This window comes from Myxococcus xanthus (assembly GCF_006402735.1).
GTDB lineage: Bacteria > Myxococcota > Myxococcia > Myxococcales > Myxococcaceae > Myxococcus > Myxococcus xanthus_A.
On the sequence record NZ_CP017174.1, the window covers coordinates 2,880,988 to 2,937,726 of the forward strand.

Genomic DNA, 56,739 nt, shown 5'->3' on the forward strand with positions numbered 1-56,739 from the left:
TGAGGTCCTGCCGGCCGCGGGCCTCCCGGTCCTCCGACGCCTCCACGAAGTACTCGACGATGGCCTGGTCGGACTCCTTCACGTCCGTGTAGAGGCGCTGGTGCGAGAAGGTGGTGAACAGCAGCTTGCCACGCTCCCCCACGAAGTTGCTGGGCCGGTCGTTCTGGTCCCGGAAGCGGGTGGAGTCGTAGCGGTCGCTGACGTAGGCCGAGCCAATCTCACGCGCCATGCGGTTCATGGCCACGCGGACCTGCCGGTAGCGGTCCGCGTCCACCTCCACCGTCTCCTTCGCCGTCAGGCCCGTCTGGAAGGCCATGGCCACCACCGTGCCCATGAGGGCGGTGATGGCGACGGCCACCATGACCTCCATCAGCGTGAAGCCTCGCGTGCGACGCCGCATCATCGACCCCCTCGGAAGCCGCCCGGCAGAATCGGGTTGCCCAGCGGGTTGCCGCCCATGTTCCCCCGGCGGCTGCCCAGGTCCTGCTGCGCGTCGGACAGGCGGCGCAGGGGCTGGCGCGTCGTCGGGTCCAGCATGACGCCGTTGGGGCCGGGGATGGGGTTGGCCACGGGCCGCCCGTCCTGCGTCACCCACTGGTTGTCGGAGCCTCCGCCCTGGGCCGCGGCGGCGCCGCCGTTGCGGTCCGAGCCCGGCCCGAGCGACACGATGTGCGTCACCAGGTCGATGCTCTCCACCTGCGTGCCTTCCTGCCAGTAGACGGTGAGGTGCACCTCGCGGACCGTCTGGGTGATCTGCTCCACCATCTGCGTGAACATGGGCTGGGCCATGCCCATGGCCGCGCCACCCATGCCACCCAGGCCCGCGGCCTGCGGCCCGCCGGAGGACGCGCCGTCCTTGCCGCCAGCACCGCCTCCGAAGAGGCCCGCCAGTCCGGACATCGGGTCATCACCGCTGGCGTTGTCGCCAATGGGCAGGTTGAAGATGGCGCCAATGAGCTGGTCCGGCGTCACGCCGTCCGTCTTGGGCGCGATGATGCGCGCGCGCCACTTGAACTGGTTCCAGCCTTCATCGGAGAAGTCCCCGGACTCCTCCTTGTCGTCGAGGCTGAAGCCGTCGTCGTAGAGGTCCTGCTCCAGGTCCGTCATCTTCGACCGGGCCAGCAGCGACGCCACGGTGAGGCGCTTGGTATAGACGTGGTTGGACACCGCGCCCGCGTTGAGGTCGAAGATGGCCATCAGCGCCATCCCGAGGATGGCGAGCGCCACCACCACTTCCAGCAGCGTGAAACCCTGGGCGCGCCTCATCGCGGCACCTCCAGCGCCTCGGCGACAATCTGCACCTTGCCAGTGAGCGGTGACACGTCCAGCGTCCAGACGTTGTCTCCCTGCTGCACGTAGACGTAGGCCTTCTCCGTGTAGCCCTGCGGGAAGAAGTAGAGGTACGCCACGCCATTCTCCACCGGCTGACGCTGGTGGCGCGTCCACACGGAGACCTTGACGTCCGCTGGCAGCTCGCGCGCGGGGACCTCTTCGGAGGTGTAGGAGGAGAAGCGGGCCGCGTTCTCCACGCGCAGCTTCTCACCCTCCAGCAGCTCCTGCGCGCTGGGGGCATTCGTCCCGCTGCCGCCGCCCAGGTAGCTGCGCCGCTCGTCACGGCCGCCGCCGCTGCCCCGGTTGCGCGCGGCGCGCTCGCGTTCGGTGTTCTCTGCGCGCAGCGTCTCGTCGCGGTCTCTCGCGGTGGTGACGGCGCCCTCCGCGCATTCGGCGTGATAGCGCGTGGCCTGCTCGCTCTTGGGGTCGGGAATCTCGAAGACCAGCCGGCACGTCTGCCCGCGCAGCGCCGCCGAGTCGTAGAGCGAGCGGATGAGGCCCGCCAGCTCGCCCGCGCTGCCCTTGGCTTTGGCTCCGGTGATGGAGCCGATGCCCATCACCGCCGCGGAGAACAGCATCGCGACGATGATGATGGCGATGGAGATTTCGATGAGCGTCAGGCCGCGCTGGGCGCGGTGGCTCCGCTTCGTCATGGCTCCCCCCAACCGGCGGCCAGCACACCGCCACTGCTCAGGTCCGCGGCAGGCCCCGTTCCGCCCGGCTTGCCGTCGGCGCCATAGGAGACGACGGCGCCCGTGGAGCCGTCCATCCAGTACACGTACGGATGGCCCCAGGGGTCCTCCGGCACGCGGTCCAGGAGCCGGGCCTGGATGAGCGGCGTGAAGCCTTCGGCCTGGGAGGGGAAGCGGCCCATCAGCCGGTGGTGGGACTTGAACATGCCCTCCAGCTGGCGGATGTCCGTGCGAGCCCGGCGCTGGTTGGCGTCCAGCGTTCGGTCCTCCGTCACGTAGACCAGCGTGAAGGCAAGCCCCGTGGCGGCCACGAAGACGAACGCGAGGAGGAACCGCCCCAGTCTCCGGCGGCGGTCCGGCCCCTCGTGCGAGGGCGTCGGGGATGGAATGGCGTCGTGCTCTTTCATGCCCAAGCCCTGTCAACGTGTGTCGCGCGCGACTTGTTCGTCACTTCTTGGCGGAGGCCGCCGAGTCCGCGGAGGAGATGTCCGCGTCGTTGCCCTCGCCGCCGGAGGCGCCGTCCGCGCCGTAGGAGATGATGACCGGCTTGCCGCCCTCGTTGATGTAGACGTAGTCGTTGTTCCAGGGGTCCTTGGGCATCTGCTCGAGCGCCTGCGCCTCCACCAGCGCCTGCAGGCCGGAGGCCGTGTCCGGGTACTTCCCCTTCTTCGTGTAGTAGAGCTTCATCGCGCCCTGGATGTTCTTGATGTCCAGCGCGGCGCGGTCCCGGCGCGCGGCCTCCAGCTGCGGGATGACGGCCACACCCACCGCCGCGGCGATGAGACCGAGGATGGTGATGACCACCATGATTTCGATGAGCGTCATGCCGCGGTTGCGGCGCTGCTTCCTCTGCTGCTTCTGGCTCTGGCGCATGTGTGCTCTCCATCCCGGGTGACTTTCTGGCAGGCCACCCTTGTGTCGTCGTGTCTTCTTGTCAGGGCGTCCGGACGCTGTCCGCCGCCCCGGCGGGCGGGCGAGGCTGCTGGGGACCGTACAACCGGGCCCCCACGGTCAGCAGCGCCGCCGCCATGGCGACCATTGCCGCCAGGGTGACGCGTTGAATCCAACGGTCCGCCATGTCGTTCATCATTCCGCCACACCTCACCGGATGGCCGAGTTCACCTGCAGAATCGGCATCAGGATGGAGAGCGCGACGAATGCAATCACCGCGCCCATCACCACGATGAGGAGGGGCTCCAGCAGCGAGGTGAGGGCGCTGATGCGCACGTTCACCTGCGTCTCGTAGTTGTCCGCCACGCTGGTGAGCATCTCCTCCAACTGGCCGGAGCGCTCTCCGATGGCGACCATGTGGTACACCAGCGGGGGGAATTCCCCGGAGCGCTTCAGCGGGTTGGCGATGCTTTCGCCCTCGCGGATGGAGTCGCGGGCCTTCTCGACGACCTCCGCCAGGACGGTGTTGGTCATGATGGCCTTGACGATGTCCATGGCCGCCAGCAGCGGGACGCCGCTCTTGAGCAGCGTGGACAGCGTGCGGGCGAAGCGGGAGATGGACAGCAGGCGCACCATGTTGCCCACCAGCGGCGCCTTGAGCATGAAGCGGTCCCACTTGGGCTTGCCCGAGGGGCTCTTCGTCCAGCGCATGAAGAGGACCACGGCCAGCGCCATGGCCGGCAGCAGGATGAACCACCAGTTCTGGAAGAAGTTGCTGGAGGCGATGAGGAAGCGCGTGCTCAGGGGCAGCGTGGCCTTCATCGTCTCGAAGATCTTCGTCACCTTCGGCACCACGAAGACCATGAGGGCCACGAGGATGCCGCCGCCCACCACCATCATGATGGCGGGGTAGAGCATGGTGCTGAGAATCTTCTGCTGCAGCCGGGCCTGGTTCTCCGTGAAGTCCGCCAGGCGCGTGAGCACCGCGTCCAGCGCGCCGGAGGCCTCGCCCGCGCGCACCATGTTCACGTAGATGCTGGGGAAGATTTTCGGGTGCTGCCCCATGGCTTCCGCCAGGGACGAGCCTTCATTGACGCGCTGCTTGATGTCGGAGAGGGCGCGCTTGAAGCGCTCCTTCTCCACCTGGTCCACCAGCGCGCTGAGCGACTCCACCAGCGTGACGCCCGCACCCAGCAGCGTGGACAGCTGCCGGGTGAAGATGGCCACGTCGTCGGTGTTGACGCGGCCCCGGCCCAGCTTGCGCAGGTCGATGTCGCGCGCCACCAGCGCCGCGTTGGTGCCCTTGGCCACGGCGGCCCGGCTGCCTTCGGCCTGGGCCAGCACGTCCGTGAGGAAGATGCCGTCGGCGCGCAGCTTGGACCGCAGCGTCTTGGGTGAGTCCGCCTCGAGCAGGCCCTTGATCTGCTTGCCCGCGGAATTGAGACCTCTGTACTCGAAGACCGGCATGGTTCAGGAACCCCGGCCCCTCCCAGGGAGGAGCTGTCGGCTACATGTCCTCCTGGGTGATGCTGAGCACCTCGGCGATGGTCGTCTCGCCCAGGGCAATCTTCCGCGCGCCGTCATCGAGCAGCGTCGTCATGCCCTTGGACGTGGCGGACCGCTTGATGGTGGAGGCGTCCACGTTCTTCAGCACGAGCTGGCGCACGTCGTCATCCACGGGGAGGAACTCGTAGATGCCGGTTCGCCCGCGGTAGCCGTTGCGGTTGCAGGAGGGGCAACCGGCGGCCTTGTAGATGCGGTCCACGCCGTAGCGCTGCTTGAAGGAGGCCACCGAGTGGCCCAGTTCCTTCAGCTCCGCGTCCGTGGGCTCGTGGGGCACGCGGCAGTCCGGGCACACGCGGCGCACCAGCCGCTGGGCCAGGATGCCGGTGAGCGAGGACGCCACGAGGAAGGGCTCCACGCCCATGTCCACCAGACGCGTCACGGCGCCGGCGGCGTCGTTGGTGTGGACGGTGGACAGCACCAGGTGGCCCGTCAGCGAGGCCTGGATGGCGATTTCCGCCGTCTCCTTGTCGCGAATCTCGCCGACCATGATGACGTCCGGGTCCTGGCGGAGGAAGGAGCGCAGCCCCTGCGCGAACGTCAGGCCAATCTTCGGGCTGATGGCCATCTGGCCAATGCCCTTGAGCTGGTATTCGACGGGGTCCTCGACGGTGAGGATGTTGAGGTCGGGCGTGTTGATCTTCGACAGCGCGCCGTAGAGCGTCGTCGTCTTGCCGGAGCCCGTGGGGCCCGTCACCAGGATGATGCCGTGTGAGCGCTTGATGACGGCTTCCATCGACTCGAGCGTCTTCTGGCTCATGCCGATTTCCGCCAGGTCCAGCAGCGTCGCCGTCTTGTCCAGCAGACGCATGACGATGCGCTCGCCGAAGGACGTGGGGATGGTGGACAGACGGATGTCGATGTCGCGGCCGGCCAGCTTGATGCGGATGCGGCCGTCCTGCGGCAGGCGCTTCTCCGCGATGTTGAGCTGCCCCATGACCTTCACGCGGCTGACGATGGCGTTCTGGTAGCGCTTGGGCGGCTTGATGACCTCCTGTAGCACACCGTCCACGCGGAAGCGCACCAGCAGCTCGCGCTCCATCGGCTCGATGTGGATATCGCTGGCGCGCTCCTTGGCGGCGCGGAACAGCACGGAGTTCACCAGCCGGATGACGGGCGCCTCGTCGTCCTCGTCCAGCAGGTCCTTGGGCTCGTCCAGCTCGTGGGCGATGGCGTCCAGGTCCTGCGTTTCCATCTCGTCCACGAGCTGTTCCGTCTCGTTGACGGAGCGGTCGTAGACGCTGTTGATGGCGTCGGTGATGGTGGAGCCCAGCGCGATGCGCTGGCTGACGCTCTGACCCAGCAGCACGCGCACGTGGTCCAGCGCCGCGGTGTCCAGCGGGTCGGCCACCGCCACCGCCACCGTGTCACCCTCCAGGGACAGCGGGAGGATGCGCGACTGCTTGGCGAAGTTGATGGGGATGCGCTTGACCAGCTCCGCGTCCACCTCTTCGGCGAAGATGCGCGCCAGGTAGGGCAGGTCCAGTTGGTGCCCCAGGGCCTTGGCCACGTCCTCTTCGGAGACCGCCTTCATCCCCACCAGGGCCTCGCCAATGCGCTGCCCCTTCTCGTCCTGGATGGCGAGCGCCTCCTGGAGCTTCTCCTCGGTGAGCGAGGGGACGATGGCGCGCAGGATCTCCCCCAGCGGGCGGCCACAGAGGTAGGCCTGTCCGTGAGCCACCAGCTGCGTGGCGTCGTTGCGCGAGGAAGCCGTGCTGCCGGTGGCGGCATTGGTGAGGACGGGGTCGGCGGTCAGGTTCATGGCGTCTGTTCCCCCGCCTCCGGCTGGATGCGCAGGCGTTCGGCGTCTCCTGCCTCGGGGACCGGGATGGCCTCGGACGGGGGCTGCTCGAAGTTCTGCGGGGCGGGCGCGGGCACTGGTTCTTCCGAACCATCCGGGGGCGGCATGCCTTCCCGCACCGCTGGTCCACCTTCCTCCGCCGGGGCGACGGGCGCCTGCCGCTGCGTGGAGGGCACGGCTCCCGGGCCGCTGGCCGGGGGAGGGGCCGGGGTGATGACGCGCTCGCCGGCCACGCCCGGACCGCCGTTCTCCGCGCGCTGCTCCTCCTGCGTCACCTTCTGGCCCATGCGCGACAGCGGACCGGGCTTGCGGGTGAAGTCCACCGCCACGTCGTAGCCGGGCACCTGGCCGTAGAACTGCTCCACGAACTGCTGCCGCTCCTTCATCTTGCGCTCGAAGATGACGCGGAAGTCCTCCGGCCCCCGGATGATGTAGGGCGTCAGGAAGAGGAGCAGGTTCGTCTTCGTCTTGCGGCGCGTGGTGTCGCGGAACAAGTGGCCCAGCAGCGGGATGTCACCCAGTAGCGGCACCTTGGACACGCTCTCCAGCGTGCGGTCCTGCATGATGCCGCCAATCACCAGCGTCTCCTGGTCCCGCGCGATGACGGTCGTCTTCGCGCTGCGGCGGGACGTGGTGGGACCGAGCACCGGGTCGGTGGAGGCGATCTCCTCCGTCTGCTGGTTGATGACCAGGCGGATATAGTCGCTCTCGTTGATCTGCGGCTTCACCGTCAGCTTCAGCTCCACGTTCTGACGGGTGATGGGGGCGTAGAGCGAGCCCAGGCCACCCAGGCCGCCCAGCAGGCCGCCGCCCAGACCTCCCGCGACGCCGCCGGCGCCCACGCCGCCCCCGAGCGAGCCCAGCGAGGACGGGTTGAAGCCGGACTGGAAGGGCACGTTCTGGCCCACCGTGATTTCCGCCTCCTCGTTGTCGCTGGTGAGGATGTGCGGCGTGGAGAGCACGTTCACATCCGAGCTCTGCTGCATGGCGTGCAGCACCACACCGAAGGCCGGGATGCCCAGCTTCTCCAGCGCGGGGATGACGGGGCCCTGAATACCGGCGAGGAAGCCGCCGTAGGACGCCAGGCTGGTGAGCGACAGGGACGGCGGCAGGCCGTTGCCGGAGGTGTTGGTGCCGATGAGGCCAGGAACCGCGCCATTCTCCGTGCTCAGGCTGAAGCCGCTGTGCAGGTTCATGCCCAACCGCGCGTTGCGGTCCAGGTTGACCTCCATGATGACGGCCTCCACGAACACCTGACGGCGCGGCTTGTCGAGCTGCTGGATGACCTGGACGATGTTCTTGTAGTCCGCCGAGCTGGCGACGATGACCAGCGAGTTGCTGCCCTTGTCGGCCGAAATCTTCACCTCGCCGCTGAACAGCTCCGCCGCCTGCGTCGTGGTGGGGCCGCCGGGAGCGCCCGGCGGGCGGGCCTGCACCGGGGTGCGGCCGCGGGGCGTGTTGCCGGTGCCCTGGGCCAGCGACTGGAGCGTGCTGGCCAGCTCCTCCGCGTTGGCGTTCTCCAGGTAGTAGACGTTGATGCGTCCGCCGCCGCTGGTGGGGATGTCAATCTGCCCGACGATGTCCTGGATGCGCTCGAAGGCCGCGGGGCTGGCGACGATGATGAGCTTGTTGGTGCGCTCGTCCGGGATGATCTGCGACAGCGTCACCGGACCGCCGGTGGAGCCTTCCTGGCCCTGTCCGGCCTGGGGCGCGGCCTGCGCCGAGGCGGGGGGCACAGTGCGCCCGGCGGCGGCGGGCTGGCCGGGGCGGGCGCCCTTGGCCTCGAAGAGGCGCTGCACCGTGTTGGCCACGTCCTGCGCGGAGGCGTACTGCACCTGGATGATGCGCATCTCGTCACTGGCGGCGCGCGTGTCCAACTGGTGGATGATGCGCTCCAGGCGGTGGATGTTGGAGCCCACGTCGTTGATGATGATGGTGTCGGGCGGATACGGAATCGTGTCGCCGTCCTTGGACACCAACTGCTGGAGCACGCCGCGCAGCGGCTCCACTTCCACGTTCTGCACGCGGAACAGCTTGGTGACCATCTGCTCATTGGTGGTGTACGGCTCACCGTCCTCGACGATGGTCGGGATGGGGTTCTGCTTCGCCGAGCGCTTGTCGACGATCTTCATGAACCGGCCGTACTGGTAGACGGCGAGCCCGTTGGCGTCGAGCGAGGCGAGGAAGGCGGAGTAGAAGGCGTCCGCGTTGACCTCCACCCGGCCATTCTCAGGGCCGATGATGGAGATCTTCCCGCGCACGTTCTCCGGCAGGATGAAGGTGCGGCAGGTGGCGTCCGCGACCGTCTGGACCAGCTTCTCGATCTCCACCTTGTCGAAGTAGATGCCGTAACGGGCATTGCGGCGGGCCTCCTCGCACGTCGGCGTGCGGCGGGGGCCCGCGGTGGCGTCACCAGCGCTGGTAGCGCCAGAGCCTTGCGGGGAAATCGTCCGCTCTCCAGCGGAGCCAGAGGGCGGTGAGCGGCGCTGGGCCTGCGCGGGAATGGCGAGCGCGAGGCACAGGCAGAGCATCCAGGACGGGAGCGTCTTCATGGAGGAGCGGGCGCTGCGGAGGTGATTAACGGACGTTGTACGACTTGCGGATCGGCGCACCGTTGCGCTCGATCTCGATCTCGATGCGGGCTGCGTCTTTCATCTTCGAATAGACCTCCAGCGCTTTTTCCGGGCTGTTGAGGTCGAATCCGTTGATGCGACGGATGACGTCGCCATTCTGGACGCCAATCTTGGAGTAGATGGAGTCCGGACGGATGGAGAAGAGCTTGAAGCCCACCGCCTGACCGTCCTTGAACGCGGGCACGATGCGCGCCTGCATGGCGACGTTGTTGAGGTTGTTGAGCGTCTTGTCGATTTCCGCGCGAGGGACTTCGTACTCATTCTCGCTGGTGGCGCGGATGCCACTGCCGTCACTGGGCGGCGCGGTGTTGGCCTGGGCCACCGGGGGCGAGGGCGGCACGAAGGAGCCGTCACCCGGGTTGCCGTCGATGAACTCGCGGCGGCCGCCGTTGATGATGATGACGCGCTCGCGCTCGATGTTCTCCACGGTGGCTCCCTGCAGGGAGTTGCCCACCATGTAGGTCTGCGAACGCTGCGTCGTCATGTCCTGGATGGAGGCGAAGGACCAGTCGGGGTTGCTCGCCACCAGCGTGCCGAGCAGCTTGACCCGCAGGCCGCTCTTCACGGGCGCGGCGTTGGGGTCCACCTCCGCCGAAGCGCCGCCGGGCTCCTGAACCTCGGGCTCGGGTTCGGGCAGCTTGATGCCCGTCAGCCGTGACAGACGGTCCAGGTCGAGCATCGCCATCGCCGTCTCGTTGCGGCGCGGCTGTGAAGGCGCGCGGGCGGACGACCCCCCGGTGGGAACCGGGGAGATGGCGGACTCGACGAACAGGTTCACCGTGCTCGCCGCCAGCAATCCGACGAGCAGGATGAACACCAGGTTCACCGTCCAAAAGTATTTTCGAAAGAAGAGTTCCATCACGCTTCCGGGAGAAAGCCGGGCCCTCATTGAGCAAGCCAGGTGCCATCGCGGGCCAGGCGGGCAAGACAGGACCTACGGCCAACCACTTGGAATTATTCCGGAATAGCAGGCGCCCCTGACGCGTGACGGGCCTTCCGAAACCCCGCCAGACAAATTGTCAAAAGCAGGCGGGGGGCCGTGTGACGCCCTGTCAGTCGTCGGTGTCGGGGCCGGGGGGAGCGGCGGTGGGGCCATCCCCGGTGGACTGCTCGCGCTCCAGCTTGCGGTAGATGGTCCGCGCGGCGATGCCCAGCAGCCGTGCGGCCAGCGTCTTGTCGCCGCGGGTGTGACGGAGCGTCTCGTGGATCACCCGGCGCTCGATCTCCTCCATGGGCGTCCCAATGGGAATGACGAGCTGTCCGGCCGAGCCCAGCGGGCCCTTGCGCACGGATTCAGGCAGGTCACTGGCCTCCAGCACCTCGCCGCGCGCCAGCACCACCGCGCGCTCCACGGCGTGCTCCAACTCGCGCACGTTGCCGGGCCAGGCGTAGTTCTCCAGCACGCCCATCGCCTCCTGCGAGAAGCCGCGCAGCACCTTGCCATTCTTGGCGGCGAAGCGGCGCAGGAAGGCGTCCGCCAGCAGGGGAATGTCCTCGCGGCGCGAGGCGAGCGCGGGCACGCGAATCTCCACCACGTTGAGCCGGTAGTAGAGGTCCTCGCGGAAGCGGCCTTCGGCCACTTCCTTCTGCAGGTCCTTGTTGGTGGCGGCGACGAGGCGCACGTCCACCTTCACCGTCTGCGTGCCACCCAGCCGCTCGATTTCGCCCTCGGCCAGCGCGCGGAGCAGCTTCACCTGGGCGGGCAGCGGCATCTCACCGACTTCGTCCAGGAAGAGGGTGCCACCGTGGGCACGCTCGAAGCGGCCCTCTCGCCGGGCCACCGCGCCGGTGAAGGCGCCGCGCTCCACGCCGAAGAGCTCCGCCTCCAGGATGTTCTCCGGCAGCGCGCCGCAGTTGACGGCGACGAAGGGCCCACGGACCCGCTGGGAGAACTCGTGCACGGAGCGCGCGGCCAGCTCCTTTCCCGTGCCGGACTCACCCAGCAGCAGCACCGTGGCGGTGGAGGGAGCCGCCTGGCGGATGGTGTCCAGCATGGCGCGGAAGGCGGGGGACTGGCCCACCATGGAGCGCCCACCCGCCGCGTTCATCTCCGCCAACTTCGCCTTGAGCGACTGGTTCTCCGCCACCAGCGCTCGCTTCTCCAGCGCCTTCTGGATGGCCTTCACCAGCGCGTGACGCTTGAGGGGCTTGGTGATGAAGTCGTAGGCGCCGTCCTTCATGGCCGCCACGGCCGTCTCCACCGTGCCGTAGGCCGTCATCAGCACCACTTCCACGTCCGGGCGGATGGCGCGCGCGGCGCGCAGCAGCTCCTGGCCGTCCATGTTGGGCATCATCAGGTCGGTCACCATGGCGGCGACCTCCGGCCGGCGCAGCAGCTCCAGCGCCTCCGTGCCGTTGGCGGCGGCCAGCGTGGCCATGCCCTCACGCTGGAAGATGCGGATGACCGAGTCGAGGTTCGCGCGGTCGTCGTCGACGACCAGGACCGTGGGGGATGTCATGTTGGGCGCAACCTCCTGCAATTCGTGTTCCCTTAAGCGGATTCCTCGTCCGGCTCCAGCGGTCCGCCGCCCATCCGGCCAATGTCCTCGCGCCGCACCTTGTCGACGTTGAACTTCCGGGCGCTGGCCAGCATCCGGTCCAGGGTGGCGTCGAAGTCCGGCTTCCCGCCGTCCTTGCGGAAGCGCAGGAAGTTGAGGCGGGCGACGACGAAGTTCTTGAGGTACGGGCTCTGGAGGCCCCTTTCCTTGAGGACATCCACGACGGCCACCACGGCGTCATCCAGCTCCAGCAGCCGCCGGGCCCGGGCCTCGCGCAGGGGCAGGGCGTCCTCCAGGGGCGTGTCGAGGAAGTCCTCCACCACCTTCACGAAGGGGTGGTAGGCGCCCGCGGAGAAGCGGGGGCGCTGCTCGTAGGCGGCGCCCAGGGTGACGAAGGAGGGCTCCTCGAAGAGGTGGGCGAAGGCCGTCTCCGGCCCTTTGCGCTCCGCGCCCACCAGTCCGCGGTACATGCGGATGACCTCCAGCGAGCGCTCCTTGAGGTTGTGGGCCTTCTCCGTGTTGAGGGCCAGAATCTGGTAGGCCACGTCCTCTTCGGGCAGCACCAGGGCGACAATGGCCTTGGCGCCCAGGAGCCGGCTGGCGTGGAGGCGGTGGTTGCCGTTGGGCGTCCAGTACCGGCCGTCCTTGCGCACGGCGATGACGGGGTCCAGGAAGCGGTCCAGCCGCTCCATGGCGCTGGCCAGACGCTTCACGTGAGGCTCGGATACGTCGCGCTGGTAGGGCGTGGGCTCCACCTTGTCGATGGGCAGCACGGAGAACACCACCGGGTGGCCACCCAGCGGGTCGCGGTACACGCCGAGCACCTCGCCGCCGTCCTCGCGCACCGCCTCCAGCAGCTCCGTGGGGTACTCCACCGAGTCGCTGGCCACCTCCGCGGGGGACAGGCCCCGGGACTTCGGCGCCGCCTTCTTGCGGCGGGGCTTGCGCGGCGTGGCCGCCTTCTTCGCGGCGGGGGACTTGCGTGCGGACTTCGCTGCCATGGGCTGCACCCTCCTCGTGCTGCTTCGGCGTTCTACGAGGAGGCCCTGACACGTCCCCCCGCCGGCGCACGGTAGGGGGACGTGGAAGGGTGGGCTACTCGCCTGAAACGGTGAGCTGCCGGAAGCGGACAGTGGGCGCGCCCACCGCGCCGCTGCGGAACTGGAGGTCGCTGCCGACGCCGTCCAGGTCCTTGAGCATCTGCAGCAGGTTGCCCGCCACCGTCACCTCCTGCACGGGGTGCGTCAGCTCGCCCTTCTCAATCCACAGGCCGTTGGCGCCCGCGGACAGCTCGCCCGTCACCGGGTCGGTGCCGTGGCCGAGCAGGGCGGTGACATAGAAGCCGCTGTCCACCTCGCGCAGCAGCTCCTCCGGCGACTTCGTGCCCGCCTCCAGGTACAGGTTGCTGGTTCCGATGGAGGGCAGCCCGTTGTAGCTGCGTGACGCGTTGCCGGTGGTGCGCGCCTTCGCCTTGCGAGCGGTGAACGCGTCGTAGAGGAAGGACTTGAGCACGCCCTGCTCGATGATGGGGGTGCGCCGCGTGGGCACGCCCTCGCCGTCGAAGGGCGCGGTGGCCAGTCCGCGCGGCATGAGGCCGTCATCCACCAGCGTGACGTGCGCGCCCGCCAGGCGCTTGCCCAGCAGCGGGGCCAGGAGGCTGGCCTTCTGGTACACGACGTTGCCGTCCGCCGCGCGCGCCACGTCCGACACGAAGGACGCGGCCACCTGCGGGTCGAACAGCACGGGCACCTGCTGCGTCTTCACCCGCTTCGCGCCCAGCATCCGCACCGCGCGGCGCGTGGCCTCCCGGCCGATGGATTCCGGCCCGTCCAGGTCATCCAGGAAGCGGCGGTAGTCCATCCAGTAACCCGTCTGGAGCCCGTTGCCGTCGGAGGCCACCGGCGCGGCGTACAGGTACACGTAGGTGCCGGAGTACGCGCCCGTCGCGCCCTCGGTGGAGGCCATGTACACCTCGGACACGTAGTCCCCGGCGCCCACGCCGTTGAAGGCGATGATGCGTGAGTCCTCCGCCCGGGCCGCCTTCTCCACCTCCAGTGCCGTCTTGATCTTCCAGTCTCCGGGGAGCTCGGCCACCTTCGTGTCGAACAGCAGGCCGGTGTCCCCGAAGCGGCCCAGGTCCTTGCCGGAGGGCAGGCCGTTGAGCTTGCTGGGGGCGGAGAACTCGGCCAGCTTCAGTGCCTGGTCCACGATGTGGTCCACGGCGGAGGGCTCGAAGTCGGACGTATAGGCGAAGCCCAGGCGGTCCTTAAGTACCACGCGCACGCCCACGCCCTTGCTGGTGGACTGGGTGAGGTCTTCAATCTGCCCCTGGTGCACGCGCACGCTGCTCTGGCGGCCCACCTCCAGGAAGGCCTCCGCCTGGCGGGCACCCTTGCGCCTGGCGCGCTGGACGATTCTCTTCGCGAGCTGTTGGTAGTCCATGGTTGGTGCTCTCTCTCAGGCGACCTTGGTTCCGCCGACGGTGATGTTGTCGATTCGCACGGTGGGCAGACCCACGCCCACGGGCATGGACTGGCCATTCTTCCCGCATACGCCCATGCCCGGGTCCGGCATGGGGTCGCAGCCCACGCGTGACACGTTCTTCAGTGCCTCTGGCCCCACGCCGATGAGCGTCGCGTTCTTCACGGGACGGCCCAGCTTGCCGTCTTCGATTTGATAGGCCTCGATGACCTCGAAGACGAAGTTGCCGTTGGTGATGTCCACCTGCCCACCGCCGAAGGTGGCGCAGTAGAGGCCGCGCTTCACCTCCTTGAGGATGTCCTCGGGGACGTGGTCACCCGGGGCCAGGAAGGTGTTCGTCATGCGGGGCATGGGCAGGTGCTTGAAGGACTCGCGCCGCCCGCTGCCAGTGCTGCGCTGGCCCATGAGCTGCGCGTTCAGGCTGTCATAGAGGTAGCCCTTGAGTACGCCGTTCTCGATGAGGACCTTGCGCTCGCCAGGGTTGCCCTCATCGTCGATGTTGATGGAGCCGCGCCCGCTGGACACGGTGCCGTCGTCGATGATGGTGACCAGGTCGGACGCCACCTTCTCCCCCAGCTTCCCGGCGAACAGCGACGTGCCCTTGCGGATGAAGTCCGCCTCCAGGCCGTGGCCCACCGCCTCGTGCAGGAGGATGCCGCTCCAGCCCGGCGCCAGCACCACCGTCTGCGGGCCGGCCACGCAGTCCACCGCGCCCAGCGTGGCCACCGCCTGACGCGCCGCCTCCCGGGCCACGTCCTCCGGGGAGAAGGTGTCCCAGTGGCTGAAGGGCACGCGTCCGCCGCCGCCGTACATGCCGGTGCGCCGCTCGCCGCCCTTGCCCTGGGCCACCACCAGCACCGAAATCCGGCACAGGTCCTGGGTGTCCTCGGTGTAGCGCCCGTGGGTGTTGGCCACGGCGATGCGCCGGGTCTGGTCCACGTAGCCGCCGTTGACCTGCTTCACCCGCGCGTCGAAGGCGCGGGCGGCCTTGTCGGCGCGCATGAGCAGGCCCGTCTTCAGCGACACCTCCACGTCCATCAGCGGGGGGCTGACGTGGTAGTGGCTGGGGACCGCGGCGCGGCGCACGGGGAAGCTGCGCTCGGCGCCGCCGCCCTGGGCAATCATGGCCGCCGTGGAGGCCGCGCGCAGCAGCGCGGATTCATCCCAGTCGTCAGAGAAGGCGTAGCCCACCTTGCCGCCGGAGATGACGCGCACGCCCACGCCCTGGACCAGGCCCGTCTGCGCGCTCTTGATGCGGGATTCTTCCAACTGCACCGCGGTGGTGAGCGTGCGCTCGACGTACACCTCCGCGAAGTCGCCCCCACGCTCCATAGCCACGGCGAGCAGGCGCTCGACCAGCGGTTGGGGCAGCAGGGCGACGGGCGTGGGCCGCCGGGCCACCGGCGGGGCCAGCTTCAAGGAGGGGGCGCGCTTCGAGGGCGCAGACGCTCGGGGCATATTTCGGGACTCCCGCAGTGAAGACGATGGGGTATGTGACAGCCTACATAGGAGGGGGCGCCGCCGGGAGCAACGCTCAAGGGCCCCCGTTCTTTCCCTGATCCGCGGCCTGTCCGCATTCCCACCATGGAGACGGCGCTCTAAGATGCCCGGCGCTTCGAGACTGGAACCCACCCCATGCCTCCTCGTCCTCCTCCCTCTTCCCGTGCTGGCGCCGGCCGTTCCGGTGGTTCCGCGGGTGAGGACCCAGACTCCATGAAGTCCCCCGCCCGGCGCCGTCCCGCGTCCGAGGACGAGGACTTCGCCGCTCCCGCATCCGGCGAGGACGGCTATCCAGACGACGGGCCGCCCAACCCGGACCTTTACGGCGAGGAGGAACCGGGCCGCTCCCGCACGGGTGAGACGCGCGTGGCCTCCGTCGAGTCCGTGGAGGCAGAGCGCCGCTCCCGCGACGAGGACGAAGACGACAACGCGGACGCCACGCGCGCGGGTCCGCCGGTACAGATGGTGGTGCTGGAGGGTCCGGACAAGGGCCGCAAGAAGCGCTTCCAGAGCGTGCGGATGGTGGTGGGCCGCAACAAGGACTGCGACTTCGTGCTGGAGGACCAGTCCGTGTCCCGCCGGCATCTGGAGCTGGTGTACGGGCAGGCCGGCGTGGTGATGCGGGACCTGGGCAGCGTCAGTGGCACCCAGGTCAACGACCAGCGCGTGGACGAGTGCCTGCTGAAGCACGGCGACGAAATCTCCGTGGGCAAGACGCGCCTGCGCTTCGTGGACGAGGCGGAGCAGATCAAGGAGCTGCGCGCCCAGGCGGAGGCCCGCGAGGCGGAGGAGAAGCGCGGGCGCGAGGTGGCCGCCCGCGAGGCGGAGGAGAAGCGGAAGAGCCAGGCCGCCGCGCGTGGCAGCGAGGTGGATCCGAACGACCCGCGCTTCAACGAGGCCACCAACGCCAACTACAAGCTGCCCGACTCGCTCAAGGAGAGCTCCGGCGGCAAGGGCGCGGTGGCCGTACCCCGGCCCCGTCCGCCCATCCGCAGCACGCCGACGCGTTCGAACAGCGGGGGACTGACGGGCAAGCAGAAGGCGCTCATCGGCGGCGGTGGCGCGCTGGTGGTGGTGCTGGTCATCGGGCTGATGCTGATTCCGTCCGGGCCGCCGCCCCCGCCTCCGCCGGACCCGAAGGTGGAGAAGGCGAAGGTGCTGATGCAGCAGGCGCGCGAGTCCGTGCGTGCGGATGACTTCGCCAACGCCGTCCGCCTCGTCGGGGAGGCGGAGAAGCTGGTTCCGGGCATCGACGCGGACAACCTGGCCCGGGGCGCGCGCACGCAGTTGGAGGTGATGACCTCGCTGGAAGCGGTGCGGGGCCTCATCGAGGAGAAGCAGTTCGACGAGGCGCGCGCGAAGCTGGAGGCGACGCCGCAGGGCACGGCGAAGACGGATGACCTTCGCCGCAAGCTGGCGACGGAGCTGGAGGAGAAGGACATCGCCTGGCGGCTCCAGCAGGTGGAGGAGTCCTTCGCCTCGCGCGACCCGGAGACGATTCGCCCGCTCATCGCGCAGCTGCCGCCGCTGAACCGGCCGGCCTACGAGGTGAAGCTGACGGACCTGGAGTCCGAGCTGGCGAAGGAGGCCCAGGATGCGTCGCGCCGCACCCGCAACGCCAACGCCCGCGCGGCGGAGGTGGCCAAGGAGAAGCGCAAGGAGTTCATCGCCGAGGCCTTCACCGACGTGGAGCGCCGCTTCAACGGGGGGGACTACCAGCGCGCCATCCTGGAGTGCGACCGGGTGACGGACAAGTACCGGGCGGACAAGGACGTGAAGGACCGGGCCCTGGCCCTCAAGCGTCTGATTCCCCAGTTCCGGCGCGCGCTGGAGGACGGGCAGAAGAAGCTGGACGCCAACTCGCTGGAGGCGGCGGCGAAGCCCCTGCGGCGCGCGGCGGAGCTATACCGCCAGATTGGCTTCCGGGGCTCGCTGGGGAACACCATCGACGAACAGCTCGCGTCTTCATCGCTGGCGGCGGGGCAGAGCGCGCTGAAGAAGGGGGACCTGGGCGCGGCCGGCTCGCACTTCCGTGAGGCGCTGCGGCTCAACCCGGGTGACGGGCGGGCGCGTGAAGGACTGGAGAACCTGCAGAAGAAGGCGGAGGAGCTCTTCCTCCGGGCCTACATCCAGCGGGACAGGGATCCGCAGGCGGCGGCGGAGATGTTCAAGGTCGTCATCGAGACGGCCTCGGAAGGCTCCGACGTCAAGCGCAAGGCGGAGATGTATCTGAGCGAGCTCCAGCCGTGAGTGGCGGCGGGCCGACCATGATTTGCCGGGGAGAAAAGGGATGAACGAGTCGTCGCTGCGTGAGCTCGGGATGGACCTCATCGAGGAGCGCCAGTTCGAGCGAGCCCTGGCCGTGTTCGCCGAGGCGGTCCGCCGCGCCCCCGCGGACCACCGCTCGCGGATGCTGGCCGCGCGCTGCCTGGCGGAGCTGGGCGAGCGTGAGCGTGCCGTCACCGCCTACCACGCCTGCGCGGAGGGCCTGCTGCGCCGGGACTACCTGTTGTCCGCCATGGCCGCGTGCAAGCTGGCGCTGGACCTGGCGCCCAACGAGCGGCGCCTGAAGGAGACACTGTTTCGCGTGCACTCGCGCGCGGTTCGCAACGCGCCGGGCCGCGCCGTGGTCCCTCCGCCGCTGCCGCCCGAAACCCTCTACGACGGCAAGGTAGAGACGGACCTGATGGGACTGCAGGGCGAGGAGCTGTCCAGCCGCGCCATCGAAGTGCTGGCCGCGACGGACCCGGGCGGCGCCGCGGACCCCAACAGCCGTCCGCCACTGCCGCTGTTCGCGGAGCTGGACCGGGATGCCTTCGTGGACCTGGTGCGGCTGATGGCGTGGCGCCGCGTGAAGCCGGAGGAGGCGGTGAGCCGCGAGGGCGAGCCCGCCGACTCCCTCTACGTCCTGGTCGCCGGCAAGGCGGAGGTGACGCGGCAGATGGAGGGCGAGGCGCGCACGCTGGGCTTCCTCGGCGGCGGCTCCATCTTCGGTGAAATCGCGCTGTTGACGGGCGCTCCGCCCACGGCGACGGTGTCCGCGGTGTCGGATACGGAAGTCTTCGAGATTCGCCGCGAGCACCTCAACGCGGTGGCCAAGAGCCACCCCGCGGTGCCGCAGGTGCTGGCGGACTTCGCGCAGCAGCGCATGGCGCGCAACCTGATGGCCACCTCGCCCATGTTCCAGACGATGCCGGAGTCGGAGCGGGGCGCGCTGCTGCGGCGCTTCGCCTTCCGGGCGCTCCAGGCTCGGGAGAAGGTGCTGGTGGAGGGTGAGCACTCGCCGGGGCTGTTCCTGGTGCTGGCCGGTGAGCTGGTGGTGCAGAAGGAGGACCCGGCGGGCGGTGTGGTGACGCTGGGCATGCTGCGCGAGGGCGAGGTCGCGGGCGAAATCTCGCTGCTGACGGGCCTGCGCGCGACGGCCACGGTAGCGGCGGCGCGCAAGACGGCGGCGGCCTTCCTGGAGCGCGCGGCTTTCCACGAACTGGTGACGGCCGTTCCGGACATCCGCACGTACCTGGAGCAGCTGTCGGACCGCCGGCTGAAGCAGATTGGCGAGGCGCTGCGGCCCGCGGAAATCATCGACGCGGACGAACTGGTGCTCGAGCCCGAGGCGGCGTGAGAGGGGCCATGGTGAACGTGACGCGCTCTCAAGTGGTGGGTGGTGTGCTGGCGCTGCTGGCGGCCGGCGCGGTGCTGTACTTCTGGCCGCGGCAGCAGCTCACCGTGGAGGAGGCCATCCGCCGTCAGGTGGTGGTGATGACGCGCGCCGCGGAGGGGAAGGACGTGGGCGGGGTGATGGAGCACGTCTCCGAGCGCTTCCGCTCCAACGGGCAGGGCGGCTGGTCGAAGAAGGACGTGCGCGGCATCCTCACCGCGCAGGTGCTGCGTGGCCAGTGGGTTCGCGTCTTCGTGACGAACCTGGAGGTGCGCGAGGTGTCGCCCTCGGAAGGGGAGTTCCAGGCGCGCTTCATCTTCGGCCGCTCCCAGGCGGAGAAGGTGGAGGACCTGGCCGCCGACAGCGTGCTGAACGCCTACCTCATCGAAGGCGCCTTCGAGAAGGAAGAGGACGGCGAGTGGCGCGTGGTGCGCGCCCGCCCGGAGTCCATCAGCCCGGCGGACCTCCTCTAGCGCCGGTTCGTGGCGGGGGCGGTTGGACGCCTCCACCGCGGACGCCGTGCCCTTGTGTCTGCGACGATGCCAATCTTGCTCAAGACCTAAATAGCTGGCTTTTCGAGACAGCCGTGGTGTTAGAGTGAATCCCTGGTGAAATTTTTCGCTGAGGGTTCACGCCTGATGGTCATCAAAAAGCACTTTTCACCATGGGGCCTTGTCGCAGCCTCTCTGTCCTTGGCGATGGCATGTGGTCCGGAGGACCTGTCAGCGATTGACGGGCCGGTTCACGAGGTCACTTCGGAAGTCTCCGTGGAGGCGGGGTACATTCCGATGACTGTCGCCGCGACGTTCTGGGGAACGGGGGGGCTCCGGACCTACCCCACCTCGCATGGCAATGAATGCCAGGCGGCCTGTTTCAACGACCCGTCCTGTACTGGGGGCACGTTCAACCCGGCCAAGCGCCTCTGCTGGTTGCGCACCGGGAGCGGGGCGATTGGTGGCGGAATCCCCACGGACCAGGCGTTCAAGGTGGGGGACGCGGAGCGTGAGGCGTTCTTCCGTAGCCGGATGACCGTGGGCGCGACCTTCTGGGGGACGGGCGAACGCCGGTTCATCAGCACCACCAGCGCGACGCAGTGCTACACCGCTTGTTCCAACGACTCGAGCTGCACGGGCGGGACGTTCAACGAAGGCAAGCGCTCGTGCTGGCTCCGCGTGGGTAACGGCTCGATCGGCGGTGGGCTCACCTCGGACTACGGCTTCAAGACGCAACTGGGGGAGCGCAGGGCGGGCTTCAACGGCAACATCGTCTATGGCCACTGGCGAGCCTCCGGAGGGAAGAATCCCTCCAGTGCTGGCAACCCGACCTTCCATCTGGACTTCGCGGGGCCCACGGACATCATCACAGTCAAGCTGTCTTCCTCCGTGGACACCTACCTCTATCTGCTCGATGCGAATGGCAACGTGCTGGCCGAGGATGACCACAGTGGTGGCGGGAAGAACGCGCAGCTCAGCGTCGCGCTGAATCCTGGGAGCTACCAGCTGGTCGCCGCGACCGCCGCGACGGGGCAGGCTGGTGACTTCACCCTGTCCTCGGACAAGGCGCCCCTGCGGTTTTCGCAGCAGCTCGAGCTTCGGCCGGTGACCCGGTTCACCTGGATTTATGACGACCGGGGCTCGGGGGCATCGTCGAACATCGCCATCTGGCGCCCCGACCTCTCCCAACACCCGGGCTTCTTCTCGTTGGGAGACGTGGGCATGACGCGTTATGGCGTGGCGCCGTCGGCGTCGTTCGTGGTCCGTGGTGAGGGGGACCTCCTGGCGAGGCCCACCGACTATGCGCTGACCTGGAACGACAAGGGCTCGGGTGGCGACTCGGATGGTTCGCTCTGGGAGCCTGTCGCGCCGGTGGGTTACACCTGCCTTGGCCACGTCGCGGTGCGGGGATACTCCAAGCCTTCGACCGAGCTGATTCGTTGCGTGAAGAGCGCGTATGTGTTGGCCGCCGACCCGCAGACGCTCTGGACGGACAGTGGCTCAGGGGCGGACCGGGACGCCGGTCTCTGGCAGGCCGTCCCCAAGGACCACCGCGGGTTGCTCGCGTCGACGTTCATCTCCCGGCCGAGTCACAGCGACACGGGAGGGAGCAGCCGCTACTGGGTCCTCAACAAGAGCGCCACGGTCAACGAGGAGCTGCGGGGGGGCGCGGTGGATACGCGGACCGTCGTCTCCTTCGCGCCGCGTATCTGGTTGCATGCGGACGAGTCCTACTTCCCGTCCAGCACGGAGTTCCATCTCGCCAATGTCCACGAGGTGAACGGGCACCTGGTGACGAATCAGCCGTTGGGCTGTGATTCATGCACGGACCCTGCCTTCCTCGATGGGCAGCGGCCGGACCAGACGTCCGTGCCCGTCTATGCGCAGATCATCTCGCGGCCCCAGTCGGGCCAGATGGCTGGTGTGACGGACGTCCTCTACTGGTCCTTCTACCCCTACAACAACGGGAAGCGGGTGTGCATCGGCGTCTATATCGGCGGGATTGGCTGCGTCGGTGGGTACTCCACCTTTGGCAACCACGTGGGGGACTGGGAGCACTTCACCGTCCGCTTCGTCGATGGTCGCCCGTCGCAAGTCTATTTGAGCCAGCACGCGAATGGGCAGACCTTCACGTTCGGCGACAAGCTGCTCGCCTTCACGGGCTGGCATTCGGTCACCTACTCCGCGAAGGGCTCACACGGCCTCTACCCGGACGCGGCCCGGCATATCTATGAGACCATCGGCAACGGCGACTTCCTGGCGGATGACACCAGCGCGGGGCTCGCGTGGGAGACCTGGAATCATGTGGTGCCCATGGCCTGGCAGGCGCGGGGGAACTACATCGGCGGCCTGGAGTGGATGAACATGTCGGTCTACTGGGGCAACCCCGAGGCCGGTTGTGGCAATCCGACGGGCTACTGTGTCAACAGTGGGGGCCCTGGCTCGCTGATGACGCGGCGAGTGGCTGACCCGGCATACATGACCCTCGAATAACGGGCTGGGGTTCACGGCTCCAGGAGCGAGCCCGACTCCGCCTTCCAGGCCTTGGCCATGCTGGCCTGGCCGGCGGACTCCAGCCGCTTGCGGATGTCCTCCACGCGCTCCGCCAGCGCCTCGCGGGGCGTGCCCTGCGCCCGGGCTCGCGCGAGGCCGAAGAAGTAGTGCTGGCAGCTGGCGGCGTGCTCGCCCTGCGCGAAGAGCAGGTCCCCCATGGCGGTATACGCCTCCGCCATCGTGCCCGCGCCGCTGTCGGGTGCCACGGCGGCCAGCAGCGGGCGGGCTCCCTCGTAGTCCTTGCGCGCCAGCAGCAGCGCGCCCTTGGCGTACTGCGCCCGGGCCAGGTCCACGCCGCGTGCCGCCAGGGCCTTGTCGTAGGCGACCAGGGCATCGTCCTGACGGGAGGCGGCTTCCAGCACGCCGCCGCGCGCCAGCCAGTAGCGGCCGTCCTTCTCCAAGAGGCCTGCCTTCTTTCCGTCCGGGGTGGTGATCTGCACCGGGCCGAAGGTGGCCTCGTACGCGTCCAGCAGGGCCACCGCGCCGCCGTTGTCGCCCGCGGCCTGCAGCGCCCGCGCGCCGTCCAGGTAGAGCAGGGGGGCATTGCGGCGCCGGGCCACGGCCGCCTCGAAGGCCGCGCGCGCCTGGGCGTCACGCTTCACCGCCAGGGCCCGGGCCCGGGCGAAGAGGGCGTAGTGCTCATCGGGCACGGCGTTCAGCGCTTCGTCCGCGGCGGAGAGGGCTTCGTCAGGCGCGCCGCGGGCCAGCGCCAGCTCCGCCTTCAGCGCGCCCGCGCGGGCCTTCAGTCCGGGCGTCAGCTCCGCGCCCCGGGCCTCCATGCCGGAGAGCACCTGCTGCGCTTCCTCCGTCTTGCGCCCCTGGTAGGTGTGGGCCAGCGCGGTGGACACGCGGGCCAGCAGGTGGTCCGGGTTGACACTGGTGGCCTTGGCGAAGGCCTCCACCGCCTGCGGGTACTGGCCTTCGTCCATCAGGGCCTCGCCGTACGCGGTGGTGAAGCGCGGATCGCGCCAGGACGCTTCCGCCGCGCGAGCGAAGGCCTGCCTCGCGCCGGGAAGGTCGCCGCGCGCCTGGAGTGCCAGGGCCCGGGCCAGCGTCAGCCGGGCGTTGTTGGCGCCGCGGGCCTCGAGCCCGGCCAGGTACTGCTCCGCCTCGGCGGACTTGCCCGCGGCCAGCAGATGCAGGGCGTGGGCGCCGTAGCGCTCGCCGGACTGCGACTCCAACTGCACCGCGCGGGACAGGTGCTCGCGGGCCTTGGCGTCCGCGCCGGGCTGACGGTGCTCCAGCCACAGCACCGTCTGGATGTCGGCGGCCAGGGCCTGGGCGTCACGGGCCTCCGCGTCGAGCTGGAACAGGGCCTCCAGCTCCGTCATCGCGCGGGCGAAGTCAGCGGGGTTGCCACGCATGGCGGCCATGCGGGCCGCGCGCAGGTGTTCCTCCGTCTGCTTGCGGACGGTGCCTCGGTGGACGAAGAAAACCACCGCGCCCGCGAGCAGCACCGCCACCACGCCCACCTGAACCAGCGCGCTGGTGAGGCTTTCGCGCCGCTGCCAGTCCTTGCGCCCTTCGGTGCCCATGGACCTGTCCCCCGCGCTGGAGTTGGATGTGCGCCGGCCGTAGTGCCGGGTATAGAAGCCGCGCTCAGATAGGAACGGTCCCCTGGACTGTCAACGGGGGGCGGCGGCGTGAACACGGACGATGGAGGTCAGAGGTATGGCGGTACACACGGCGCTACCCCTTGAGGCATTCGAGCGGGTCGCGGAGGCATTCGGGCTCGGAGCTGTGCGTGAGGTGACGCCCATTCCCCAAGGCTCCATCAACACCAACCACCGCGTGGAGACGCAGAGCGGGCGCTACTTCGTGCGCCACTCCACGGTGCGCTCCGCGGACGATTTGCGCTTCGAATCCGCGCTGCTCGCGCACCTGGCCGCGTACCACTTCCCCGGGCCCGTGCAGCTGACGACGCGTGACGGCGCGACCTTCCTGGAGCTGGAGGGCGGCCGCGTCAGCGTCTTCCGCTGGCTGCCGGGCGAGGAGTTGCGCCACCCGGCCCTCACCGCTGACCACCTGGAGCAGCTGGGCGCGGAGCTGGGCAAGCTGCACCGCGACACGCAGTCCTTCTCCGGTTCGCGGGAGAATCCCTACGGACCGGAGACGGTGAGCGGCTGGCTGGAGGCGCTGGCGGCGCACCCGGACGCGGAGCTGGCGGCCGTGGCGCGTGAGCTGCAACGCGACTTGGAGACGTCGCGCACGGTGCGGCAGGGGCTGGAGCCTCGCGGCGTCATCCACGCGGACCTCTTCATGGACAACGTGAAGTGGCTGGGGGACCGCGTGGGCGCCTTCTTCGACTTCGAGATGGCGTGCCGGGAGGACTACGGCCTGGACGTGGCCATCACCCTCAATGCCTGGTGCTTCGACGGCGGGCAGTACCTGCCGGAGCTGTGCCGGGCCTTCATTCGCGGCTACGTGGACGTCCGGCCGCTGTCCGCCGTGGAGCGCACGAACCTCTTCGGCCATGCGCTCTACGGGGCGGTGCGCTTCACGGCGAGCCGCATCCGCGACTACCACCTGTCCCCGCTGCCTGCGGACAAGCTGGTGCGCAAGGACTACCGCACCTACCTCAACCGGGCCCGGGCATTGAATGCCATGGGGCCCGAGGGCTTCGCCGCGCTGTTGGGCCTGTGAGGGCCCGACGGCGTCAGATGCCGGTGATGATCTTCCAGGTGCCGTCTTCCTTGCGGAACACCATCTGCTCCAGCTCGGACTCCTTCATGGGGCGCGAGTGGAGCGTCGGCATCCGCCAGGAGGCGTTCCAGTAGTAAATGGCGGCGGCCACGCCTTCGCCCACCTGGATGCGGCGGACACTCAGCTCGATGCGAGGGCCCTGGATGCGGGGGAACACCCGCTCCAGGTAGGGCACCAGGGTCTGCGCCGTCAGGTCGTCGCTGGGGTCGCTCGGCGTGCCGCCGTCATCCGTGAACGAAGGCGAGATGAGCGCCTGGATGGCCTGGGCGTCCCGGGCCTCCAGCGCGGTGCGGTACTGCTCCATGACCGCGAGGATGGCGCGCGTGTCGGAGTTGTCGACGATGTCCGTGCCGGGGATGCGCTTCGGGGCGCACGCGGCCAGCAGGGACAGGACGCTGAAGGCGAGGAAGCGTTTGAGCATGGCGGGGCCTTATTGGGACAACCCAACGGAAGTCAACCCATTCCCAGGCCCCGCCGGGGGCGGGTGGACGACTAACCGGGGCGGATGACCTCGGCGATGAACCGGTTGAGCACCGGCACCTCGTTGTCGAGAATCTTCAGGCCCTCCGCCTGGATGACCTTCTCCGCGATGAGCCCCAGCGGCTTGAGGAGGAAGGGCAGCTTGAGGGAGATTTCACCGTCCATCACCCGCTCCGTCTGGCCACCGCCCACGTCGCGGAAGCGCATGGTGCCGGTGTTCACCAGCATCTTGGAGATCTTGTTCGAGGTGGGGATGTTCTCGAACGTCAGCTCCTTGCGGCGCTTGTCATAGGTGGACGTCTCGATGAACGCGAACCACTCCGGGGGCACCGTCTTGGGGCCAATCTTCTCGATGACGGGCTTGGGGCGGTAGCGCACGCGGCGGCGCACCACGTCTCCGTCCGGCTTCACCTCCAGGGGCTGCAGCTCCAGCAGCACGCCGTGGTGCTTGAGGAGGAACTCGAAGTACCGCTCGTCGAGGAGCGCGCGCTCCACCTCATCCACCGTCCCCTGAATCCGATGCCGCGACTCGAAACGCATCCACGTCCTCCTTGCCAGGCTGGCACGTCACCGCTGTCTGGCTGCCTGCCTAGCCGAAAAGCGTGGCTAGCGGAAAGCCTGTCGTGGCACCAGCAGTCCGCGGAAGGTCTTCTCCTCGAAGTCGCAGCGCTCCCGCCACTCGTCCGCGGAGGCCCGGAAGGCGGCGCCAAAGTCCGGTAGTGCACCGACCTCGTGCCGCACCGCGCCGCAGTCTCCTGACAGGTAGGCGGACTCCACCCGCATGCGGAGGGCCTCGCGGCGGAGCGCTTCCGGCAGGCCTTCCGCCGCCAGGGCCTGTTGCAGGTAGCCCGTGGCCAGCACGGGCGAGCCCACCTGCTGCAACCGGCGCCCCATGAGGTAGTTGAGGAACGGGTCCGTGGGCACTGCGGCCAGGGCGCGCGCGAGGAGCAACAGGCGGACCTCGTCCTGGCCGGCCCGGAAGTACGCGTCGATGGGGGCCTGGCGCGCGGCGTCCTCCATGGCGGCGAGCTTCACCTGGGCGGTGCGCGTCAGCTCCGGCCCGGCGTCCTTCGACAGCACGGTGTCGAGGAAGCGGCGGGCCTCGCCGGGCTGCTCGCGGCGCAGCGCGACGTCCGCCCGCGCCATGGCGACCTCCGCTTCCAGCACGGCCTGGCCCTTCATGCGCTCGCCCACCGCGGCGAGCACGGCGTCCGCGTCCGCGTATCGCTCCAGTTGGGACAGGGCGACGGCCTCACCGATGCGGAAGCTGGGCTCTTCGGGCTGGAGCTCGGCGGCGCGGCGGTAGCGCTCCAGCGCGTCCTCGGGGTCGCTCGCCAGCGCCTGCCGGGCGGAGTCCGACAGCCGCGCCACCTCGCGGGCGCAGGCGCGGGTGAAGAGGCTGCCGGTGCGGAAGCGCGCGAAGGCCCGCGCCACAGAGGCTTCGTCCAGGGGGAGCGCGTCCACGTACTGCTCCCACTCGGTGACGAGCTCTCCCAGGGGACGTCCGTACGCGGCGTCGAAGTCCGCATGGGCATACACGGCCCGCAGCCGGTCCGCGCCATAGGTGTCCGCCAGGTAGCGCAGGAACGAGCCCGCCACCGTGTACGCGCGCGCGGGTGCCGACTGGTAGAAGCCCTTCGGCCCCATCAGCTTGCGCATGTCCGGGGCCAGCTTCTGCCGCCGCATGCCCGCCGCCCACTGGTGCAGCGTGAGGTCGCCCTGTACCGGGCCGTCCGCGGCGACGGCGAAGCCCTCGATGACGCCCATCAACGGCCAGACGCCCAGCCGGGTGGTGACGCGGAAGGGGCCACTGCCCGCGGGGGCTGCCATGACGTGCGCCAGCTCATGGTGGAGCACGGAGTGAGGGAAGGGCCGGTCCTGGATGTGCAGTTCGTGGCGCCAGGGCTTGGCGAACTGGGTGCGGCCGGCGCCCACCAGGCGCTGCTTCTCATGCTCGTCGCGGTAGAGCCAGACGTGGATGGGCTCGGTGGGGGCCACGCCCAGGAAGTGCCGCGTCTGGGCCCAGCGGAACTCCAAATCCCGCGCGAAGCGGTCCACGTCCTCGCGCGGCTTGCCTCGCCAGTAGTGGAAGACGAAGTGCTCCGTCTCCCGCAGGCCGCCGAGCTCCCGGGTGAGCCACGCGTCCGTCATCCGCAGGCCCAGGGCGGGGCCGCGCGCCTCCATGAAGGCGATGGCGGCCAGGGGCAGCACCAGGGCGGCCAGGGTTGCGCGGCGGAGGCCGGTCCGGCGAAGGCGCCCGGTGCCCAGGTCCAGCAGGGCGCAGGTGAGCCCCGCGAGCACGGTGACCCACAGCAGCGTCTCCAGGCGGAACCAGCCGAGCGCGGCGGAGACACCCAGGGCCTCGTCGTAGAGGGGCCCGGGCATGTGTCCCAGGAAGTGGTTGAACGCGAACACCTGGGGCCCGGCGACGATGGGCCACGCGGTGGGCACCGCGGATACGAGGACGAGGAGCGCGTACAGCCCCACGGCCCGGCGGGGGCGCTCGGCTGAGAAGCCGCACAGCACGCCCGCGGAGGCGGCCAGCGCCGCCGAAGGGAGGGTGAGCATCGGATAGAAGCCCACCAGTGCGAACGGGTCACACGCGGTGCGCAACCAGGCGAACAGGGTGGCCACCAGGAAGGGGGGCACCAGGACGCCGACGTTGAGGAGCAGGGCGGCGCCCAGGGCCCGGGCCACCGCGCCGCCGGGCGTCTGTGGCCGGAGGGCGCCCGGTGGGGTCGGTGCGGTGCCCAGCAGGATGCGACGCTCCTGGGCGGCCGCGGCGATGCCCATCCCCCCTCCGAGCAGGCCGACGGCGATGGAGAGGGCCAGGCTCAGCTCGAAGCCCGGGACGCCGAAGAGGGGGAGCAGGACGAGCGCCGAGCCCCCGCCCGCGAGCAGGAGGACGGTGGCCAGGACGGCGGGGCGACGCAACAGGCCAGAGGCGCGGGTGAGGACTTGCCGCATGGCCTCTCCTATACTCCCGGCCAGCATGTCCGAACAGAAGACAGGTCCAGAGCACCGCCAGAACGGGCGCGCGCCCATCGAGCTGAAGGTCGACTACAAGAAGCTCAACTCGTTCTTCGCGGACTACACGAAGAACATCAGCAAGGGTGGCACGTTCATCAAGACGAAGAAGCCGCTGCCCATCGGCACGCGCTTCCTCTTCAAGCTGACGGTGCCACACCGGGAGGCCCCCTTCGAGCTGCTGGGCGAGGTCGTCTGGTCCAAAGCGGACGCGGACGAGCCCGGCATGGGCATCCGCTTCATCTACAGCAGCGAAGCGCAGCGGGTGGAGTTCGAGACGGTGGTGGAAGGGTTGATGTCCGACAGCCTCGGCGGCGAGCTGACGGAGAAGCTGCTCAACAAGCCGCTGCACTCGCACTCATGAAGCACGGCCTTCGGTGGATGGTGGTGGCGGTGCCGTTGCTGGCATCGGCCTGCCAGCAGGAGGCGCAGGGCAGCGCGCCCCGTGCCACGCCGAAGGCCGCCGAGCCCCGTCCGCGCGTCACCGACGTCACCGCCGAGGACTACGTCATGCAGCCGCTTCCGCGAGGACATGTGCGGCTGGAGGATGCCTTCGGCGGGGCGCACCGGGTGGAGGTGGAGATCGCCGCGACGGCGGGCACACGTGCCCGGGGCATGATGTGGCGCAAGGAGCTGGCGGAGGGCAAGGGCATGCTCTTCCTCTTCCCGCACGAAGAGGTCCAGGGGTTCTGGATGCGCAACACGCTCATCTCGCTGGACATGATCTTCATCACTTCGGACCTGCGCATCGCGGGCATCGTGTCGCGCGCGGTGCCTCGCTCACTGGAGTCCCGCTCCGTGGGCGTGCCCAGCCAGTACGTGCTGGAGGTGCCCGGTGGCTGGACGGAGAAGGTCGGCATCCGCAAGGGCAGCGCCGTCCGCTTCGAGGGCGTGGCGGGCTTGGACATCGCGCCCTGAGGAACGTTCATGACCTCCACGCCTACGGAAGTGCCGGCGTGGCATGACGGACCTGAGTGCGACGCGCTGGACGCGACGCTGCGGAAGGCCTCGGAAGGCCGTCCCGAGCACATGCCCGCCGCATGTCCACTCTGCGAGCACGCGCCGGTCCAGGCCTGTTTCCATGCGCGGCCCGGTGGTCGTCTGGGAGGTTCCTGGGGGGCAGCGCGTGTCGGGCTTTCTCTCACGGGACAAGCTGAGCCCCGGCGTGGTGGGCGAATCTCGATGAGATTGAGGCGACGCTGCTGACCGCGGGACCCTGCGTGTTGGAGTCGCTGGCGTCGCGCATCGGTGCCCATTGGAACGCGCTACAGAAGGCCAGGCTTCGGGGCTGAGTGAGCCCTGCCTCATTTCGGCGGGGTGCGTTTCATGGCCTCCTGCCAGGCGCGTTCGAATTCCTCAGATGGGATTTCGGACTCCTCGCCCAGGTCGAGAACCTCGAACGGTTGATCCGCAAGGTGTTCGAGGTGTTTCTCGTCGCCCCAGAGCCACGTTTCTCCGTAGATTTCAATCTGCCGGCTCGGCCAGTCCCCCGTGATCTCCATGTAGCAGATGCCTTCTCCGTACTCGGATTCTGCATCTCGCTTGAAGTACCGCTTCGTGCTCAAGGGTGCTCCTGTCCGCAGGCAGAGGGGGCGCGCCTGGGTTTGGCAAGCGCTGTTCAGTATCACTAAGTAACGTTGTCGGCAGCACGGGGAGAGGCCGGTCCGCCATTCATGGGCGTCTGGAATGTGCTCAAGGCAGTGGGGGGCTTCCGCAAGGGGCAGGATTGAATTCCAAGCCATGTGGAGAAGGGCGGAGCATCGGCGCTCCTTGACACCATTGCAGTCAGAGCATTCAGCGCCATGTCGGAACTGCGCTGACGGCCGTTCAACCCAGGAGGCTTGTCTGCGGATGATTCGACGTATCGGTCGGATGGCGCTGGTGGCGGGACTTCTGACGGGCTGTGGCGGCGTGGAGCAGGAGGACGCCGAGCTGTCCCTCGACACTCAGGAGGAAGCGCTCGCCGGGTGTGCCCTGCAGTTCTGGTACGAGTTCTACCAGGACAGCGGCCATACGCAGCTCGTCGGGCAGTCGGGCTGCACCTGCGGCGGTCCGCGCGTGAACTGGGGCAACAAGTCGGACTATCGCGTCGTGCGCATCGCGCCGCAGCCGTGCCCGTAATCAGGCCGGCGTGTGCCGCTCCAGCAGCTCCGTGACGCGGCGAATGAGCTGCTGCATGGTGACGGTGCCCAGGAACCGCTTCTGGGCATCCGTGACAGCCACCGGGTCATAGAGCGCCTCGGGCGCGCGTTCCATGGCCAGCCGCGCCAGGGTGGTGAGCGCCATCCGGTCCTCGACGATGAGCGGCGCCACCTGCGCCGCGCCCTTCGTGGCCGTCACGCGCCGCAACACCAGCGCCTCCAGCCGCTCGCCATGCAGCACGGCGACGTGGTCCACGTCGGCCTTCTGCTGGAAGAACCGCTCCAGTTCCTCTGTCGGCACGGGCCGCTCCACGCAGACGCGGCGGATGACGATGCTGCCCACCGTGTCGTCGTCCTCGTCCTCGCGGAAGTCGAGCGCGCGCATGGCTTCATGCCGCCGCGCCTCGAACTCAACGCTGGGGAGCACGGGCACGGGCGCGGGGCGGGCCACCAGGTAGCCCTGCGCGTGCCGGATGCCCAGCCGCAGCAGTACGGCCAGCTCGTCCCAGGTCTCCACACCTTCGGCAATCAGCGTCGCGTTGACGCTGGCCGCGAAGGCCACCAGCGACTTCACCAGGTGCTGCTGATAGCTGTGCCGGTGGATGTCCCGCACCAGCGCCTGGTCCAGCTTGATGAACTGCGGCGCGCTGTTCACCAGCGTCACCAACCCGGAGTGCCCCGCGCCGAAGTCATCCAACGCGATGCCGAAGCCCAGCGCCGAACACTGTCGCGTCAGCCGCTGCAGCAACGCGTTGTCCTCGAAGGCCGCCTTCTCCGTGATTTCGAGCACCAGGTTCTTCGGATTCAGTCCGTAGCGCGCGAGCAGCTCCTCCGTGGAGCCATCCCCGAAGCGCGGGTCGCTCAGCACATCCGGGCTGACGTTGAAGAAGAAGGGCGCGCTGCGTTGCGCCTCCGGCAGCGTGGAGATGCAGCGCAGCGCGGACGTCCAGCACGCGCGCTCCAGCTCCCACGTGTAGCCTTCCAATCGCGCTTGCGTGAAGAGCACGTGCGGCTCGCGGAACTCGCCCGGTCCCCGCGAGAGCACTTCGTGCCCGATGACCTCACCACGCAGCAAGTCCACGATGGGCTGAAACACCGAGGTGACGCTCGGCTCGTCACCTTTCCACAGCCAGGCGGGGGCTGGTGCGGAGGAGAGGGGCAGGCTCATGTGTGGAAATTGTAGCCGAACCCACCGCAGGCTCCATGCCCTCCCGGAAAGAAGGTGCAGGGCCGTATGTCACGGCGTGGCAATTCGCCAGGACCGGAACCCGTCGCTCAGGACTCGCGGACCCTCGGCTGCTCGCCTGCTGGGCCAGCCGCGAGGCTTTCCTCCCCCTCCGCCTGTCTGGCTTCCAACGAAGGCGAGTGCATGGAAGCCCCTTGAATCATTGAAGATACGTCCTCCATGGCTTGGGCCTCCTCCCACTGAAGGGAGGAGAGGGTGCGGAAGCGGCGCGCCAGGGCGGACAGCTCCGCGGCCTTGAGCTGGGCCTGTCCGCTGCGGAGGGACAACAGGGCCACGCGGGCCCGTTCCAGTTGGGCCACCTCCACCCTCAGGCGGGCGAGGATGCGCTCGCGCCGGTGTTTCAGGGCGCCCAGCCGCTCCACCTCCTCGCCCAGGGAGGCCGCGGCCAGTTCGAGCTGGCGCCGGGCGACGGCATCCGTGCTGGCGCGGGCGCTGCGCTCCAAATCGTCGCGCTCGGCCTGGAGGTCCGCTTGCGCGCGCTCCTCGATTTGGGCCTCCACGCCCGCCCATTCGGACGCGAGCTCCGCCGCGTCGCGCGTCATCTTCCCCAGGGTGCGCGCCAGCTCCTCGCGCGCGGGCTCACGCGGGAGCCTCGCCAGGGACTGGCCACATTGCCGATACAGGTTCAGCGCCCGTTCGGTCAGCGCATGGAAGTCACCGGCGAGCTGCGGCAGCAGTGCCTCCACGCGCGCCTCCACCGGGTCGGCGGACAGCGCGAGGTGCGCGGCCACCGCGCTCAGTCCCACGAAGAGGCCCAGGATGCCGCCCGCCGCGCCCGCGCCCAACAGCGCCGGCGCGGCCAGGTCCGCCAGTCGCGCGGAGAAGACGCGGGACACCTCCATGCCGCCCAGCGTCAATCCCGCGCACAGCGCCGCGCCCAGTCCGAAGTGGAAGAGGGTGGGGCGGGCTTCCGCCACCTGGCCATTCTCCCCGCGCTCACTGAGCCGCGAGCGCACCAGCAGCGCCCCCGCCGCCGCCGCGCTGAACGCCACCGTCCAGCCAGGGGCCATGCCCAGGGCATAGGGCAGCGCGGTGAGGAGCACCCCCAGGCCCCCGAGCAGCACGCGGTCCCACTTGTCGCCTCGTGCACACCCGAGCACGACGGCGGCGGGGACGAGCCACGCCAACGGCAGGGGCACCCCGACGCGTGTCATGGCCAGATGCAACACGCCGGCCCCGGCACCCGCCGTGAGCGCGCGCGTCACGGTCTGCTCGAAGGCCTCGCGATGATGGAGTTGCAATAGAGTGGCGTTCATCGACTCCCCACGGATGTAGGCCGGGCAGGAACTGTTCCTTTCACGCATGGGTGGCGAAAAAGGTCTGCCGATGAAGAGCCCCGTCGTTCCCGAGACGATGCGCGCGCTGGTCCTCACCGCCTATGACGGACGGCCGGAGTCCCTGCGCGTGGAATCCCGGCGGGTGCCTCGGCCCACCACGGGCCAGGTCCTGGTGCGCGTGGCGGCGGCGCCCATCAACCCGGCGGACCTGATGTTCATGCGTGGGCAGTACGGCATCCGCAAGCCGCTGCCCGTGGTGCCGGGCCTGGAGGCCAGCGGGACGGTGGTGGCCTCGGGCGGCGTCGCGGGCCGGCTCCTGGTGGGGCGCCGCGTGGCATGTGTGGCGCCCGGCGAAGGGGACGGCTTGTGGGCGGAGTACGCGGCGGTGCCCCTGGGCCAGTGCCTGCCGCTGCGGGGCCAGGTCTCCGACGAGCAGGGCGCCAGCCTCTTCATCAATCCCTTCACCGCGTGGGTGTTGATGGAGCGCGCGAAGGAGGGTGGCCACGCCGCGCTGGCCCAGACGGCCGCCGCGGGCACCATGGGACGGATGCTGCTGGCGCTCGCGAAGCGCCGGGGCGTGGCCATGGTGAACGTGGTGCGGCGCCCGGAGCAGGTGGCCCTGCTTCATGACCTGGGCGCGGAGCACGTGCTGAGCACCCACGAGCCCGAGTTCGAGGAGCGGCTGCTCCGCCTGTGTCACGAGCTGAAGGTGTTGCTCGCCTTCGACCCGGTGGGCGGACGGCTCACCGGGCAGCTGCTCCACGCGCTGCCGGAGGGCGGCACCGTCATCGTATATGGCTCGCTCTCCGAACAGGAGTGCCGAATCGCGCCCGGGGACCTCATCTTCGGGCGCAAGCGGGTGGAGGGCTTCTGGCTGTCGGAGTGGCACCGGCAAGGCTTCGGCGCCGCGCAAATCAAGGCGCTGATGGGCGTGCCGTCGCTGGTGGGGCAGACGCTGGAGACGCCCGTGCGCGCCCGGCTCCCGCTGGAGTCGGCGGGCGAGGCGGTGCGCATCGCCTCGGCGGACATGACGTCCGGCAAGGTGCTCTTCGTTCCCGAGCAGGGACAGTCACCGGCCGAATCACCGTGAGCCGGACTCAGGCCTTGTCGCGGGAGATGGGGCCTGTCTTCGCCTTCGTCACGCGCAGGTAGTCCGCGGGGGCGAGCACGAGCTGCGTGCCACGCACGCCCGCGGACACCGCGATGGCGTCGAACAGCTCCATCGTCTCGTCGACGTACACGGGATAGTCCTTCTTGCCGCCGATGGCCGTGCAGCCGCCCCGGATGAATCCGGTGAGCGGCTGGAGTTCCTTGAGCGGCACAGTGTCCACCTTGCGGTCTCCGCTGAGCCGGGCCAGCGCCTTCAGGTCCAGCTCCGCGTTGCCGGGCACCACCGCCATCAGCACGCCGGTGCGGTCGCCGCGCGCCACCAGCGTCTTGAAGACCTGCTCGGCGGGCATGCCCACCTTGGCCGCCACCGACTCCGCGGACAAATCCTCCGGGTCCACGTCGTAGTCGCGCAGCGCGTACTTCACGCCGAGCGAGTCCAGGAGTCGGGCGGCGTTCGTCTTCACGGCCTCACATCCCCAGCGCGGTGGCGGCGGCCTGCACGCGGGCGAGCGCGTCCTCGGGCGAGCTGCCCACCGCGGACAGGTGCCCCATCTTCCGGCCCTTGCGCGCCTCCCGCTTGCCGTACAGGTGCAAGCGGACGCCGGGCATGGCCAGCACCTGCTGGAAGCGAGGGCCACCGTCCTTCAGCCACAGGTCCCCGAGCAGGTTGACGATGGCCGCTGGACGCACCACCTCCACGGAGCCCAGCGGCAGGTTGCACACCGCGCGCACCGCCTGCTCGAACTGCGAGGTGAGGCACGCCACCTCGGTGGAGTGGAAGCTGTTGTGCGGGCGCGGCGCCAGCTCGTTGACGAGCACGCTGCCGTCCTTCAGCAGGAACAGCTCGATGACGAGCAGGCCTTCGACCTGGAGCGACTCGGTGATGCCGCGCGCCAGCTCCGTGGCCTTGTTCAGCACCGCGGGCGGCAGCGGCCCCGGCAGCAGCGACCACGCGAGGATGCGCTCCTCGTGGTGATTGAAGGCCGGCGGATACACCGCCACTTCCCCATTGGGGCTGCGGGCCACCAGCACGGACAGCTCGGACTGGAGCGCCAGCGCGGCCTCCACCACCACGGAGCGCTCACCCAGCTCGCGCCACGCCTGGGCGGCCTCGTTCGCGGAAGTCACCTCCACCTGCCCGCGCCCGTCGTAGCCGCCCTCGCTGGACTTCACGAAGCAGCGTCCGCCCAGCACCTGGATGGCCTCGGCCAGCTCCGCGGCGGAGTGCGCCTCGCGCCACGGGCCCAGGGGAAAACCACCCTTGGCGAGCCAGCCCTTCTGCCGTCCCCGGTGCTGAATCACGCGGAGCACGTCCGCGCCCGGGCGCATGGGGGTGTGCCGCGCCACCGCTTCCAGCGTGGCGAGGGGAATCTTCTCGATTTCGAGCGTCACGGTGTCGCACGCGCGCGCCAGCGTCTCCGCGGCCGCCGTGTCACCGAAGGACGCGGTGACACATCGGTCCACCACGGAGTGGGCCGGGCAGTCCGCGTCCGGGTCCAACGCCTGGACCTGGAAGCCGAGCGTGCGCGCGGCCAGGGCCATCATCCGCCCCAGCTGGCCGCCGCCGAGCATGCCAATCGTGCCGCCGGGCAGCACCACGCGGGGGCTCATGACAGCTCCCGGTGCGCCAGCACTTCGTCAGTACGCGCCTTGCGCCAGGCCGCGAGCCGCTCGCGCAGCTCCGGGTACTTGAGGCAGAGGATGGCCGCGGCGTGCAGGGCGGCGTTGGCGGCGCCCGGCTTGCCAATGGCCTGCGTTCCCACCGGCACGCCCTTGGGCATCTGGACGATGGACAGCAGCGCGTCCAGGCCGCTGAGCAGCGTGGTGGGCATGGGCACGCCGATGACGGGCAGCAGCGTCTTGCTCGACACCATGCCCGGCAGGTGCGCCGCGCCGCCCGCCGCGGCGATGATGACGGACAGCCCCCTCGTCTCTGCGGTGGACGCGTACTCCATCATCCAGTCCGGGGTGCGGTGGGCGGACACCACGCGCACCTCGTGCGGGATGCCCAGTTCCTTGAGGATGTCGACCGCGGGCTGCAGGTGCTCCAGGTCGCTCTTACCGCCCATGATGACCCCGACCCACGGGGTGACCGTGCTCGCCATTGGTGTGCGCGCCTCCGTGCGCTGTCCCGCCGAAACCAGGAGGAACGCGGAGATAGGGCGGGGGGATTCCGCGGGTCAACACGGAAAGGCGAAGGTGACGAGGATGACACGCCGGCCTTCCCGCATTCCCGGCGCGCGCCCGCACGCAGGGTGGGGCAGGGGGATGAGCCCCTGCCCGCCACCCAGGACGGCTAGGCCGCGGAGACGTTGCGGTCGCTGCCCTCGCGGTAGAGGGCTTCGATGGCGTCGTTGTAGCGGGCCACGACGTTGCGGCGCTTCACGCTCATCTTGGGGGTGAGCATGTCGTTGGCGACGGTGAAGTCCTCGCTGACGAGCAGGAAGCGCTGCGGGCGCTCATAGCCCTTCACGTCGCGGGTGAACTCGTTCACCTGCTCACGGTAGAGCTGGAGCACCTCGGGACGCTTGAGCAGCTCCGGCATGGACGTCGTGTCCAGGCCCTTCTCCGTGGCCCACTTCTTCAGCGTGTCCACGTCCACGACGATGATGGCCACGTTGTACGGCTTGTTCATGCCGTGGACCAACGCGTTGGCGATGTAGGTGGAGAGCGCCAGCGACTGCTCGATGGGGCTGGGCACCACGTACTTGCCGTTCTCCAGCTTGTACTGCTCCTTGATGCGGCCGGTGATGTAGAGGTAGCCGTCCGGATCCAGGTAGCCCATGTCACCGGTGCGGAAGCCGCCGTTCCCAGTGAACACCTTCTCGTTCTCCTCGGGCTTGTTGTAGTAGCCCATCATCACGTTGTGCCCGTGGACGACGATTTCGCCCTGCGACGCCTCGCCGGTGGCCGCCGTGTCGATCTCCACGCGAACCCCGGGCAGCGCCTTGCCCACCGAGCCGATCTTCCGGTTGTTGGGGAAGTTGGCCGTGGCGATGGGCGACGTCTCCGTGAGGCCGTAGCCCTCGTAGACGGTGATGCCGAGGTTGTCGATGAACTCCGCCACCTCCTTGGAGATGGCCGACCCACCGGAGAAGGCGTACTTCAGCCGCCCGCCGAAGCGCGCGCGGACCTTGGAGAAGACCACCTTGTCGAAGAAGGCGTGCTGCAGGTCCAGCAGGCCGCTCGACTTGCCCGCCTCCGCGAGCGCGCGCCGCTGGGCCGCCACCGCGAGGCCGCGGTGGAACATGAACCGCGTCACCGCCTTCTCGCCGGCCATGCGCTTCTGCAGGCCGTCGTAGATGCGGTTGAAGATGCGCGGCACGCTGAACAGCAGCGTGGGCTTCACCTCGGAGAGGTTGTCGATGATCTTCTCCACCGCCTCCGCGATGGCCATGGAAGCGCCCATGGACAGCAGCGCGTGCAGCTCCACCGTCTGGCCGAAGACGTGCGCCCAGGGCAGGAAGGCCAGGGAGCGGTCCTCCGTCCCCATGGGAAACACTTCGTGCATCGCCGACACGTTGCGGGCGATGTTCGCGTGGCTGAGCATCACGCCCTTGGGCTGTCCCGTGGTGCCCGACGTGTAGATGAGGCCGGCCAGGTCCGTCGGCTTGGGGCTCACCAGGGGCGTGGGCGTCTCGGCGCCCCGCCGCAGCAGCGTCGCGAAGCTGTCCGTGTCGCTGGTGGTGCCGCTGAAGCGGATGATGTGCTCCAGGTGCGGCAACTCCGCGCGGACGGACTGGATGCGCTGCGCGATGTCATCCGTGGCACAGAAAACGACCTTGGCGCCGCTGTCGTTGAGGATGAACTGCAGTTCCTTCACCTGCTGCGATTCGTACATCGGGACGTAGGCGCCGCCGAGCGTGTATGTGGCGTACGCGCCCACCGCCCACTCCAGGCGGTTGTTGGAGATGACGGCCACGCGGTCGCCCGCGCCCACGCCCAGCTGAGCGAGCCCTCCTCGCAGGTCGTCGACCATCTCTCCGAAGCGGGAATAGGTCGTCCAGACCCACTGGCCGTTCTTCTTCTCTCCGAAGAGGTCGCGGCTGCCGAAGGTGGAGGTGCTGCGCTTGAAGATGTCGATGAGGGTCTGGAACTGCGGGAGCTGCATGAGGGGGGCTCCACTCGGAAACAGGTTGGTTTGAGGTGCCGCAGCTTAAGGCTGAACGCATCCTGTGTGGGCCCATTCCTGAAACTTCACGCCCCACCTGCACACAATCGTGAACACGACGCAGTGCGGCGGGGCGTCTGGGTGACGTACGGCGCGACTCTCAGTACGTGGAGCCGAGCTTGCCGAAGCTCTTGAGCGCCTTCACCTTGCTCTTCTTCACGAGCGAGCGCCGGGCCTCTTCGCCCTCCGCGCTGTCGTACTCGTCCATGACGGCCCGCTGTTCGGCCTGGTCCGCCGCCACCGCGGCGCTGCCGGACACCGCGCTGGCTTCGTCGAAGAGCGCCTGGTTGCGTTGCAGGTAGAGCTTCGCCTCGTCCTTGCGTCCCTCGCTCAGGGCCTCGGCCGCCTTCTGCATGTTGACGGCGCTGCGCGCCCGGGCGGCGTAGACGGTGGCCTCGCGGTCCTGGCGGGCGAGCACCTCTTCACGCCGGTTGGTCACCACCGCGGACAGCGAGGCTTCGTTGGCCACCTCCGCGTCGCGGATGAGGTCCGTGTACGCCAGCTTCAGGTCCACCACGCGCGCCGTCCGCCCCACCGTGTCCCCGGTGACGTTGAGTCGCACCACCACGCGCTCCAACTGGCCCGCGGAGAAGTCGGGCAGCGACACGTGCACCTGATTGCCGGACTGGCTGGCGCGGTAGCCCAGCACCTCGCCCAGTGACGTGCCGGGGGGCAGGGTGAAGGTCATCGTCACGCCGCGCGCCACCGTCGTCCCGGCCTGCTGCAAGTCCTTCTGGAAGAGGGTGGAGAGCTGGGCGGCGTCCTCCAGGAAGCCGTAGGCACCGGCGCCGTACTCGGCGAAGGCCTGCATCAGGTCCTCGTTGAAGTCGGTGCCCACGCCAATGGCGCTCAGGGTGAGGCCGGTGGCGCGCAGCTCCCGCGCCATCCGCGTCAGCTCCTCGTCGGCGGTGAGGCCCTCGGTGGGCTGGCCGTCGCTCATGAGGATGAGGCGGTTGACGCCGTACGTCCGCTGCGCGGTGGACAGCTGGTAGCGCCCGGCGGACAGGCCCGCGCCGATGTTGGTGCCGCCTTCGTCCCAGATGCCGTCCACGTACTGGAACATCCGCTCGCGGTTGGCGGCCGTGGCCTCCAGGGACGGCAGGCTCTTCACGTCCGAGCCGTAGTGGATGATGGCCAGCCGGTCCTGGTCATCCAGCAGCCCGATGAGGTGCCGCGCCGCCTGCTTGGCCTGGGCCAGCTTGTAGCCGCTCATGGAGCCCGAACGGTCGATGACGAGCGCCAGATTGACAGGGCTTCGCTGTGCTCCCGGCACCTGCGCGCCCGACAGGTCGAAGGTGGCGAACACCTCGGAGGTGCCCGCGGGGACGTACGGATGGGACAGCCGGCTCGTCAGCGTCAGCGAGCCCACCGTGGCGGGCACGACGGGCGGTGGCGGGACGGGCGGCGGTGGAGCGGGGTGGACGACGACGATCGGCTCCGGCGGGGGCGGGGTGCCCATCTGGGGCAGTCCCAGCACCAATGCGGTGAGCGCGAGACCGCCAGCCAGACTGAGGAAGACGACCGTACGGTTCATGAGGCAGGGCTCCTTGCGGAAACAGCGCGGGCCCTCCCTTTACGAACCAGTCGCGCGGAAAGGTCTACCCCTCCGCGCGAAAAGTGTCGGGTGGGTCAACCCGGGATGAGCGCGCCGGCGCAGAAGAAGGGCGAGTTGTTCTCGCCGAACGTCCGCCGGTAGAAGGCCTCATCCGCCGAGCGGAGTGCATCCAGCGTGTCCTGATCCAGCAGCATCGGGCGGCACGACATCCGGCCAGGCAGGTCCGGATTGACGTCGTCGGTGTCCGTCACGTCGCAGGACGAGCCGCCCTCGACGCAGGGCTTGCTGCAGTAGCCCATCGCCGGAGCATTCTCGTTCAGTGATCCATCCTCATTGAGGGCCCGAGGGTAGTCCTGGTCCCGAACGCAGATCAGATCCTCGCAGTTCACGGACCCGAACGAGATGAAGTCCTGCTGGCTAGCGATCTCCCGCTCCAGGATGGGCATGGTTGCGGAGTTGTTGTTGGCCGCCGACTCCTCGGGGGTCGCCTTGCGCACCAGCGTGCAGGGCTTGCCAATCTCGCTGGCCACCTCACAGCCACCCAACAGGAGCGCGGCGGACATCATGAGGGCGGTTCGCACGAACATCTTCATGGGAGCTCTGACCTCTACAAAGGGGGGATGGGGCACGGGACCTCGGGGCCCGCGAGCCTCGGGAGGGTAGCACAGCCCCCTGGAACACCAACGTCCCCGTACGGCGGTACGGCGGGTGGAATTGTGAAGGAATACCGGAGGGATAGGCGGTAACCTGGCTTGCTCAGCGCGGTTGATGGTTGGGAATACGACCGATAGGATGTGGAAGCCGAGAGTCGCGCTGAACCCCCGGTGGCAGTTACGCCCCCCTCCCTCACGGAGCCTCCGGATTTGAACCGCCCCAAGTTGCTGCTCGCCCTGTGTCTGGTGCCCGCACTGGCATCCGCCCAGAGCCAGGAAGGCATGGGACTCGACCTCACCGACGAGTCGCAGGCCGAGTCATCGCAGGATGCAGAATCACCCGCGCCTCCTCCGGTGGAGGAGGCCACACCGGCCGCGGCGTCCCGCCCCGCGGACGAGCCATTGGAAGCGGATCCGCAGTTGCCGCTGACGGACATCACCCAGGAAGACCGGGTGAAGAGCGTCCAGCGGAAGGTCTACCTCAAGAAGGGCCGCTTCGAGCTGACGCCACTGGTGAGCCTCTCGGTCAACGACCCCTTCTATTCGAAGGTGGGGTTGTCGGTCCGGGGCGCCTACTACCTGGCGGACACGCTGGCCATCTCCGCCCGGGCCTCGCTGATGCAGGTGGTGCCGTCGGATGACGTGCGCACCGCGAAGCGGACCTTCAACAGCAAAATCTACTACTCGGTGCCCCAGTGGTCCGCGATGGGCGACGTGGAGTGGAGCCCGATCTACGGAAAGGTGGCGTTCCTCAACTCCATCCTCCACTTCGACGGCTACCTGCTGGCCGGCGCGGGCGTGGTGAGGACGGAGACCTCGGCGCTGCAGGGGCGAGGCCTCAACCCGGCTGCGGACCTGGGCCTGGGCATGCGCTTCGTGGCTCAGGACTACATCGCCGTCAACGTGGCCCTCATCAACACCTCTTATGTGGATCAGCCCCTGGGTAGCAGCAAGGGCGCCGTCCAGAACGTCATGACGCTCAACGCAGGCATCTCGCTGTTCCTGCCGTTCAAGTCGACGGGGAGGGACTCGGAATGAAGCGCTTCTTCCGTGTGCTCCTCGCCCTCTGTCTGACGGCGCCCGTGCTGGGCTCCGCCCAGACCACCGAAGAGGCGGAAGCCGGCGACGTGTCGGAGGTCGACAAGGACCGGCTCGGGCCCCTGCGCGAGCGCGTCCGGCCGGTCTCCGGCCACGTCTTCCTCAAGAAGGGCCGCTTCGAGTTCAGCCCGTCCGCGACGCTGTCGCTGCGCGACGCGTTCTACAGCAAGTACATCTTCGGCGGCACGCTGACGTACCACCCCATGGAGACGTTGGGTGTCAGCCTGCGCGTGGGCTACGCCATCAACACGGTGGCCGGCGCGGCGCAGAAGTGCACGTTCGGGGACGGCGGCGAGGGCTCCTCGCGCGGCTGTGTGCCGCCCACGCTCAACGAACTGGACGGGAACGCGCCAGGGCAGATCAAGCTGCTGGGTGGCGCGGACGTCCAGTGGGCGCCCATCTACGGCAAGGTGTCGCTGCTGGCTGAGACCTTCGTCCACTTCGACCTGTACGGCATCGCGGGCGCCTCGGTGGTTCAGTACCGCGGCCCCGGTGACTCGCTGGGCGCGGAGGCGCAGAACTACCTCACGCCGGGTGCCAACCTGGGCGTGGGCGCGCGCTTCTTCCTCAACCGGTGGATCACGCTGCGCACGGAGCTGCGTGACCTCATCTACGTGGAGAAGGGCACCGAGGTCTCCGGCAACTACCTGCGCAACCAGCTCCTGTTCGAGCTGGGTGTCTCCTTCTTCTTCGGGTCCGAGTCATGATGCGCTCCTTCCGGCTCATCCGTGTCGCCGTCCTCGGGCTGTCGCTCGCGTGGACGGCCCCCATCTACGCGCAGAACTTCGAGGGCCTGGACCTCTCCGGCCAGTCCAAGAAGAAGAAGCGCACCACCCCCAAGAAGAAGAAGCCCACCCGCAAGAGCCGCGCCGACAAGGCGAAGTCCGTGCCGGTGCAGGACGAGGACGCGGACGACGATGACGCCGCGGCTTCCTCCAGCGAGGCGCCCACGAGCGTGTCTCCCGCGGAGACGGCACCCGCGGCGACCCATTCCACGCCCGCGCCCACCCCGGCTTCGCCTCCCGCGAACACCGGGAGCATGGGCATGGGCCTGGACCTGACGCAGGAGGCGCCCAAGCCGGCCGCGCCCACCATGTCCTTCGACGCGGTGGACGTCTCTGGCAAGACGGCGGACCGCCAGCGCCTGGACGTGGCCGTCAGCCTCTTCAAGAACGACGAGTACGAGAAGGCCTCCATGGCGGCGCACGAGCTGCTGGAGGACCCGAAGCTGGCGGGCCTGCACACCGAGGCGCGCTACGTGCTGGCCAAGTCGCTCTACCGCATGGGCATGTACCACTCGTCCCTGGGCGAGTTCTCCAAGATCCTCTCCCTGGGCCCGTCCACCAAGTTCTTCAAGACGAGCCTGGAGTGGCTCTTCTTCATCAGCCGCAAGACGAAGAACGAGACGGTCATCCTCGACGAGATTGCCCGCCACGCGAACCAGGAGTTCCCCGAGAAGTACCGCAACGAGTTCCGCTACCTGCTGGCGCGCTACCACTTCGTGCGTGGCCGCGCGCTGGACCAGGTGGGGCAGCCCGAGGAGGCGGACAAGAGCTTCTCGGAGGTGAAGCGGCTGGCGCTGACCATTCCGCGCACCGACGCGTTCTTCCCCCGCGCCAAGTACCTGGAGGGCCTGTCCTCCTTCCGCAACGGCAGCCGTCAGAAGGACGCGGCGTCCAAGCGCGCCAACGGGGAGATGCTGGCGGCTATCGAGGCGATGAAGGAAGTGGTCCGCCTCACGCGTCCGGCGCCGGGCAAGACGGCGGACCAGGCGAAGCTGGACAAGTCGCTGCGTGAGCTGGCCTTCATGCAGCTGGCCCGTACGCACTACGGCATGCAGCAGAACCGCTTCGCGCTCTTCTACCTGGGCAAGGTGGAGCGCGGGAACACCCAGTGGCTGGAGGCCCTCTTCGAGTCCAGCTGGGCCAACTACCGAGTGGGCCAGTACGAGCAGGCGCTGGGCAGCCTCATCACCCTGTCGTCGCCCTTCTTCCGCGAGGAGTACTTCCCGGAGGCGCTCATCCTGAAGGCGGTCATCTATTACGAGAACTGCCGCTACCGGGAGTCCAACATCATCCTCCAGGACTTCGAGCGCACCTACCTGCCCGTGCACGACCAGTTGGAGGCGCTGGTGAAGAAGAACATGGAGGCCAGCGAGTACTACTCGGTGCTGTCCGACGTGCAGAAGAAGAACAAGGACGGCCTGGAGAAGAACGAGACGGACGTCATCCTGGAGCGCATCCTCCGGCTGGCCCTGACGGACCAGGACCTGCGCAAGACGAACGACTCCATCCTCGAGCTGGAGGCGGAGATGGACGCCTTCGCGAACCGGGCGGACACCTTCAAGTACTCCGAGCTGAGCAAGTCCCTGCTGGAGGGGCTCAAGGTGCAGCGCACGGCGCTCATCTCCAAGGCCGGCACCATGGCCAAGGGCAAGCTGGAGACGGAGCTGGTGGCGCTCAAGCAGCTGCTGGCCAACGGCCTGCGCATCAAGTTCGAGACGACCACCAAGGAGAAGGAGTTCCTGGAGGAGCAGCTCAAGGCGGGCGGCCGCACGGCCATCGTCAAGAAGTACAAGTACTCCGTCGCCGTGCAGGACGACCAGCTCTACTGGCCGTACGAGGGCGAGTACTGGCGTGACGAGCTGGGCACCTACCAGTACACGATGACCAAGGGCTGCATCGAGCGCGACACCGCCAACCGGCGCGTCCAGTCCGCCGAGGCGATGTAAAGCCCCTCTGGCCGGGGACTTCTCCCCCATTCCAGCCGCCGGAGCGCTATCTTCGCGCTCCGGCGGTTTTCTTTTTTGCGCAAAGGGGCAACTGGTGGTGCGGCGGGCGGCGTCACTCCGTGTCGTCTTCGGAATCGTGGCGCTGGACCTCATCGGGTTCGGCATCCTGATTCCCCAGCTGGGGGTGTACGGCGTGCGGTTCGGCGCCTCTCCCTTCACGGTGGGGCTGCTCATCTCCGTCTTCTCGCTGATGCAGCTGGTGTCGGCCCCGGTGATGGGCCGGCTCAGCGACCGGTACGGCCGCCGGCCGGTGCTGCTGGTGAGTCAAGTGGGCTCGCTGCTGGCGTACCTACTGTTCGCCTTCGCGCAGTCGCTGCCGCTGCTCTTCCTGGCGCGTGTCATCGACGGCATCTCCGGTGGCAACATCTCCACCGCACAGGCCGTGGTGGCGGACATCACCACGCCGAAGGACAGGGCGCGGGGCATGGGAGTCATTGGCGCGGCCTTCGGGCTGGGCTTCGTGCTGGGACCGGCGCTGGGCGGCTTCCTGGGCGCCTGGGGCGGCAACCTCGCCATCGGTCTGTTCGCGGCGGGGCTGGTGGCCATCAACCTGACGGGCACGTACTTCTTCCTGCCGGAGACGCGGGTGGAGGGGCGCCCGGGGGAAGGGCACGCGCGCACGCTGACGGGCGCCACGCTGGCCATGAGCCTGCCCGTGGTGGGGCGCTGCCTGGTGCTGATGCTGGTGTTCACCACCGCCTTCGCGCAGATGGAAGGCACCTTCTCCGTCTACCTGCTGACGCGCTTCCTGTCGTCCGGGCCGGTGCCGCTCCAGGAAGGGGGGCTGTTCCTCCGGGCGGCGGTGACGGACCTGGACGTGCTGCGCGAGGCCAGCCTGCGCTCCGGGTGGCTCTTCGCGGCCATCGGGGTGATTTCCGCGGGCGTGCAGGGGGGCCTGGTGCGCCGGCTGACGGGTGGGCCCGGGAGCAGGCCGGGGCGCGAGGCGCTGCTGGCCACGGCGGGCTTCGGACTGACGGCGGTGGGACTGGGCCTGTTGCCCGTGGCGCCGGACTATGCGTGGCTGTTCCCGGTAATGGGGTTGTTGGCGGTAGGGTCGGCGCTGGTGACACCGTGTCTGTCCGCCCTGGTATCACTGCATGCCCCGCCAGAGCGGCTGGGGGCGGTGCTGGGGGCGTACCAGGCCTTCGGCTCGCTGGGGCGGATTCTGGGGCCGGCGCTGGGCGGCTGGCTCTTCACCCGGATGGGGCCCGCGGCCCCGTACGGGACGGCGGCGGGAATGGTGGCGTTGGCGGGGCTCCTGGGATTGTCCCTGGTGGCCCAGGCGAGAATGGCAGGCGCGGGGGCCGAGCAAAGGTCCTAAGATGGAGGACATGGTGGGGACGCAGCCGCAGCCAGTGACGATTGCCTTCGATGTCATGGGAACGGACCACGGCCCGGGCGAGGTGGTCCGGGGAGCGGCGATGCTGTCGCTCGAGTCCCCCCACATCCACACGCTCCTGGTGGGGGACCGCACCCTCATCGACGACGCGCTGGCGGAGACGAAGCACAACGGCGAGCGCATCTCCGTGCAGCACGCGGCGGACTTCATCGGCATGGACGAGAAGCCCGGCGAGGCGCTGGCGCGCAAGCCGAACGCGTCCGTGGCGGTGGCCGCGCGGCTGGTGGCGGAGGGCGAGGCGCAGGCGCTGGTGTCCGCGGGCAACACGGGCGCGGGCGTGCTGGCGTGTGCCCGGCACTTCCAGCTCATCCCCGGGGTGCGGCGCGCGGCGCTGGCCACGGTGTACCCGACGCGCTCGGTGCGCGGCGCGAAGGGCGACCCGTTCTCCCTCATCCTCGACGTGGGCGCCACGGTGGAGGCCACCGCGGATGACCTGGTGACGTTCGCGGTGATGGGCTCCGCCTACGCGCGCATCATCTCCCAGAACGAGCGCCCCAAGGTGGCGCTCCTGTCCAACGGCATTGAGCCGCAGAAGGGCCCGCCCCGCGTGGTGGAGGCCCATGCCCGCTTGTCGGAGATGAAGGACATCCACTTCATCGGCAACGTGGAGGGCATCGACATCCCGAAGGGCACCGCGGACGTCATCGTCACCGACGGCTTCGTGGGCAACGTCTGCCTGAAGATGCTGGAGGGCGTCCACGACACGGTGGTGGAGCTGGCCCAGTACGCCTACAAGGAGAGCCTGCGATGGCGCGCGGGGCTCGCGATGCTGTCCAGCGGCATCCAGCGCATCAAGGACATCACCGACTGGAACCAGTACGGCGGGGCCCCCATCCTGGGGTTCGATAAAATCTTCATCAAGGCACACGGGCGTTCGAAGTCGCGGGCCATCGCCAACGCGGGCAAGGTCGCGGCGAAGGTGGTGTCGAACAACCTGGGCGCCGCCATCCGGGAAGGCCTGAAGAAGTGAGCTTGCCGGACCGCATCGACCCGCGTCCGCCCCGGCGAATCTACCGCTGGGATTTGGACAAGACGTACCTCCAGACGGAGTTCGACTCGCTCCGTGACCTGGTGCGGACGGCGTTCCAGAAGGCCCACCAGAAGGTGGCCGTGCCGGGGGCCAGCGCGCTCATCCGCGAGCTGTCGGAGAACGGGGACTCGCGGCTGTGCATCGTCTCCGGCAGTCCGAAGCAGATGCGGGCCGTGCTGGAGGAGAAGCTCAAGCTGGACGGCGTGCGGTGGGACGAGTTCGTCCTCAAGGACAACGTGGGCAACCTGCTGCGCGGCCGCTTCCGGGCCCTGCGCGGGCAGGTGGGCTACAAGCTGCCCGCCATCCTGGAGAGCCGGGTGCACGCGCCGGTGGAGGCGGAGGAGGTCCTCTTCGGTGACGACGCGGAGGCGGACGCGTTCATCTATTCGCTCTTCGCGGACCTGGTGGCGGGCCGCGTGGACGAGCGCGTGCTGTCACAGGTGCTGGAGGCGGGCGGGGTGTACCCGGACGACGCGCTGCGGGTGCGCGAGGCGTGGAAGAAGATTCCCGTGGGCGACCCGGTGCGCCGCATCTTCATCCACCTGGACAAGCTGACGCCCCCCGCGCACTTCACGGCCTACGGGCCGCGCGTGGTGCCCATCTTCAACTACTTCCAGGCCGCGCTGGTGCTGCTGGCGGACGGCCACCTGACGGCGCCGCAGGTGCTGAAAATCGCCGTGGAGATGGTGCAGACGGCGGGCCACAACATCATCACCCTGTCCAACTCGTTCCAGGACCTGCTGCGGCGCGGGCTGCCGCTCCAGCAGGCGGCGGTGGCGCTGTCCCAGGCGCTGGAGGGGCCCAACAAGCTGCTCGCGGCGATGCGGCCCATGCCGGACATCCTGGCCGCCTTCAGCAAGCGTCTGGCCGCGCTGGGCACGCCGCCGCCACCCCCGCCTGTTCAGGCGGTGGACTACGTGTCCCTCATCCACCACGCGCTGCCCCGGAACCACAAGGGCCGCACCAAGCCGCAGTAGGGGAAGGCTGCCCGGCTGCCCCTCGGGTGGGCCGGCGTTCCCCGCGCGGGCCGTCCCCAGAACGTTTCCAGCGGACGTTGTGTTGATACAGGACACAGGCCCGCGGCCCCCACGCTTCGCGCGTGCCCTGTCCCCTGGTTGGGAGCAGGAAAGCGGGCGGGGGAGCCCGCTGCCCGGTGACATCCGACAACAATGTCGTCCATCGCTACTCCCTACCCGGAGGATGCGGTATAGACGGCAGGCCTTCAAGCGCCCCGATGGGGTGTCCCTGGCTGATGACGCGAGATTTGACTGAGACGCCGCCTGCCGGCGGTCTGCTGCCACCTGCGCCCGAGAATGACGCGCGCGAGGTTGCCTCTTCCGAGGCGGCAGGGACTTTCGAGCGCGGCGAACAAGAGGTTCCCATGAACTCCCAGCTGGAGCTGTCGGCGCACCCTGAAGAGGACAGCGCCTCCAAGCCCGTGGCCGCCGACGCGCAGGCCCCCACTGAAACCCCCACGATTCATGCCGCCACCCCCGCCGAGCCGCCTCCGGCCCCCGCTTACGCGGATGCCGAGGACGAGGACGACGAGGATGATGACGACGAGGTGGACTTGGCCGACTCGGGCCTGGACGACGCCGTCCTGGGCGCCGAGGCCGCGCTGGCCGCCGCCGAGGCCGAGGACGCCGCCGAGGCCCGGGGCGAGGACGCCGAGGACGTCCCCATCGTCCTGGAGCCCGAACCGGAGCCGACGCCCGATGAGCGCGCGCTGCACGCGCCCCACGTCCGGCCCACCGGCGAGCCGGCGGAAATCGACCCCGACGAGTTGGACCCGGACGCCCTCAAGGTGGTGCTCCGCCTGCACCAGCACGGCCATCAGGCGTACATGGTGGGCGGCTGCGTGCGTGACCTGCTGCTGGGGCGCAAGCCGAAGGACTTCGACATCGCCACCAGCGCGACGCCGAACGAGGTGCGCGGCATCTTCCGCAACTGCCGCCTGATTGGCCGGCGCTTCCGGCTGGCGCACGTCTACTTCAAGGGCGGGAAGATCATCGAGGTCTCCACCTTCCGTGCGAATCCGACGGAGCTGGAGCCCGCGCCCAACGGCGGTGAGGATGAGGGGGACGGTGAGGACCTGCTCATCACCCACGACAACGTCTTCGGCACCGCGCAGCAGGACGCGCGCCGCCGTGACTTCACCATCAACGGCCTGTTCTACGACGTGGCCGAAGGGCGGGTCATCGATTACGTCCGTGGCCGCCGTGACCTGGATGAGCGCTTCATCCGCACCATTGGCGACCCGGAAGTGCGCATGCGCGAGGACCCGGTGCGCATCCTGCGCGCGGTGCGCTTCGCGGCGAAGCTGGGCCTGGACATCGAGTCGCGGACGTACGCGGCCATGGAAGGCGCGGTGGAGGACCTGCCCCGTTGCGCGCCCGCGCGCCTGCTGGAGGAGACGTTCCGCCTCATCCGCGGCGGTGTGTCCGCGCCGGCGCTGAAGCTGTTGGACGCGCTGGACGCGCTCAAAATCCTCCTGCCGCCCGTCAACGCGTACCTCAAGCAGCACGGCAAGGAAGGGGAGAAGACGTTCTACGCCTTCGCGGAGTCGCTGGACCAGCGCGTGTCCGCGGGCGAGGCGCTGGACGACGCCATCCTCCTGGCGATGTTGCTGATTCCCATCAGCCGTTCGACGGGGCCCGAGGAGTCGCAGGAGGGCCGCCCGTCCGTGTCGCAGGTGGTGGAGGACCTGCTCGCGGGCTTCGTGCAGTCCGCGCGTCTGCCGCGCCGCATCGCCGAGCGCTGCCGCATGCTGCTGCTGGCCCAGCGCACCCTGTCCGGTGAGCGCCGTCGTCGCAGCGCCGCCTTCAAGCGGCACCCGCTTTTCAGCGAGGCCCTCACCGTGTTCGAGATGACGGTGGAGGCCACGGGCGAGAATCGCGAGCAACTGGAGGCGTGGAAGGCCGGCGAGGTGCCGCAGCCGCGCGCCGCCGCCGCGGATGGCGAGGAGTCCGACGCGGGAGGCCAGCGCAAGCGCCGCCGTCGCCGCCGCCGCCGCCGCCCCTCGGCAAACGGCTCGTCCGGTGAGAGCGCCGGTTCGTCCTCCGAGTCGGGCGACGCCTGACTCAAGGTCGCGTCCGTGTCGAAGTCCCTGCCGTCAGGTGTGGGGTCGCTCCGCGAACAGGCGTGAGGCCCCACCCGTACCGGGCCCTCAGTCCTTGGGCCCGCCCTTGTCCACCGGGCGCTCGGAGCGGTGTTCGGCGCTGTCGGTGGCCTCGCTGCCGGCGATGTCCGCGGTGGTGATGGCCTTGCTGCCAAACCGCTCGGCAATCTTGTCCAGCGCCGCGTTCAGCTTCGCGGTGCGCGGCGCGGCGGCGGGGAAGAGGCCCAACTGGGGCGGCTCCTCGTCCAACTGCACGCTGACGCCAGTGAGCCGCAGCGGCTTGCCCTGGTGCGACTTGTCCAGCAGCTCCAGCGCCGCGCGGTAGAGCGTCTGCCCGTCATCCGTGGCCTCGCGCAGCGTGGTGCGCCGGGTGATGAGCGTGAAGTCCGCGAACTTCAATTTGAGCTGCACCACGCGGCCCTTCAGCGCCGCCCGCCGCAGCCGCCGGGCCACGCGCAGGGCCTGGGCGTGGACGTGCGGCTTGAGCGCGTCCACCCCCACGAGGTCTTCGTCGAAGGTGTCCTCCGCGCCCACGCTCTTGGCGGCCCGGTCCGGCACCACCTCGCGCGTGTCGATGCCCTGGGACAGCTCCCACAGGTGCCGTCCGCTGGAGCCCAGTCTGTCTTCCAGCCAGTCCAGCTCCCGGGCCGCCACGTCGCCAATCGTCTTCAGCCCGGCGAGTCGGAGCGCCTCCTCCGTCTTCGGCCCCACGCCCCACAGGCGCGACACCGGCAGGCCCGCGAGGAAGGCCACCGTCTCCTCGGCGCGCACCTCTCGCTGGCCATTGGGCTTGGCGAGGTCGGAGGCAATCTTCGCCACGAACTTCACCGTGGCCACGCCCGCGGAGGCGGGAAGGTTCAACTCGTCGGCAATCTCCTTGCGGATGCGCCGGGCGATGTCCGCGGGCGTGCCGAAGAGGCCCACCGACGCCGTCACGTCCAGGAAGGCCTCGTCCAGCGACAGTGGCTCGATGAGCGGCGTGTAGCGTTCGAAGATGGCGAACACCTGCTCACTGGCCTCCGCATACGCGGCGAAGCGGGGCTTCACGACGAGCGCATGGGGCGCGGCCTTCGTCGCACGGGCCATGGGCATGGCGCTGCGCACGCCGAAGGGGCGCACCTCGTAGGAGGCGGCGACCACGACACCGCGCTGGGCATGCCCGCCCACGATGAGCGGCTTGCCCCGCAGGGCCGGGTTGTCCCGCTGCTCCACGGACGCATAGAAGGCATCCATGTCCACGTGGATGATGGCTCGCATGGTGTGAGTCACTTTAGCGGGGCACTCTGACGCCGGGCGGATACGGATATGAAGAGCCTGACGGAGTACCTGTGGTTCGAGACACCGCAGCGGCGGGAGTTGGTCCGTCTCACCGACACCGTGACGGCCCTGGTGCGCAAGAGTGGCATCCAGGAGGGAATGGTCCTCGTCTCCGCCATGCACATCACCGCGGGCGTCTTCGTCAATGACGACGAGCCCGGTCTCCATGAAGACATCTGGGAGTGGCTCCAGCACCTGGCGCCCGCCGGCCCCGACTACCGCCACCACCGCACGGGCGAGGACAACGGCGACGCCCACCTCAAGTCACTGCTGGTCCACCACCAGGTCATCATCCCCGTCACGGGCGGGAAGCTGGACCTGGGGCCCTGGCAGCAGGTGTTCTACGCCGAGTTCGACGGCCAGCGCCGAAAGCGCGTCATCATCAAGGTGATGGGCGAATAGTGGAAAGCCCTCAGTCCCGTTCCTCGCCGCGGGGCAGGGGCAGGCCACGCCGCTCCAGCTCCGCGCGCAGCTCCGGGGGCAGGGGACTGTGGACCGTCATGTTCCGCCGCGTCTGCGGGTGCGTCAGGCCTAGTGAGCGGGCGTGCAGGAAGAAGCGGCCCAGCTCCGGGGCCTCGCGTCCGCCGTAGAGGACGTCGCCGACGATGGGGGCGCCAATGCCCGCGAGGTGCGCGCGCACCTGGTGCAGCACGCCGGTGAGAATCTTCACCTCCACCACGCTGAACTCACCCGAGCGCGACAGCACGGTGAACTTCGACACCGCCTCCCGGGCGTCCTCGGCCCCATAGGGCGCGGGCTCCACGCGGTCCGGATGCCGGGGGTGGTGGCGCAGGGGCAGGTCGATGTCGCCCTCGTCCGTCAGGGGCCCTGTCACCAGCGCCAGATAGCGCTTGTCCACGGCGCGGTTGCCAAAGGCCTCGCGCACGGCGTTCCACGCGTCCCGCGTCCGCGCGGCCACGACGACGCCAGAGGTCTCCACGTCCAGCCGGTGGCACAGGCCACCTTCGCGCGCGTCCACGGAGGCCTGGGCGCATTCGGGATAGCGGGCCACCAGCGCGTTGGCCACCGTGCCCGTCTCTCCGGACTGCAGGGGGTGGGACGGCCGGCCCGCGGGCTTGTCCACGAACACGAGCGAGTCGTCCTCGTGCAGCACGGTGAGCGGGAAGTCCGCGTCGGGCACGGCCTCGCGCGACTCTTCTTCCACTTCGACGGCGATGTGCTGCCCGGCGGTGAGCGTGAGGCCCTTCTTCGCGGGGCGGCCATTCACCTTCACCGCGCCCGCCTCGAAGAGGCGCTTGAGCCGCGCGCGAGACAGGCCCAGCGCTTCACCAATGAAGAGGTCCACCCGCTGGCCCGCCTTGTCGGCGTCCACGGTGAGGGTGTGCAGCTTGGAGGGATTCACTCGGACAGGGCCTCGTAGACTTCCTCGGCCGTCTGGAACCGGTCGTCCGGCTCCTTGCGGATGAGGCGGTGGGCGACGCGCGCGAGCTGCGGGTCCCCGTGTAGGTTCAGCGCCAGCACGGGGGGCGGCTCCGTCTCCAGCACCTGGCGCCAGAGCTCGTGCGGCGTCTTCGCGTCGAAGGGGGGCCGCCCGCTGAGCAGCTCATAGAGGATGACCCCCAGGCTGTACAGGTCAGAGCGTCCATCCAGGGGCTCGCCCAGAATCTGCTCCGGCGCCATGTACCGGTAGGTGCCCACCAGCTTGCCGGCCTCGGTGATGGCCGCGTCGTCCGCCAGGAACTTGGCGAGCCCGAAGTCCATCAGCCGCACCTGCCGGTCGTCGTCCACCATGATGTTGGACGGCTTGAGGTCGCGGTGAACCAGGCCGTGGCCGTGGATGTAGGCCAGGGCCTCGCAAATCTGGAGCATGGCGTCCTTGAGACGTCCCATGCGTTCGGGCCGGTTGAGGTCCTCTTCGCGGACCACGCGTCCCGGCTCCTCCTCGGGCTCCGGGATGCGCGGCATGGGGGGCGGCAGGTCGAAGCCCTCCAGCGAATCATCCGAGCCGATGCCCACGTGCGGGCTGACACTGGCGGCGAAGCTCTCCAGGTCCTCGCTGGGGGCCTCCTCCGCGAAGGCCTCCAGGCCGAAGGTGCCGTCATGCGGGCTGTCGTCCGAGTCATCCATCGAATCGGAGAAGCTCCGGCTCAAGGGGCCGAAGTCGTCGTCCGCGGTCCGGAGGACGGACAAGGGGCTGCGCGGCGTGTGGCTGCCCGGAGGGGTGTTCCGGTCGCCGCTGCTCAGGTCGAGGTAGTGGCGGAGGGTGAGGCCCTCGATGAGCTCCATGGCCAGGTACGGCACGCCCTGGTGCACGCCGGACTCGAACACCTTCACGACGTTGGGGTGAGACAGGTCTACGAGTGTGTCGAACTCTCGGGCGAGTCTGCGCGCGGCACGAGCATCCCGCGCGGGGCCGGCTGAAAGCAGCTTCAGCGCGACCTCGTCGGTGGTGCGGCGGTCCAGGGCCCGATAAACGGTTCCTGCCCCGCCACTGCCAAGCGTCTCAAGAACGCGGTAGGGACCGATGACCTTCGGGGGCATGGGATGCCGAAATCCTACGGACCACGTCACGTCAGGGTCAACGCTGACAACGCCTGATTGCTCGGCGCTCGGCAGAACTGGCGGCAAGTGGTTTTACTTTTCCGACAAACCTGGGAGAACCCGAGTCAATGCAAATCGGGAAGTACCAGCTGGTGCGAAAGCTTGCGTCAGGCGGCATGGCGGAGGTCTTCCTGGCGAAGGCCGCGGGGCCACGCGGCTTCGAGAAGACGCTTGTGCTCAAGCGCATCCTCCCGCACCTGGCGGAGGACGCGGCCTTTGTAGAGATGTTCCTGGGCGAGGCGCGGCTGGCGGCGCAGCTCGAGCACCCGAACATCGTGCAGATTTTCGACTTTGGTGAGGCCGAGGGCAGCTTCTTCCTGGCCATGGAGTTCATTGACGGCCCGAACCTGCGCAAGCTGGTGAAGCGGGCCGCGGAGGAAGCGCTGCCCCCCGCCTTCTGCGCGAAGGTGGTGGCCGCCGCGGCGGAGGGCCTGGCGTACGCGCACGAGTTCCGTGACGTGGAGACGGGCGAACCGCTGGGGTTGATTCACCGCGACGTGAGCCCGGACAACATCCTGGTGTCGCGGCAGGGCGCGGTGAAGGTGGTGGACTTCGGCATCGCGAAGGTGGCGGGGCAGGGGCACCGGACGCTCACGGGCGTGGTGAAGGGCAAGGTGGCGTACATGCCGCCCGAGCAACTCCAGGCGAAGGCCATGGACCGGAGGGTGGATGTCTACGCGCTCGGGGTGGTGCTGTACGAACTGCTCACGGGGAAGCGTCCGTTCGATGCGACGACGGACGTGAGCGTGATGCAGGCGATTCTGTTCGAGGCGTTCATCCCGGTGTCGCAGCGGCGGCCGGATGTGCCGCTGGCGTTGCAGCAAGTGCTGGACAGGGCGCTGGCGAAGGATCGGGAGCGGCGATACGCGGACTGCCGGGCGTTGCAGGACGACCTGGAGCGGTTCGTGTTGTCGACTGGCGAGCCGGTGGGCGCGTATCAGATTGCCCAGCGCATCGCGCAGTGGGTGCCGGAGCTGACCTCGGGGAGCTTGACGAAAGTCCCCAGGGAGGCGGAGTCGAAAGCGCCCGCTTCCGAGGTGCCTGTCTCCTCCATGGTGTCGCCGTTGGACTCGACGTCGCCGACGACGCCCGTGCCTCAAGAGGCATTGGCGAAGGTGGCACCTCCATCGGGCGAGGTGACGACGCCTGCGAGGCCAATCTCCACGCGAGCCCTGCGAAGCCAGGTGGGCCATCCTCCCGTGGAGCAGACAGCACCTGCGTTGTCGCTACCCATCGCAGTGAGGGTTGTGGATGCGGAGTCCGTCGCGCCGCGGCCCGGTACGGAGCGTGTCGCCACGCCCGCTGCCCCGGCCCTGCTGGACGGACCTCGTCTTGCTCTCCACGGTGTTTCGCCTGAAGCAAAGGAAGTGCATTCCGCAGCGCGCCCGGTTTCTCTGCCGGGGACTGGTCTGCGCGTCGCGGTGAGGCGCTCTACGACGGAAGGGCGTGGAACGGACAAGGACGCGGAGATTGCGGCGCTCGCGGCGCTCCTTCCAAAAGGCGTGGGCACCTCGGCACCTGTCCCCATCGTGGATGAGGATGTGGAAGATGCCATCCATACGCGAAGTGCGGAGTACCTCGCGCCGGGGCGAGCGAAGAAGTGGGCTGTCCCGGTTGTAGGCGTGGGGGGAATGCTCCTGGCGCTGGGTGTAGGCCTCGTCCTGGTTGGTGGTGAGGAGAAGAAAGCCGAACTCGTGGATACGCCGCAGGTTTCCGAGGCCCCTGTGGAGTCCGTGCCTCAGGAAGAAGCCAAGGTTGCTGAGCGGGTTGAGCGCGAGGTGGTGCCTGAGCCATCGCCAGTCGACGCGCCGGAAGACGCTGGCGTCGAAATGAAGCAGGAGGGCATGGCCGATGCGGCTGGCCCTTCAAAGGACGCTGCAGTCCCCGAGGAAATGCGGGCCGAGCCAGTTGTTCTGAGCGCGCCGCCATTGGCGACTCCCAAACCCAAAGAGCGGAACGCTCCTCGAAAGGTCGCGGTCGCCGCGAAGGGCCGGCTGGAGTTACGTGTACGGCCCTATGCGGTTGTCTATCTCAATGGGGGAATGCTGGGTGAAACGCCCCTCAACTCCGTTGAGGTGCCGGCGGGCCGACATACCCTCCGGCTTGTCAATCAAGAGCTGGGGAAAGACGTCACTCGGGCCGTTGACGTGAAGGCAGGCCAGTCCACGGTGTTCAAGTTGAATCTCGATGCGGAGTGACGGAGGCCGAGCGGGTCGAGTGGGCGTGGGGCAGGGCCTCGTCCATCTGCTTTGAAGGGATTGACGTCACTCGTCAGTGTCTAGGATGTGGGTGATGGCTGCGCCTGTGAGAGCCGCGAGCGCCGCAGTGTACATGACGATGGCTCCTTTGTTCTGCGCCCGAGCTGTTTCTTGCAAGGTCATTCTCTGGCTCTGTCCAGTGGCGTCGTGGGCCTTGTCGAAGTTGTTCTGTGAACGCGAGGTCAAATAGGCGCCAACGCTGCCGGTCAGTATGCCCGCTCCTACCAGTGCAAGAGGGACTTGTTTGAGGCCAGAACGTTTTTGTTGGGGCGTTGGCTTTTCGACGAGAGGGATTGTTGGTGACTCTGGGGCCGACAAGGCTGTTGCGGTCGTTAGAGAAGGCGTCGGGCTGTCAGTCGGGGGAAGCGTGGGAGTGTCTGTGATGACTGGACTTGGCTGGGGGCTCGCGCTCGCCTGGGCAGGTGCTTGCTCCGCAAGGGCTTGTCCTTGGATGGTCTCAAAGTCTTTCACGACCTTGGGGGAGACACGGACAGGAAGCTTGGCATCTGGATTCAGTCGGAGCGCTTCCGCGAAGGCCTTGATTGCCTCATGTCGACGCCCTAAATCCGCGAGGACGATGGCTTCATAGATCGCCGTCTCAGCCAGTTCGCCTTCAGAAGCAGCCTGTGTCCTCGCCACGGTCAGTACATTCAATGCCGCTTCGTATTCGAGTTCCTCGTACAGTTGTGCGGCTGCTCTGATGTATG

The 56,739-nt window shown here is 68.8% G+C and carries 48 protein-coding genes and 2 pseudogenes (2 of these 50 cut by a window edge); 19 read left to right on the plus strand and 31 right to left on the minus strand.

From position 1 onward, the window contains the following. The 14 genes from BHS09_RS12265 to BHS09_RS12325 all read right to left on the minus strand — a co-directional run. On the minus strand, positions 1–400 hold the 5' portion of the coding sequence (locus BHS09_RS12265; RefSeq protein ID WP_140796429.1) for a type II secretion system protein GspJ. Its footprint begins 272 nt before the window's first position; 400 of the gene's 672 nt are visible here — the first part of the coding sequence; its start codon is at positions 398–400; its stop codon lies off the left edge, out of view. Continuing rightward, the gene (locus BHS09_RS12270; RefSeq protein ID WP_140789882.1) at positions 400–1,266 is read right to left on the minus strand and encodes a type IV pilus modification PilV family protein; all 867 of its coding nucleotides are present in this window, start codon (positions 1,264–1,266) and stop codon (positions 400–402) included. Before BHS09_RS12270 ends, BHS09_RS12265 begins: the two co-directional genes overlap by 1 nt. Beyond that, complete coding sequence (locus BHS09_RS12275; RefSeq protein WP_174258740.1) at positions 1,263–1,985, minus strand: prepilin-type N-terminal cleavage/methylation domain-containing protein; 723 nt, start codon at positions 1,983–1,985, stop codon at positions 1,263–1,265. Before BHS09_RS12275 ends, BHS09_RS12270 begins: the two co-directional genes overlap by 4 nt. Further along, positions 1,982–2,431: a type II secretion system protein GspG gene (locus BHS09_RS12280; protein WP_174260526.1), complete on the minus strand. Its 450-nt coding sequence runs from the start codon at positions 2,429–2,431 to the stop codon at positions 1,982–1,984. Before BHS09_RS12280 ends, BHS09_RS12275 begins: the two co-directional genes overlap by 4 nt. A gap of 40 nt (positions 2,432–2,471) precedes the next feature. Further along, positions 2,472–2,897 (minus strand): type II secretion system major pseudopilin GspG, encoded by a 426-nt coding sequence (gspG, locus tag BHS09_RS12285; RefSeq protein WP_140789887.1) that lies wholly within the window; start codon positions 2,895–2,897, stop codon positions 2,472–2,474. A gap of 61 nt (positions 2,898–2,958) precedes the next feature. Beyond that, positions 2,959–3,114: a hypothetical protein gene (locus BHS09_RS38740; protein WP_162295072.1), complete on the minus strand. Its 156-nt coding sequence runs from the start codon at positions 3,112–3,114 to the stop codon at positions 2,959–2,961. Positions 3,115–3,125: 11 nt separating this feature from the next. After that, positions 3,126–4,382, minus strand: coding sequence for a type II secretion system inner membrane protein GspF (gene gspF, locus BHS09_RS12290; RefSeq protein ID WP_140789888.1), 1,257 nt, complete (start codon positions 4,380–4,382; stop codon positions 3,126–3,128). Between the two features lie 40 nt (positions 4,383–4,422). After that, a complete protein-coding gene (gene gspE, locus BHS09_RS12295; protein WP_140789890.1) occupies positions 4,423–6,240 on the minus strand; it encodes a type II secretion system ATPase GspE in 1,818 nt (605 codons plus the stop codon). After that, complete coding sequence (gene gspD, locus BHS09_RS12300) at positions 6,237–8,831, minus strand: type II secretion system secretin GspD (protein WP_140789892.1); 2,595 nt, start codon at positions 8,829–8,831, stop codon at positions 6,237–6,239. Before gspD ends, gspE begins: the two co-directional genes overlap by 4 nt. Positions 8,832–8,856: 25 nt before the next feature. After that, the gene (gene gspC / locus BHS09_RS12305; RefSeq protein WP_174258742.1) at positions 8,857–9,771 is read right to left on the minus strand and encodes a type II secretion system protein GspC; all 915 of its coding nucleotides are present in this window, start codon (positions 9,769–9,771) and stop codon (positions 8,857–8,859) included. Between the two features lie 193 nt (positions 9,772–9,964). Further along, positions 9,965–11,371 (minus strand): sigma-54-dependent transcriptional regulator, encoded by a 1,407-nt coding sequence (locus BHS09_RS12310; RefSeq protein WP_090489930.1) that lies wholly within the window; start codon positions 11,369–11,371, stop codon positions 9,965–9,967. Between the two features lie 32 nt (positions 11,372–11,403). Beyond that, the gene (locus BHS09_RS12315) at positions 11,404–12,411 is read right to left on the minus strand and encodes a ParB/RepB/Spo0J family partition protein (RefSeq protein WP_140789895.1); all 1,008 of its coding nucleotides are present in this window, start codon (positions 12,409–12,411) and stop codon (positions 11,404–11,406) included. A 94-nt stretch (positions 12,412–12,505) separates the two neighbouring features. Then, entirely contained in the window at positions 12,506–13,852 is a 1,347-nt protein-coding gene (locus BHS09_RS12320) for a TldD/PmbA family protein (protein ID WP_140797956.1), read from the minus strand. A gap of 15 nt (positions 13,853–13,867) precedes the next feature. Then, positions 13,868–15,349 (minus strand): TldD/PmbA family protein, encoded by a 1,482-nt coding sequence (locus BHS09_RS12325; RefSeq protein WP_140797957.1) that lies wholly within the window; start codon positions 15,347–15,349, stop codon positions 13,868–13,870. Positions 15,350–15,526: 177 nt separating this feature from the next. On the opposite strand from BHS09_RS12325, the gene BHS09_RS12330 reads away from it, so the two are divergent. The 4 genes from BHS09_RS12330 (at position 15,527) to BHS09_RS12345 (ending at position 22,036) form a co-directional block, all read left to right on the plus strand. After that, a complete protein-coding gene (locus BHS09_RS12330; RefSeq protein ID WP_140789900.1) occupies positions 15,527–17,641 on the plus strand; it encodes an FHA domain-containing protein in 2,115 nt (704 codons plus the stop codon). A gap of 40 nt (positions 17,642–17,681) precedes the next feature. Beyond that, positions 17,682–19,013 carry a cyclic nucleotide-binding domain-containing protein gene (locus BHS09_RS12335; RefSeq protein WP_174258743.1) on the plus strand — a complete coding sequence of 444 codons (1,332 nt, stop codon included), beginning with the start codon at positions 17,682–17,684 and terminating at the stop codon, positions 19,011–19,013. 8 nt (positions 19,014–19,021) lie between these two features. After that, positions 19,022–19,522, plus strand: a complete 501-nt coding sequence (locus tag BHS09_RS12340) for a hypothetical protein (RefSeq protein WP_174259250.1) — start codon at positions 19,022–19,024, stop codon at positions 19,520–19,522. A gap of 315 nt (positions 19,523–19,837) precedes the next feature. Beyond that, entirely contained in the window at positions 19,838–22,036 is a 2,199-nt protein-coding gene (locus BHS09_RS12345) for a Vps62-related protein (protein WP_161605148.1), read from the plus strand. A gap of 11 nt (positions 22,037–22,047) precedes the next feature. On the opposite strand, the gene BHS09_RS12350 is transcribed toward BHS09_RS12345, so the two are convergent. After that, complete coding sequence (locus tag BHS09_RS12350; protein WP_140789905.1) at positions 22,048–23,631, minus strand: tetratricopeptide repeat protein; 1,584 nt, start codon at positions 23,629–23,631, stop codon at positions 22,048–22,050. 136 nt (positions 23,632–23,767) lie between these two features. Here BHS09_RS12350 and BHS09_RS12355 point away from each other — a divergent pair, with 136 nt between their 5' ends. Next, on the plus strand, positions 23,768–24,739 hold the full coding sequence (locus BHS09_RS12355) for a homoserine kinase (protein WP_140797960.1): 972 nt from the start codon (positions 23,768–23,770) through the stop codon (positions 24,737–24,739). Positions 24,740–24,752: 13 nt separating this feature from the next. On the opposite strand, the gene BHS09_RS12360 is transcribed toward BHS09_RS12355, so the two are convergent. From BHS09_RS12360 to BHS09_RS12370, 3 genes are all read right to left on the minus strand, one after another. Next, the gene (locus BHS09_RS12360; RefSeq protein WP_140797961.1) at positions 24,753–25,220 is read right to left on the minus strand and encodes a nuclear transport factor 2 family protein; all 468 of its coding nucleotides are present in this window, start codon (positions 25,218–25,220) and stop codon (positions 24,753–24,755) included. A gap of 71 nt (positions 25,221–25,291) precedes the next feature. Further along, on the minus strand, positions 25,292–25,819 hold the full coding sequence (locus BHS09_RS12365) for a hypothetical protein (RefSeq protein WP_140789910.1): 528 nt from the start codon (positions 25,817–25,819) through the stop codon (positions 25,292–25,294). Between the two features lie 66 nt (positions 25,820–25,885). Continuing rightward, complete coding sequence (locus tag BHS09_RS12370; RefSeq protein ID WP_174260527.1) at positions 25,886–28,246, minus strand: gluzincin family metallopeptidase; 2,361 nt, start codon at positions 28,244–28,246, stop codon at positions 25,886–25,888. A 25-nt stretch (positions 28,247–28,271) separates the two neighbouring features. Between BHS09_RS12370 and plpQ the strand changes: the two genes are divergently transcribed. Beyond that, positions 28,272–28,670 carry a motility regulator PlpA gene (gene plpQ, locus BHS09_RS12375; RefSeq protein WP_002639025.1) on the plus strand — a complete coding sequence of 133 codons (399 nt, stop codon included), beginning with the start codon at positions 28,272–28,274 and terminating at the stop codon, positions 28,668–28,670. Between the two features lie 17 nt (positions 28,671–28,687). Beyond that, positions 28,688–29,224 (plus strand): DUF192 domain-containing protein, encoded by a 537-nt coding sequence (locus tag BHS09_RS12380; RefSeq protein WP_140800665.1) that lies wholly within the window; start codon positions 28,688–28,690, stop codon positions 29,222–29,224. A gap of 386 nt (positions 29,225–29,610) precedes the next feature. Here the strand turns inward: BHS09_RS12380 and BHS09_RS12385 are convergent, their stop codons facing one another. Further along, entirely contained in the window at positions 29,611–29,871 is a 261-nt protein-coding gene (locus tag BHS09_RS12385; RefSeq protein ID WP_140797963.1) for a hypothetical protein, read from the minus strand. A gap of 286 nt (positions 29,872–30,157) precedes the next feature. Between BHS09_RS12385 and BHS09_RS12390 the strand changes: the two genes are divergently transcribed. Continuing rightward, positions 30,158–30,427 (plus strand): DUF6289 family protein, encoded by a 270-nt coding sequence (locus BHS09_RS12390; protein WP_140797964.1) that lies wholly within the window; start codon positions 30,158–30,160, stop codon positions 30,425–30,427. Here the strand turns inward: BHS09_RS12390 and BHS09_RS12395 are convergent, their stop codons facing one another. After that, positions 30,428–31,615 carry an EAL domain-containing protein gene (locus BHS09_RS12395; protein ID WP_237078261.1) on the minus strand — a complete coding sequence of 396 codons (1,188 nt, stop codon included), beginning with the start codon at positions 31,613–31,615 and terminating at the stop codon, positions 30,428–30,430. Positions 31,616–31,722: 107 nt separating this feature from the next. After that, positions 31,723–32,949, minus strand: a complete 1,227-nt coding sequence (locus tag BHS09_RS12400; RefSeq protein WP_237080336.1) for a coiled-coil domain-containing protein — start codon at positions 32,947–32,949, stop codon at positions 31,723–31,725. A 70-nt stretch (positions 32,950–33,019) separates the two neighbouring features. On the opposite strand from BHS09_RS12400, the gene BHS09_RS12405 reads away from it, so the two are divergent. Continuing rightward, positions 33,020–34,060 carry a zinc-binding dehydrogenase gene (locus tag BHS09_RS12405; protein WP_237078263.1) on the plus strand — a complete coding sequence of 347 codons (1,041 nt, stop codon included), beginning with the start codon at positions 33,020–33,022 and terminating at the stop codon, positions 34,058–34,060. A 7-nt stretch (positions 34,061–34,067) separates the two neighbouring features. On the opposite strand, the gene ybaK is transcribed toward BHS09_RS12405, so the two are convergent. The 6 genes from ybaK to cglC all read right to left on the minus strand — a co-directional run bounded on the left by ybaK (position 34,068) and on the right by cglC (position 40,393). Beyond that, positions 34,068–34,544 carry a Cys-tRNA(Pro) deacylase gene (gene ybaK, locus BHS09_RS12410; RefSeq protein ID WP_140789918.1) on the minus strand — a complete coding sequence of 159 codons (477 nt, stop codon included), beginning with the start codon at positions 34,542–34,544 and terminating at the stop codon, positions 34,068–34,070. Positions 34,545–34,548: 4 nt separating this feature from the next. Continuing rightward, positions 34,549–35,691: a 5-(carboxyamino)imidazole ribonucleotide synthase gene (purK, locus tag BHS09_RS12415; protein WP_140789919.1), complete on the minus strand. Its 1,143-nt coding sequence runs from the start codon at positions 35,689–35,691 to the stop codon at positions 34,549–34,551. Further along, positions 35,688–36,185, minus strand: coding sequence for a 5-(carboxyamino)imidazole ribonucleotide mutase (gene purE / locus BHS09_RS12420; protein WP_140789921.1), 498 nt, complete (start codon positions 36,183–36,185; stop codon positions 35,688–35,690). The genes purK and purE overlap by 4 nt, the downstream gene beginning before the upstream one ends. Positions 36,186–36,376: 191 nt before the next feature. After that, complete coding sequence (locus BHS09_RS12425) at positions 36,377–38,191, minus strand: AMP-dependent synthetase/ligase (protein WP_140789922.1); 1,815 nt, start codon at positions 38,189–38,191, stop codon at positions 36,377–36,379. A 160-nt stretch (positions 38,192–38,351) separates the two neighbouring features. Next, on the minus strand, positions 38,352–39,785 hold the full coding sequence (locus tag BHS09_RS12430) for a vWA domain-containing protein (protein ID WP_140789923.1): 1,434 nt from the start codon (positions 39,783–39,785) through the stop codon (positions 38,352–38,354). 95 nt (positions 39,786–39,880) lie between these two features. Then, positions 39,881–40,393, minus strand: coding sequence for an adventurous gliding motility lipoprotein CglC (gene cglC / locus BHS09_RS12435; protein ID WP_237078422.1), 513 nt, complete (start codon positions 40,391–40,393; stop codon positions 39,881–39,883). 276 nt (positions 40,394–40,669) lie between these two features. On the opposite strand from cglC, the gene BHS09_RS12440 reads away from it, so the two are divergent. From BHS09_RS12440 to pcnB, 7 genes are all read left to right on the plus strand, one after another. Then, positions 40,670–41,497 (plus strand): outer membrane beta-barrel domain-containing protein, encoded by an 828-nt coding sequence (locus BHS09_RS12440; RefSeq protein ID WP_140789926.1) that lies wholly within the window; start codon positions 40,670–40,672, stop codon positions 41,495–41,497. Then, positions 41,494–42,264: an outer membrane beta-barrel domain-containing protein gene (locus tag BHS09_RS12445; protein WP_140789928.1), complete on the plus strand. Its 771-nt coding sequence runs from the start codon at positions 41,494–41,496 to the stop codon at positions 42,262–42,264. Before BHS09_RS12440 ends, BHS09_RS12445 begins: the two co-directional genes overlap by 4 nt. Then, the gene (gene gltC, locus BHS09_RS12450) at positions 42,261–44,288 is read left to right on the plus strand and encodes an adventurous gliding motility protein GltC (RefSeq protein WP_140789930.1); all 2,028 of its coding nucleotides are present in this window, start codon (positions 42,261–42,263) and stop codon (positions 44,286–44,288) included. The genes BHS09_RS12445 and gltC overlap by 4 nt, the downstream gene beginning before the upstream one ends. Positions 44,289–44,382: 94 nt before the next feature. After that, positions 44,383–45,669, plus strand: a complete 1,287-nt coding sequence (locus tag BHS09_RS12455) for an MFS transporter (RefSeq protein ID WP_140789932.1) — start codon at positions 44,383–44,385, stop codon at positions 45,667–45,669. 10 nt (positions 45,670–45,679) lie between these two features. Then, a complete protein-coding gene (plsX, locus tag BHS09_RS12460) occupies positions 45,680–46,717 on the plus strand; it encodes a phosphate acyltransferase PlsX (protein ID WP_140789934.1) in 1,038 nt (345 codons plus the stop codon). Continuing rightward, entirely contained in the window at positions 46,714–47,754 is a 1,041-nt protein-coding gene (locus BHS09_RS12465) for a phosphatase domain-containing protein (protein ID WP_140789936.1), read from the plus strand. The genes plsX and BHS09_RS12465 overlap by 4 nt, the downstream gene beginning before the upstream one ends. A gap of 404 nt (positions 47,755–48,158) precedes the next feature. Continuing rightward, entirely contained in the window at positions 48,159–49,856 is a 1,698-nt protein-coding gene (gene pcnB / locus BHS09_RS12470; protein WP_140797966.1) for a polynucleotide adenylyltransferase PcnB, read from the plus strand. 87 nt (positions 49,857–49,943) lie between these two features. On the opposite strand, the gene dinB is transcribed toward pcnB, so the two are convergent. After that, complete coding sequence (gene dinB, locus BHS09_RS12475; RefSeq protein ID WP_140789940.1) at positions 49,944–51,152, minus strand: DNA polymerase IV; 1,209 nt, start codon at positions 51,150–51,152, stop codon at positions 49,944–49,946. Between the two features lie 48 nt (positions 51,153–51,200). On the opposite strand from dinB, the gene BHS09_RS12480 reads away from it, so the two are divergent. After that, on the plus strand, positions 51,201–51,614 hold the full coding sequence (locus BHS09_RS12480; RefSeq protein WP_140789943.1) for a secondary thiamine-phosphate synthase enzyme YjbQ: 414 nt from the start codon (positions 51,201–51,203) through the stop codon (positions 51,612–51,614). 10 nt (positions 51,615–51,624) lie between these two features. Here the strand turns inward: BHS09_RS12480 and BHS09_RS12485 are convergent, their stop codons facing one another. Then, positions 51,625–52,575: an RluA family pseudouridine synthase gene (locus tag BHS09_RS12485; protein ID WP_140797967.1), complete on the minus strand. Its 951-nt coding sequence runs from the start codon at positions 52,573–52,575 to the stop codon at positions 51,625–51,627. Then, positions 52,572–53,714 carry a serine/threonine-protein kinase gene (locus BHS09_RS12490; protein ID WP_140789947.1) on the minus strand — a complete coding sequence of 381 codons (1,143 nt, stop codon included), beginning with the start codon at positions 53,712–53,714 and terminating at the stop codon, positions 52,572–52,574. The genes BHS09_RS12485 and BHS09_RS12490 overlap by 4 nt, the downstream gene beginning before the upstream one ends. 128 nt (positions 53,715–53,842) lie before the next feature. Here BHS09_RS12490 and BHS09_RS40260 point away from each other — a divergent pair. Then, a pseudogene (locus BHS09_RS40260) lies at positions 53,843–54,752 on the plus strand (serine/threonine protein kinase); the annotation flags it as partial. Between the two features lie 917 nt (positions 54,753–55,669). Then, positions 55,670–55,972: pseudogene (locus tag BHS09_RS40265) on the plus strand (PEGA domain-containing protein); the annotation flags it as partial. Between the two features lie 66 nt (positions 55,973–56,038). Here the strand turns inward: BHS09_RS40265 and BHS09_RS12500 are convergent. Then, on the minus strand, positions 56,039–56,739 hold the 3' portion of the coding sequence (locus BHS09_RS12500) for a tetratricopeptide repeat protein (protein ID WP_140797969.1). Its footprint extends 139 nt past the window's final position; only the last 701 of its 840 coding nucleotides appear in the window; its start codon lies off the right edge, out of view; its stop codon occupies positions 56,039–56,041.

What these genes read in the sequence shown, in the direction of transcription:
- BHS09_RS12425 (WP_140789922.1), bottom strand. Translation starts at nt 38,191, where the DNA reads ATGCAGCTCCCGCAGTTCCAGACCCTCATCGACATCTTCAAGCGCAGC.
- BHS09_RS12490 (WP_140789947.1), bottom strand. Translation starts at nt 53,714, where the DNA reads ATGCCCCCGAAGGTCATCGGTCCCTACCGCGTTCTTGAGACGCTTGGC.
- plpQ (WP_002639025.1), top strand. Translation starts at nt 28,272, where the DNA reads ATGTCCGAACAGAAGACAGGTCCAGAGCACCGCCAGAACGGGCGCGCG.
- BHS09_RS12380 (WP_140800665.1), top strand. Translation starts at nt 28,688, where the DNA reads ATGGTGGTGGCGGTGCCGTTGCTGGCATCGGCCTGCCAGCAGGAGGCG.
- gspC (WP_174258742.1), bottom strand. Translation starts at nt 9,771, where the DNA reads ATGGAACTCTTCTTTCGAAAATACTTTTGGACGGTGAACCTGGTGTTC.
- BHS09_RS12330 (WP_140789900.1), top strand. Translation starts at nt 15,527, where the DNA reads ATGCCTCCTCGTCCTCCTCCCTCTTCCCGTGCTGGCGCCGGCCGTTCC.
- BHS09_RS12400 (WP_237080336.1), bottom strand. Translation starts at nt 32,949, where the DNA reads ATGAACGCCACTCTATTGCAACTCCATCATCGCGAGGCCTTCGAGCAG.
- BHS09_RS12480 (WP_140789943.1), top strand. Translation starts at nt 51,201, where the DNA reads ATGAAGAGCCTGACGGAGTACCTGTGGTTCGAGACACCGCAGCGGCGG.
- BHS09_RS12310 (WP_090489930.1), bottom strand. Translation starts at nt 11,371, where the DNA reads ATGACATCCCCCACGGTCCTGGTCGTCGACGACGACCGCGCGAACCTC.
- BHS09_RS12275 (WP_174258740.1), bottom strand. Translation starts at nt 1,985, where the DNA reads ATGACGAAGCGGAGCCACCGCGCCCAGCGCGGCCTGACGCTCATCGAA.
- BHS09_RS12365 (WP_140789910.1), bottom strand. Translation starts at nt 25,819, where the DNA reads ATGCGTTTCGAGTCGCGGCATCGGATTCAGGGGACGGTGGATGAGGTG.
- BHS09_RS12395 (WP_237078261.1), bottom strand. Translation starts at nt 31,615, where the DNA reads ATGAGCCTGCCCCTCTCCTCCGCACCAGCCCCCGCCTGGCTGTGGAAA.
- BHS09_RS12315 (WP_140789895.1), bottom strand. Translation starts at nt 12,411, where the DNA reads ATGGCAGCGAAGTCCGCACGCAAGTCCCCCGCCGCGAAGAAGGCGGCC.
- BHS09_RS12445 (WP_140789928.1), top strand. Translation starts at nt 41,494, where the DNA reads ATGAAGCGCTTCTTCCGTGTGCTCCTCGCCCTCTGTCTGACGGCGCCC.
- BHS09_RS12340 (WP_174259250.1), top strand. Translation starts at nt 19,022, where the DNA reads ATGGTGAACGTGACGCGCTCTCAAGTGGTGGGTGGTGTGCTGGCGCTG.
- BHS09_RS12335 (WP_174258743.1), top strand. Translation starts at nt 17,682, where the DNA reads ATGAACGAGTCGTCGCTGCGTGAGCTCGGGATGGACCTCATCGAGGAG.
- BHS09_RS12350 (WP_140789905.1), bottom strand. Translation starts at nt 23,631, where the DNA reads ATGGGCACCGAAGGGCGCAAGGACTGGCAGCGGCGCGAAAGCCTCACC.
- BHS09_RS12325 (WP_140797957.1), bottom strand. Translation starts at nt 15,349, where the DNA reads ATGCCCCGAGCGTCTGCGCCCTCGAAGCGCGCCCCCTCCTTGAAGCTG.
- gspF (WP_140789888.1), bottom strand. Translation starts at nt 4,382, where the DNA reads ATGCCGGTCTTCGAGTACAGAGGTCTCAATTCCGCGGGCAAGCAGATC.
- gspD (WP_140789892.1), bottom strand. Translation starts at nt 8,831, where the DNA reads ATGAAGACGCTCCCGTCCTGGATGCTCTGCCTGTGCCTCGCGCTCGCC.
- purK (WP_140789919.1), bottom strand. Translation starts at nt 35,691, where the DNA reads ATGAGCCCCCGCGTGGTGCTGCCCGGCGGCACGATTGGCATGCTCGGC.
- BHS09_RS12345 (WP_161605148.1), top strand. Translation starts at nt 19,838, where the DNA reads ATGACTGTCGCCGCGACGTTCTGGGGAACGGGGGGGCTCCGGACCTAC.
- BHS09_RS12430 (WP_140789923.1), bottom strand. Translation starts at nt 39,785, where the DNA reads ATGAACCGTACGGTCGTCTTCCTCAGTCTGGCTGGCGGTCTCGCGCTC.
- BHS09_RS38740 (WP_162295072.1), bottom strand. Translation starts at nt 3,114, where the DNA reads ATGATGAACGACATGGCGGACCGTTGGATTCAACGCGTCACCCTGGCG.
- purE (WP_140789921.1), bottom strand. Translation starts at nt 36,185, where the DNA reads ATGGCGAGCACGGTCACCCCGTGGGTCGGGGTCATCATGGGCGGTAAG.
- BHS09_RS12390 (WP_140797964.1), top strand. Translation starts at nt 30,158, where the DNA reads ATGATTCGACGTATCGGTCGGATGGCGCTGGTGGCGGGACTTCTGACG.
- pcnB (WP_140797966.1), top strand. Translation starts at nt 48,159, where the DNA reads ATGAACTCCCAGCTGGAGCTGTCGGCGCACCCTGAAGAGGACAGCGCC.
- BHS09_RS12270 (WP_140789882.1), bottom strand. Translation starts at nt 1,266, where the DNA reads ATGAGGCGCGCCCAGGGTTTCACGCTGCTGGAAGTGGTGGTGGCGCTC.
- BHS09_RS12320 (WP_140797956.1), bottom strand. Translation starts at nt 13,852, where the DNA reads ATGGACTACCAACAGCTCGCGAAGAGAATCGTCCAGCGCGCCAGGCGC.
- BHS09_RS12280 (WP_174260526.1), bottom strand. Translation starts at nt 2,431, where the DNA reads ATGAAAGAGCACGACGCCATTCCATCCCCGACGCCCTCGCACGAGGGG.
- gspE (WP_140789890.1), bottom strand. Translation starts at nt 6,240, where the DNA reads ATGAACCTGACCGCCGACCCCGTCCTCACCAATGCCGCCACCGGCAGC.
- gltC (WP_140789930.1), top strand. Translation starts at nt 42,261, where the DNA reads ATGATGCGCTCCTTCCGGCTCATCCGTGTCGCCGTCCTCGGGCTGTCG.
- dinB (WP_140789940.1), bottom strand. Translation starts at nt 51,152, where the DNA reads ATGCGAGCCATCATCCACGTGGACATGGATGCCTTCTATGCGTCCGTG.
- BHS09_RS12360 (WP_140797961.1), bottom strand. Translation starts at nt 25,220, where the DNA reads ATGCTCAAACGCTTCCTCGCCTTCAGCGTCCTGTCCCTGCTGGCCGCG.
- BHS09_RS12355 (WP_140797960.1), top strand. Translation starts at nt 23,768, where the DNA reads ATGGCGGTACACACGGCGCTACCCCTTGAGGCATTCGAGCGGGTCGCG.
- plsX (WP_140789934.1), top strand. Translation starts at nt 45,680, where the DNA reads ATGGTGGGGACGCAGCCGCAGCCAGTGACGATTGCCTTCGATGTCATG.
- BHS09_RS12405 (WP_237078263.1), top strand. Translation starts at nt 33,020, where the DNA reads ATGAAGAGCCCCGTCGTTCCCGAGACGATGCGCGCGCTGGTCCTCACC.
- BHS09_RS12370 (WP_174260527.1), bottom strand. Translation starts at nt 28,246, where the DNA reads ATGCGGCAAGTCCTCACCCGCGCCTCTGGCCTGTTGCGTCGCCCCGCC.
- cglC (WP_237078422.1), bottom strand. Translation starts at nt 40,393, where the DNA reads ATGTTCGTGCGAACCGCCCTCATGATGTCCGCCGCGCTCCTGTTGGGT.
- gspG (WP_140789887.1), bottom strand. Translation starts at nt 2,897, where the DNA reads ATGCGCCAGAGCCAGAAGCAGCAGAGGAAGCAGCGCCGCAACCGCGGC.